Below are 57,671 nucleotides of genomic sequence, written 5' to 3'. Positions count from 1 at the left end.
TTTTCTTTATAATATATCTTAATCCAAACCCTATAGTTAAACCGACACCCGGTCCTAACAGAGCCATTGATACAATATCGGGTCTGAAAAATGCGTCACCAATAATTGACAGTACATAAAATAATGCAATAAGCCGCACCGGGACATGAAATGCCATTATACGCCTTCTCGCACTTTTTAAGGTAGGCTTTTCGATAGGTAATCCACGCTTGATATTTTTTCTGGCTTTTATAATCCGGATTATGCTATATACCGCGGGAATTGCAGAAAACGTGTAAAGTACAGGAAATAAAAATGTTCCCGTAAATCCTGTAAAGCTTATAAGATTCGTATCACTTATAGGAAAAAGTCTAAAAAATACCCAGACGGCAATTAGCGAAAGTATAAATATCCCAAGTAATTCACTTTTCCATAACGTAAGCTCAACAATTTTTTGTTCAATTTCTTCATCTGTTTGAATGGGAACCGGCTCGCTGTCTCCGTCTGCATAGAAAAACTGTAAATAATCCTGTGATGTTATAAATGTCCATCCCGACTCCTGACACAGCTTCCTGTATTCCTCCGATTCTTCGGTTTCTTCCGGAGTAAGCGGCCCGCCTTCTTTAAATACATCTACATAGAATTTAAGTTTCCGTGGCTCTATGGCTCTAAACTTAGCTGTAATTCGTCCAACCTTCTCCAGCATCCAGCCCTTTTCTGCCATCTCCTCAAGATATTCTGCCATAGCCTTGTAATCAAGAGAAAAGAATCCCCAAAATACACGCTTAGTTTTATTCTTCATCTGTCCTCACTCCCCCTTCCAAGATATCATTACCGTCTGAAACTAACTGTTTTAATCTTTTATGCTCATCTCTTAAAATATTTAATCCCTTATCTGTCAAGGTGTATATTTTTCTTCTGTCTTCTTCAGCAACCTGTACTATAATATCCTCCTCCTCAAATCTGGATAAAAGACTGTACAAGGTGCCCGCACCTATCCTTACTCTGCCAACCGTGCGTCTGTCGACCTCCTGCATGATTCCGTAGCCGTGCTGATGCTCCGTTAATGCCAGAAGAATGTAATACATTTGTTCCGTTAAGGTTTTTAATTGTTCTCTCGCCATAGCATCATCTCCAAAACAACTATATCTATATTCGATATATCTATTATCAATATAGTACTATTATTTTGTTTTTATGTCAATATTTTTTTGGTTAGGGCTCGCATAAAGAAAACCGTGCTTTTAGAATGAAGCACGGTTTTCTTTATATCTTAGTTTATTTTAACATAGAGCTGTTGTTTAAAATTTGTGTGTTGTATAAAAACAGCACATCCTGATTCTGTGAGAAATCTATATATTTTTCCAATAAATCAGTTGCTATATATCTTAAATCAATTAAAGTAATTTTAGAGTATCCTTCAAGCATTAAAGGAGCTATGCTGCTTCCGAAGGAATCGCGGAATAACAACAGTTCTTTATTGCTTTTGCAATCTTCATTGTAAATAGTAATCAATGGCTTTGCACCTGATAAAAAGACATCATAAGAATCTGTACCGTTAAATAAATCTTCTGCATAAACCTTGCTGTTACTGTTGCTTTGATAATCAAATACAACAGCATTTTCAATTGTTTTATTAGTTAAATAGAACATATCATCCGGCTTTAGCTTAAGAGTCGCATGTCCGTAATATGAACCGTAGAACGGATAAAGCTTATGCTGAATATATTCGGAATCAGAAGCTTTTACATCGTTTCCTGATTCTTTCATAAGTAAATCAGCAATTTTAATAATCTTTTCCTGCCTCCAGTGGATATCGGTCTTGTAATAATCTTCTATTGTTAATGATTCAGACAAATCAATATATTTCATGTTTCTTATGTTTTGCATCATAAGCTCTGCTAATCTGTCATAATCTATTGTCAAATATCCGTTTTGAGCGGCTATATAATGACCCTTACCCGGGATTATTGCATAGCTTACATTTTTACCTGCTAAATACTTTTCATATATTTCATTTAATTTGCCAGCTGCATTTAATACTGATTTTTCGTTTAATTTGTATTCCATTTTCTCAATAATTCCATTTATAATATAAATATTATTATTGTCTTGTTGATTAAATAAATAATATTTCCCAAAAGCTTTCAACCTCCTGAAAGCATCACGAAATACAAACTGATCTAATATATATTTTTCATATTCATCAGCCAATTCACCCCTTAAAAGCTTATCTGCCGAGAAATCAGGGATTGTTATAAGCCGGCGCCTTTCACTATAGGAAAATTCTTTATCCGGTATTACAATATTGGCTAACATAAAGGCAAATACTATCATAATAAAAGCAGCAGATACAACTATATTCTTTATATTATTTTTCATATTGACACCCTCTTAAAACCTAAAATACAAAAATGGATTAAAGGAACCGTCAACCAAGTAACCGGTAACTAATAAAAGCATTGACACTAAGACAACAGGTTCTAATATATTTAAAATATGTTCGCCTTTTTTACTATATTTTATCTTATTAATGACCTTCACGGTTAATGGAGTTGCTCCGAAAGCAGCAATAACAAATGTCAGTCCATAGCTTCTTAAATAATATTCCGTTTCGGCACTTGAAAACGGTATGTTTAAGGCACCGAACATCCCCTTAATGTACTCGATACACTCAGACATGTTATTTGTATTGAATATTACAAAGCTAATTATCACAAAGAACAGAGTGTATATATGCCCTGCAATCGCCGGCAATTTATTTAAAATTCCATTAAGAAAAATCTTTTCTATAATTAAGAAAATCCCAAAGTATAGTCCCCAAATAACAAAGTTCCAATTAGCACCATGCCAAAAACCGGTTAAAAACCATACAACAAATATATTTCTTATCCACTTAACTGTACCTACACGATTTCCGCCCATAGGTATATACACATAATCTCTGAACCATGTACCGAGGGATATATGCCACCTTCTCCAAAACTCAGAAATACTTTTGGAAATGTAAGGGTAATTAAAATTCTCAAGAAAATGAAATCCGAAAATACGTCCCAACCCTATAGCCATATCGCTGTAACCGGAAAAATCATAATATATTTGCAGCATAAATGATATGGCAGCAATCCAATAAAATAAGAGCGTGCTCTCCTGCAGGTTATAAAAAATTTTCCCTAATTCCCCCAGGGTATTGGCAATCAGAACCTTTTTTGACAATCCCACTATAAAGCGATTAACACCATAAGAAAAATTAGCAAAAGTGTGTTTGCGCTGTGATAACTCCTGCTCAACCGCAGTATATCTTACTATAGGTCCTGCTATAAGCTGCGGGAACAAAGTTACGTAAGCAGCAAAATTAAAGAAATTATTCTGTACCTTTGCATTACCATTATAAACATCTATGGTATAAGATAATATTTGAAAAGTATAAAAACTGATTCCAATAGGCAACACTATTTTTAAGGGACTAATTTCAAAACCGAATAACCAATTTATATTTTCAATAAAGAAGTCTGCATACTTGAAATATAATAAGATACCTACACTGAAAATAATTGAGCAGATAAGCGGTAATTTCGCATATCTGCTCTTTCTTAGCTTATCAATCCACAATCCATGAAGATATGCCGATAATGATGATATCAATATCAAAACTGAATATATCGGCTCTCCGTAAAAGTAGAAAAATAAACTTGAAATCAGTAAGATGCAATTCTTAAATCTAAAAGGCACCATAAAGTATAGCATTAAAACCATTGGCAAGAAGTAGTATATAAAGCTAATACTTGAAAATAACATTTTATTTTTCCTTTAAATTTAAAAATGCATCGTGTAAAGCACTTCCAACATCATCACTCATTATTAAAACTATAACATCTCCAATATTATCAACTATAACATTATTAGGGTCTACCCCAACACATACCCATTTCATAGGATCAGTATTTTCTTTAATTTCTGCTTTTATCTTTTCAATATCTGCGCCTTCTTTAACCCTTACTAAACATAAAGAATAAGCAGATGCTGACATAATAGGTTCAGATGCTATTGCTGACTCAAACTCTATATCATCCTTACCTAAAAAATAACCGGCATTTTCTGCTGTAATTTCTGTTGTTTGCAATCCGTCTTTAATGAAATCTCTAAAGGAATCACTAATATCAGCTGTTTCATATATCTTGTCTAATATACTCTCAAGATTTCCCTCCAGATTGCTATTTTTAATTGGATCTGTATCCACGTCTTTTGATTGACATGCAGTAAAACTAATTACCATAATTAATGTCAATATTATTAAATGTATTTTTTTCATAAAATTCTCCTTTTAAGTAATTATGCATGCACTTCATAGTACATTAGACGACTCTGTATCAATATTGTTCCAAAAAAGGAGTATGAAAAAAATACCAATGAATTTTATCGGCACAAAACTTGCTGTGCTAACACCATCTTTATAACAACATATTAACACTATTTTTGCCTTGTTCTTTTGATAAATATAACGCCTCATCTGCTCTTTTCAGGGCATCACTGTAGTCAATATCCGTATCTTTAAAATAAGAAAAACCTATTGAAGCTGTTATACTTATAGTTTCATTTCCTACTAAAACCTCTAACGAAGAAATTCCCTCTAATAGCTTTTCACCAAATTCTATTATATGTTCTTCTCGTAACCCCGGAAAAATGCCTACAAATTCATCTCCGCCCCAACGGATCAGTTGATCGGAATTTCTTATTATATGATATATTGCATCGACAATTTCTGTGAGTACCATATCTCCTACATGATGACCATATTTATCATTTATATGCTTATAATCATCAATATCCATCATCATAATAGCCGGGCCTTCTCCTGTTTGCTTAAATTGCTTAAAAAAAGAATTTAGATTTATTTCCCCGCTTCTCCTGCTTGATGCCTTAGTCAATGTATCTATATTGATTTCTTTTTCTAAGGATTTAGTTGAAGTTAACAGGTGTTTATTTCCAATTAAATAAAGTATTACAAAGCCTAATAATAAAACTACAAAAATATATCCTAATAACTTTATTATAGAATCACTGGATAAAGAATCAATTTCACTGTTTACTTTTTCTGTATAAGCATCTATTTCATCTAAATGAACACCCATTGCTATAATCCAATCATAGTCCTTATATAGTTTTGCATATGTAATCTTCTCAGATATCCGGGAGCTGTTTAATTCTTTAAAGTAATAGGTAAAAAATAGCTCTCCGTCTTTCTTTATGCCTTCTAATTCTTCCAAATAAGGCAGATTACCGTTAATGTCTTCCATATCTGTAGATAAGTACGTTCCCTCTGTTTCCCTTAGATTAGGGTGAACCCTCCGAATAGCATAATCTTTCCCACCTTCATAGTTAATAACCTCATTTACCCATATATAGGAATCATTTGAAAACTCTCTGCTTCTTATTAAAGCTCCAGCTTCCGCTTTTACAATTTCATCTATATATGCTTTGCTAACTCCAAAAATACCTTCTATACTGCCTTTACTAATAGTGGCATACGGAGACAATACTAATTTTAAATTTTCCACGGTACTGTCTATATCCATATCTAATCCGGAAGAATCATATAAAATCTCTTCTGTACCATTATCCCATAAAAAGGCAGTCCATATCGTTGAATTTGTATCATCATTAAATCTGTACGTGAAAAACTCTATAAACTCTTCATCTGTTAAATCTAACTCTTCCCGAAACCGTCTTTGCCTTGCTTCTGTATTTCTCTTGTAATCATTGTACTTAGTGTCTCTTAAACTATCAATTTCCAAAAATATATTATTTACCGTATCTTTCAGATATGCCTTTTTTAAATCTATAATAGTTTTTTCAGTTTGCTCTAAATATATCTTTTGTGTCCATTCATGAGATAGGAGATGTAGATATATAACTATTAAACATATTGCAATAGCTGCTATGAATGTTTCTATTCTATACCTGTTTTTTAATTTCATAATATTTCCTCTTTATCCTGTTACCCCCTATACCCTTATGGTATTCTACCCTTAAAAACTATTATTAATCTTAAAATAACGTGAAAATTATGTCAACTTATTTCTACTTTACAGTTCTATTTGAACCTTATATAATGTATTAATACTGATTATATTTTAATGTTAGATTTCCCTTACATACAGCATATATTAAACATAACGTACAGTAATAATTAAGGAGGACGATAAATGAACAATGTTTTATTCGCATTCGGATTGACACTTTTTGCAGGTCTGTCTACAGGTATAGGCAGTGCCCTTGCCTTCTTTACGAAGAAGACCAACACTAAATTTCTATCTATCAGCTTAGGCTTTTCAGCAGGTGTAATGATTTACGTTTCTATGGTAGAAATATTCGTTAAGGCAAAGGATTCCCTTACTGCAGAGCTTGGATTAAAAACCGGATCATGGGTGACGGTAGCTGCATTTTTCGCAGGCATGCTTTTTATTGCACTCATTGACAAGTTCATTCCAAGCGGTGAAAATCCTCATGATATGTATAAAGTTGAAGATATCAAAGATTACGATGTCAAAGCAAATGATCCTAAACTTTTAAGAATGGGAACATTTACGGCGCTTGCTGTCGGTATTCACAATTTCCCTGAAGGTCTTGCCACATTTATATCCGCGCTTCAGGAACCAACAATAGCTATTCCGATTGCCGTTGCAATAGCTATTCACAACATACCTGAAGGAATTGCGGTATCGGTTCCCGTTTACTATGCTACGGGAGATAGAAAAAAAGCTTTTCTTTACTCCTTCCTGTCAGGTCTTTCAGAACCTATAGGGGCATTAATAGGATATTTAATACTGATGCCTTTCATCAACGACCTTGTATTTGGATTGATTTTCGCTTCTGTAGCCGGAATAATGGTATTCATATCCTTGGATGAGCTTCTTCCCTCAGCACAGGAGTATGGTGAACACCATCTTTCAATATACGGGCTTGTAAGCGGTATGGCAGTAATGGCTGTAAGTTTATTATTATTTATTTAACATTTATAACAAAATACAGAACATAGCTTATAAAGCATGCTCTGTATTTTTTATTATAAAATTACTTGTAATTACACATTATTTAATGTATGCTTACAATTAAAATATATGTTATGGAGAGTTTATATTTATGGATGGCAATGCCACGATACAGATACTGCTTTTAATTTTTTTGTTATCTTGTTCATCATTTTTTTCAGCTTCTGAAACAGCCCTTATGTCTATTAGTAAAATTAGGCTAAGACATATGGTGGAAAACAATATAAAAGGCGCAAAGACGGTAGAAAAATTAATAAATAATTCAAATAAACTTTTGAGCGGAATTTTAATAGGAAATAATATTGTTAATATTGGAGCGTCAGCACTCGCTACTAAATTAGCTATAGATTTTTTCGGAGCAGCAGGCGTAGGAATTGCTACTGCAACAATGACAGTCTTAGTATTAATTTTTGGAGAAATAACCCCAAAATCATTGGCTGCAAATAATCCAGAAAACACTTCGTTTAAGGTTTCAAAACCTATTACAATAATCATTAAGACACTAAATCCAATTATATATATATTTAATAAATTAACTGACTTAATTATTAAGCTAATCATTGGTAAGGATGATGGTAATAAACCTCTTATAACAGAAGAAGAATTAAAAACTATGGTTGATGTTAGTCATGAAGAAGGTATTATTGAACTAAATGAAAAAGAAATGATAGAAAATGTATTCGTATTTAATAGTCTTAAGACTAAAGATATAATGACTAAAAGACAAGATATAGTTGCAATAAACTATGATAGTTCATATGATGAAATTAGAGATGTATTTGCTAAGGAACAGTATTCAAGAATTCCGGTTTATAAAGAAGACATTGATAACATTATTGGTATGCTATATGTAAAAGACTTGTTCCATTATGATGTAAATATTCCTTTTAAAATAGATGATTATATCAGAGAAGTTTTTTATACCTATGAAAATAACAATATTACTAAATTATTTTCGTCTATGCAAAAAAACAAAATCTCAATGGCCATAATATTAAATGAATATGCCGGAACTGAAGGAATTGTAACAACTGAAGATTTAGTTGAAGAAATAATCGGTGATATAGTTGATGAATTAGATGAACATTCTAATCATTTTGAACAAATCAGCGATAAAAAATATTTAGTTGACGGTGAATTAAGAATAGAAAAACTTAATAAATATTTAGGAATAAATCTTCAATCAAAATATGTTAATACCATAGGTGGATACATAACAGAAAAATTTAATAGATTCCCTGAAAAAGGCGAATTCATCGAAATAAATAGTATAAAGTTTATAGTAGAAGATAAGGGCAGAAACAAAATAGACAGATTATTAATAGAAATAAAATGATTTTTCCTTATAACATTCCCAATAATAATGCTCATGTACGGTAAAGAAGCAAGCAACAGAAAACAGAAGATAGACCGCCAGCACCACACTATTCCGAACCATAGAAACCAAAGAACAAAAGACAAGCATTATGGAAATGTGCATAACAGGCTATGGAATCATGGATAACTCTATTCACAGCACATGGAAAAGCTAAAAAGACAGCAAAATGATTTACAAAGCCAATATCATGTATCAGTAAAATATATTGCTTGCGAATTAACACAATCAAATGCAGTTGATTTGATTTTTGAGAAGCTAAATAATTGGCAAGTATCTGTTGATTTTCTTGTAAATAATGCTGGTTTTAATGAATGTGGGTTGTTCACTGATACAGATATGGAGCAGGAAATGAAAATGATTGATTTACATATTCGATTTGTTACACAACTTACAAAACGTATTTTGCCCATGATGAAAAAGAATAACTATGGGCGAGTAGTTAATGTTGGTTCAACAGGTTCATTTATACCCTCTCCGTCAGATGCAGTATATTCAGCGACAAAAGCATATATAATGTCGTTCTCTAATGCTCTTTATGGAGAGTTTAAAAGGACAGGTATAAAAATAACTTCACTTTGTCCCGGAGCAACGGAAACAGAATTTGCGGCAAAAGCAAATATACAAGATACTCTGCTATTCAAATATGCAGTAATGAAGCCGGATAGCGTAGTAGAAATAGCTTACCCCAAGTTGATGAAAGGGAAAAGGTTAGTTATTCCGGGTATATATAATAAACTTTTAATATTTTTCTCAAAGATTTTGCCTGTTGGAGTAACGAATAGCCTTACCATAACCATGATGAAATAAATGCGTTTGATAAAACGATAGTTAAGATTTACAAAAAGCCCGCAAATTCCACTATTTGTAATCAAAATGTAAAGCTGTCTTGATAGAGTGCAAATGAGGTTTTTGGTAGGATTGAAGCACAAAAATTAAAGGAGGAACACATATGGAATTTTCAGAAAAACTTATAGCGTTACGCAAAGGCAGAGATTTGACGCAGGAACAATTAGCCGAGCAGCTAAATGTTTCAAGGCAGTCTATCTCAAAATGGGAAAGTGGGCAAGTTATACCCGAAGTAGAGAAGATTGTTGAATTGAGCAAAGCATTTAATGTTACACTGGATTATCTGTTGAAACCGTCAGAAATAGATGAATTATCAGTTAAGGCAGATATGCTGGAACAGCAGCAAAAGCAACTGTTAAGCAGGGAGCAAACACGCACAAAAACTTATAAAAATATTTTGTATTCAGTTGCAATTTATTTAGTATTCTTTGCGGCATTCTTTGTAGGACATTACTTCTTTTTCTCTTTAGAATGGGAAGTATGGGGGAAACCTATAATTTTTGCAGAGTTTTTCGTTGCAACTGCAATCGTTATAGTTATTTGGGCAAAGAGTTTTACTAATAGACAGAAAAACTGATTTTCATTGGCAGATAGTCAAGGGGCGACAGCCTAATGAGCTGCCGCCCCTCTGAATTATAAATTGCAACTGTAAATCATGCAACGCCCAATGTGGGAGAAAGGGGGAATCGTTTATGCCTTGTACAGAAGCATACAGAGAACACATTATGTATACTTTCAATGGCTATTGCAAGACCGTCATACGCTTTGCGGCTATAACTGCATGGCGTGACAGGAGCAGACGGCGGCAAAAAGAAATATCCCTTGAATACCTCACAGAAGAAAAGTTTTACCCTTTAGGCACAACAGATGAATATTTTGAAGCACCCTACGAAGAATACCCCATTACGATATGCGGTCAGACAGTTATCCTCACCAATGGAGAACTTGCCGCCGCCCTGTTATCTTTGCCGGAGAAGAACCGGGAAATCATTTTCCTTTACTTTTTTGGGGATTACACACAGCGGGAAATCGGGGAACTATAGTTGTTCATTTTTATAATCAGCTCATCACCCTTTTGATTAAGTGATAAGTCTTTTTTATCAGTAAAAGGCATATAGATAGAAAAAATGTACTCGCTACCATCTTTTTTTATTTCCTGAGTTCTATTATTATATTTTATTTCAATAGGATTTTCACTTCCAAAAATTTCTTTACTCATTCTTTGAAGCATATCAAGTCCAACTACTTCATTTTCAAAAAGTGGAGCATAATAAACAGGTACAGGTGTAAAACTCTCTATAATCATGCTTTTGTATTTTTTCTGAATTTCTTTCCATCCTTTAAAATATTCATCTGTTACATTTTCTGGTATCACTCTGTTAACTATAATAGCATCAACATTAAAATCATAAATATTCAAATAGGTAAAACTTCTCTGAGCTTCTTTAATTACCATTTTTTCCGGATTAACAACGATTCTGATACTTGTAACATCTCTGTCGGCAAGTATTTGTCTCATTTCATCAAGTTGATTGTATATTTTATCAATCTCTCCCATAACTCCATCAGATGGCATAGGAATCCCCAGCAGAGGTTCTACAACTGGTTTAACAACTTTAATTGCCTTTCTTTTCATTGGAAACAATTTTTCCATCCACCAACGGAGCATTTCAGGAAAACTTAATAATGAAAGCGTCTCACCAGTAGGAGCACAATCGATGATAATAACATCAAATGTTTCTTCCTTATAGTAATTAAGAATTCTCAATAAGCTTAACAAGTCCTCCATGCCCGGAAATATAGTCAATTCTTCAGTAGTAATGTCTTTTACTGATTTAGCAGTAAAAAGCTCTGTAAGGTATTGTTGAACTTTACCCCATCCTTGTTCAACCTCGTGTATGACTACTGCAATCCAAACTTCCTGATGATTTTCCTTCATGTAACACACTTGAACTATTACTTCTATCTATCGGCTTGTTCAGAAACTCTTCCTTGGTTTTATACCAAGAACTTTAGCCAATTCTTTGCGACTTACATTTTGAGAAATAGAGACCGCTTTGTCAAGTATAATCTCTCTTGCATATTCAGGGCTAATGTCAGTGTCAAGCTTCATCCATTCAGATGGAACCCAGTTTTCTACCTTGTCATATACGTTCGCAGGCCATCCATAAGGCTTTCCATATTTATCAATCTTTTGCCTGCTTCCTGAAACAGTAATATAATAATATTGCTGCAACTCTTCAATGGCTTTGTCTACTTTACTGCCGCCTTTTTTTAATGTAACCCCCATCTCACGTCTTATATCACTGGTATTCAGCAGGGTCTTTTCTTCAAAAATCTGCCATAGCTTCCACACTGTTTCGCTTACTTCCCCTGAAGCTCTTCTCTCTTCTATATGTTCATATGGATGAAAAGCAGTGTAAAACAAGGAATACATATCAGCAGATACAAAGCCTTTGTGTCCTCCAAGAATACAACCAAATGCCAGTCGCTTTTCTTTTGCAGCCCTGTCTTTCCATACCCATGGATCAGTTTCAGGATCTCCTGTGTGCCAATTCTCCTCAGCAGTTTCATCTGAAAGAGACGGAAATCCCGGCAAAATACTTGATAGCGACATGAATCCAAGACTATCCACTCTGCTTAAAAAGTCATCATATTTTAATAATTGTGTCATATTACCCTCCCTAAAACACTACCTCTTCATACTGATTATCTATCCAAAAAAAGGCGCTATTCGTAGTAAATTTTAAAATACAATAATTGGGATCTGTCACTCCGCCGGAAAAGTGATTAATAAACCAGTCCAACCATAATTGTTTTTTCAGTTCAGGATCAGATAAAATCTCAATAGCACCTATAAGCGTGATATTGTTTTCTCCATCACAATAACATACACTTGCTTTATTATTAAGCTTAAAAAACTTAACCTTATGCGATGACAATCCGGTAGAAAACCATACTGTTTTTACTCCATCCGTTTTAATATTGGAAATTGTTGAAGCTCTTGGATATCCATTGTCATCAATTTTAGCTATTGTTGCATCAGTTGCATTCTTCATTATAGCTTCTGCTTTTAAAATCATTTCATTTCTCATATAATTCCTCTCCCTTTCTTTCACAAATCTTTTTAGAATTTCTTTTCTTACGCATAAAGGATTACGTTTTACTCTATCTTATCATACCGAACATGACAACTATATGTCATGTTCATAATTTGTAATAATTTTTTTTGCCTTTTCTTTTATTTCTTTTGCCATATCTATTGGTTCAACAACTCTTGCTTTATCTCCAAATCCAAGAACCCAGGACAATATATAGTCTTTGTTTGTATATCCTGCTGAGAATTTCAGATTTCCATCCTCCATTACTTCATAACATTCAGGTCCATATTCTTCAATCAGACGGTATTCTAAAGATTTATCAAATATAATGGTGATTTTGTTTTCATCTGCAAAGTAAACATCAAAATCAAGTTCTTTAATTGGTATTTCTCTTGGAGCAAATGTGTCATTAATAATTCTATGACTCCATAAACGATTGAGTTTAAAAAGTCGATAGTCATTTTTATCTCTGCAGTAACCAAACACATACCACGATGTCCATTTAAATGTCAAAAAATATGGTTCGATTGTTCGTTCTGATTGTCCTTTTTCTGAATAATAATCGAAGCTCACTAACTTATTCTCATATATAGCTGTCTTTAGCAGGGTAATCTTTTCTGACAGGCTGGATTTATAATGTGATGAAAGGTCAATGAGTATGCTATCCTTTATCGAAACGACTGCTTCACTTTTAGGTGATAACTTGCTTATCAACCTTTCGATTCTTGCAGTGTCAGACACACTGCCGAGGCTTTTTAATCCGGTTATAATACTTTGGAGTTCATCAACAGTTAATACATTTTTATCAAGCTTGTAACCATCAGCAATAGAAATTCCTCCATTAGCTCCCTGATAAGTAATGATGGGTATACCTGCTTTACATATATCATCAATATCTCTATGTATTGTCCTACATGATACTTCAAACCTTTTTGCGAGCTCCGGAGCAGTTGTCTTATTACATTGCAATAATATTGTTATTATTCCTAATAAGCGGTCAATTTTCATAATTACCTCGCTATTTCCTTTAATATCATTTTTTTAATTAGATAAAATTCCCTTAAACTTTCCTCTTGAGCCTCCGTGGGAGCGACCTGATGATGATCTGTGAGTACTTGAACCTGAAGAAGAGCTTTGCGCTTTTTGTATCTTTGTCTTACTTACAGTAGCATATAAGAATATATCTTTACTTTCAATCTGCATACTCAGTAGAAGTATATCCTCCTAAACTATCTATCGTTACTATTACAATTATACTAAAAACCGACTATCATATCAATATCCACACATTTTTATCCAAGCTTTAATTCTGTGCTATATATCTTCTTTCCTGACATAAAACAAACCGCTCACTGAATAGTTTGCCAACCGCATATTTCTACTCGCTACCGCTAAAGCGGTGACTATTTGCTTTTTTATGCCTGCGGTTTTCCACAATAAAGAACAGTAAAAGCCATATAATGCAATGCGTCAACAATGCGATAATACTTATTCCGATATTTTGCACCTGTCCGTTTAACATATCCATCAGCCCATAGAAAGTCGCGCTGGACGGCAGAAGATACGATAACAAACGTAGGGCGCTTCCTGCCGGAACTACCAAGTAGAATAGGATTGGGGGAGCTATGAATAAAATCATTACGATTTTGATGTAAGTGATGCCTCCCATCAGACCATTTGCAAAATGCCCTATAAATAATCCAGCCAATGCCGCAATAAAAGCAGACAATATGATAATCAGTAACAACGGAAAGATATGTCCTGCCTCAACTCTCATGCAGGTGAAAGCTGTTAGAATGGCAGCTAAAGCGCCACCACTAAACCCTAAAAAAACTTTTTGCGCAATAAAGTCCGTTCTTGTCATAGGCAGCACTTCATTGATTAAAGCTATGCCATCTTCCTTTTCTCCGATCATACTCATGGCGTTAAATGTACAGCCCATAAACATAGCAGTAACCATCGTTATGGCAATCAGCAGCAATTTAATCTCCTCGTTGCTATTTACGGCAGGGATAATTGTTATTTTGGAGGATGCTGCTTCACGTTCAGCATAGAGTTTTGGAAGTGTGTTCCCGATAATCATGTTCATTTGCAGTTCATCGCCGGACAAAAATGTTTTTATCCCGTTTTCATCGCGTAGAACCCCAATCATTTGAGAAGCGGGATCAAGTACGGCAGCTTTTAGTTCGTCCGCATTTTCAAACTCTGCTACCCTTCCATTACTTTGCAGCCAAGCGACGGACTGATCGGAAAGATCATTTTTCACGATACCAAAGGATGTTTCGCTTAAAGAAGAAAAACTCACTCCTGAAAGCATGTTAATCGCCAAGCCCACGATTACAGGCAACAAAAAGGAAAGGATACACATTTTATCTCTGCGTATGTTTTTAAGTTGATATTTAATGCCTTTCATGTTATCCCTCCTTTGCCATCTCACGAGTAAGCGCCCGGTGTACAAGCAGGAACAGCAATACAATTACCAACGCACAGGCAAAATAATAACTGCCACCAGCGGACGAGGTCGCAAAATACGCGTTTTTCATTCCCATAAACAGGTGATACATGGGATGATAATTTATCCAGTTCCAATCAATACTCGTCTGCCCTGCCAGAAAGACAGGTGTTGAAATAAAGATTGCAAGCACAAGATACAGCAAAGAAAACTGTTTGAAGTCGGGCAGTTGTACAGCACAGAAGAAGCCTGCCAGAGCCATAATTAAGGACAGTATTCCAGCTTGAACTAAAACAGCAGGTAAAACATTTAATCCTGCCGATATGCCTATATTTATAACGGTGAGTAAGCAGGTAAAAACGAGATCGGATAGCAGGAACAGACATAGCTTTGAAATGATAAAGACAGATTTATTCACAGGGAGTATGCCATGCACACGAATGACTCCCATCTGCTTTTCTTTGAATAGTATAGATGCCAAGCCTAAAAAGCCGACCGCAGCCAATTCAAAAAATAAGAATTCACAGGTAATTTCACGTCGGTTTTTCATTTCTTTATCATTTTGCCCAATAAGCTCTGCAGTGTAGCTGCTCTCCGGTGACAGCAGGGAAAGCGCATAGGCAGCACGATAATGATCGGTACTGGTTATCCCCGATGTGACCATGATAACTTCCGGCTCGCTGCTCGAAACATCGATACCAACGGAATAGCTATCGGAGCATTGCGCCTGTAAGTCTTCTATGGTATCAACCTTTGTGACTTCGGAAGATACTCCGGTCTGTGTTTTCATTGGGTCGTAAAGATAAACGGGATAAATATCCTGATCTAATTTGATATAGACAAAGTTGATATAGCAGGAGTACAGAATAAGAGAGCCGAGGGCAAGCAAAAGGAACTTGCCTGACAACATCAGTTTGAAATCTTTTTTTAGTATGGAGGGGAAACTGTACCACATTAAGATAACCCCCTCCCTGTATAATGGATAAACATATCCTCCAAAGTTGGTTCTTTTGAATGGATACTGATAATCTCGTCATGCGAGAACGGGATACCCACACCCAGTTCGGCCATCTCGATTGTTACGGTGGTACGCTTTCCTTGATACAGATAATCAATTTCCACCTGATGATTGCTGTTTTTCTCTTTAAGCTTCTTCGGCGTATCCAACGCCTTGATCTCCCCATCTGCAATAAAGGCCACCCGGTCACACAATAAATCAGCATCCATCATGTTATGGGTGGTTAAAAATACAGTAGTCCCTTTTTTCTTTTCTTCCTCAATAATTTTTCGGAACAGCACCGCACCCGACGGATCAAGTCCGCTTGTCGGTTCGTCTAAAAACAAAAGCCGTGGATTGTTGAGAAGTGCCCTCGCCATGCTGACACGTTGACGCATTCCTTTTGAGTATGAGGAAACAGGTTTTTTCAGATAGTCCTTTTTGAAGTCCAGTATTTCTAACAATTCATAGATGTCACGACGTTTTTTCACGGGATAAAATGATGCAAAATAGTTTAGATTATCCAGTGCACTTAAATTGGTATAGAGATACGGAAACTCAAACAATACGCCGATTTTTTCTTGAAACTCTTTTTGCTTAACAGCGGGGGATTGATTGAAAAGGCGCACTTCACCCCCGTGTCCGTTCAGTATGCCTGTCAAAATTTTCTGCGTTGTAGATTTACCGGAGCCGTTTGGTCCTAAAAACCCAAAAATCTCGCCACCTGATACCGAAAAAGTCAGCCCGTGTAAAGTTTGCTTGTTCTTTTGATAAGAAAAAGTTAAGTCCTTGACTTTTATCATACATCATCGCCCCACTTATCTTTTAGGCTGCTTTTTTTGCTTTGCTGTCGTTTTTCCCACCATTTCATAAACTTGAACTTAAACGGTATGGATATAAGCAACAGGGCAATGAGAAGAAGCCACCAATACCAATCCAATCCTAAAAACATAAAAATCATCCTCCTTTTTTTGGTATAATCAATTTATAAAAACGCATTGAAATCGAAGTGTGGATGCTGTGAAATCGGCGTGAAATATAAAATGCCTTGCCACCCCAAGACGGGAAGCAAGGCATTTCTATTGGTTTATCATCAGGCTGTTGTTGGGAATTGAAAATAAAATTTAACTCCGTTCTGCAAGTTTTGTACTCCATAATCGGCTTTATACATTGACAGGACTTGGGCCACTATGGCAAGTCCCAAGCCGGAGCCGCTGCGACTGTTGCTTTGGGAACTTTCTCCGCGATAAAATTTCATCCATATTTTCGGTAAATCTTTTTCAGGTATCAATTTCCCTTGATTATAAATAGAAAACCGAAGCATATTTTTTTCTTGGGTTACAACCAACCGTATTTCGCCCGCAGTGCTTACATTCTTTTTGGCGTTTTCAATTAAATTATCAAGCACTTGTTCAATGCGGTGTTCATCGGCATGGATATAGATTTTTTCTTCGGGTAATTCATAGCTGAAATGATAATTTGCGTTTGGTGTATCTATAAGTAAACGCCCTGCTACCGTTTCAACAAGCTCTATAAAGTCGAATCGTTCTTCCGATAATTTTATTGCCCCCGCTTCCAATGCAGATAAATCCAACAAAGATACAATCATGCTGTTCATGTGCTCTGTTGCGGACAGAATCACATCCATATACTGCTGTTTTTTTGTCTCGTCCGTTTCATCTTTTAATCCCTCTGTATAAGCGCGAATAATGCCTATAGGAGTTTTCATCTCATGAGACAAACTATCAACCAATTCTTTTCTTTGTGCGAGCAGTAAACGCTCCTGTGCAACGTCTTTTTTAAGCTGTGTATTGGCTATTTCCAGCTTTTTTAGTGCTTCCTGAAGACTGGCAAACATAACGTTCAAGCTGTGAGCTAACTCACCAAATTCATCATTTGTTTTTATTTCGCAATGTGCGGAAAAGTCTAATTGCGCCATTTTCTCCGCCGTATCGTTGATGGAATTGAGCGGCTTTGATATAAAATGACCGAGCATTACATCGACCCCGGTTACAACAATAATAAGCAGCAGGAACCATATCCAAAATGCACTGTTCCGGCTGACCGGCAATTCTTCCGCGAACAAATAAAACAGTATCATTATGCCGCCGACCAATTTTGATAGTAAAAAGACTTTCTTTCTGACTGTACCCAGTCCGAATATTATATTCTTCTTTTCCATTTCACACCTCAAACTTATAGCCGGAACGGATCAGCGTTACAATACGCCGACCTTCATCGCCTAACTTCTGCCGCAGCGTTTTTATATGGGTATCTACCGTCCGGGTATTTCCCTCAAAATCATATCCCCAAATACGATTTAAGAGCTGTTCCCTTGAAAACACTTGATTTCTGTTTTTCATAAAGAAGTGTAGCAATTCAAACTCTTTATGCGTCAATTCAACGTCATTGCCGCCTGCAATAACCATATGTGATGATGGAATCAGAACAATCTCCCCGGCATTTAAAGTGTTATGCGGGGCAGTAATGGAAGAACGACGCAGTAAAGCGTTTACTTTTGCCAGCAATACTTTTGGGCTGAAAGGCTTTGTCATATAATCGTCCGCACCATATTCATATCCCTTTAATTTGTCCTCCTCGTCCCCCTTTGCCGTGAGAAATATGATAGGAAGATTATACATTTCCCTTGCCAACTTGCAGACTGAAAAACCGTCCAGGTGCGGCATCATAATATCTAAAATCGCTAAATCGACAGGATTGTTTTTTAATATCGTTACAGCGTCTATTCCATCGTCTGCTGTAATGCAGGAATGACCGCCTCGCCTCATATATTCCACAATAATATCCTGCATGCTTCTTTCATCTTCTGCCACTAAAATAACAGCCATATATTTTCACTTCTTTCCCATGTGATTTTCTTTTCTCCGTGCATCATTCGGCTTCTTTGAATTTTTGGGTATCAAACTTTTTTCTACTTTTCATAAACGTTTATGTCAATATATGCACGATGCCTTGACCACCGTCAACAATAACCTTATCTCCTGTCTTAAGTCTAAGGGTTGCGTTACCACACCCCACAACTGCTGGAATACCAAGTTCTCTGGCAACTATAGCCGCATGGGACAAGGGTGCTCCTACATCGGTTATAATCGCTGCAGCTCTTGGAAATAGGGGAGTCCATCCTACATTAGTAGTTGTTGCAACTAAAATTTCCCCAGGTAGAAGCTTTTCACCTTCTTCTGGTGTAGACAAAATACGTACCGTTCCTTCTATTCTACCTGTTGCCCCGGCAAAACCCTTCAAGATTTCAGAATCAGATGATACAGCTAATGGCATAGTTGAATCATAAAAATCCATTCTTCTGTTTGGATCTTTCACCCATTCTAAAGGATTAAACCGTCCTCTGATGATTGATGGAAATGGCGGTAGTGCTTTATATTTTTCATAATTTTCTTTTCTTTTTAAGATATGATTTATATTCGTGCCTCTATCTGATAATAAATCCTCTATTTCATTAATGTAAAGGAAAAAAACATCATCTCCTATTCCGGTAAGCTCGCCTGCCTTGAGTGCAAATGTTCGAACTACCCTGAATACCCTTACAAACTCCGAGCGTGCCGCCTCTCTGATACGAGCGCCTTCAGATGCTTTTGCTATTTGCTTATCAAGCCATTTAACTTTATTTGGATAACGCTCCACGAATCTTTTCCAGGCCGCCTCATATTGAATACGCTGCTTCTTCAGAAGTTCATCTGCATTCGTATCAGACTCTTTGAATTCTTTAATTTGCCTTTCAAGCCAGTTTTCATCTTCTGAAGGATCTGGGATGGATAATTCAAACTCATGAGGACCTCTATGACCATTTTGCCTATAATACTCTTCACGGCTCATATCTCCTCTCAGAACCTTAGAGATTCCCATAACAGGACCAAGACTCGCCAGTTCCGAATTTCCCCTTAGGTTGGATAGCAGTGTATTGGCGTCTTCAGTCCCTACAAGCTTTGTAAGCTTTTTGCTTAAGTTTAAAGCTAATACAGCTTTACTACCACTTACGATCAAACCCCACCAAGCTTCATTGTTATACGGTTCAATCTCACTCTTCCATAAGTTCAGAAGTTCTTCCTTGGTGTTTTTTGTCTTTATGCATGCTTTAGTACTTCTGCACCAATCAGGCGTATTATGAATAAATTCCGGAAGGTTCTTTGCAACTTCTTTATTTTTTTTAATATAATACTTAATTCCCGGCAGCATTGTCTTTATTACTTCCATCCTTGTAAATGGATATGCTGGAATTGTCAATCCTTCCGGTATCTGACCGAATACTTCCCCAAGAATTTTCAATCCTAATTTTGAACTTCCATACAATGCAGTGATGGCAGATAATCTTTGACTTATATTCGAATATATTCTTCCGCAAATATTGCCTGACCACAAATAATACCCCGGCACAAAACCGGATTCAATATCCAGAGCTCGTACTAAACTCCAAGTAAACGGCGTAACTACATCTGGTATTGCCTCTCCCACATTTGTATTTACCCAAAGAGCGTCACTTGCTAAACTCTCATTAATTTCATAGGTATCCGGATTTCCTGAAGACAAGGTTGTTATAGGTCTCGCTTGTAAGATATACAATTTCCCGTTTGCCACTGCCCACTCAATATCCTGTGGGCTTCCTAATTTTTTCTCAAGCATAATAGCATATTGATATAATTTAACGGAATATTTTTTGAACTCGTCAGGACCATCATATTTTCCTTTCGACCTGCTAATTGTAAAATTATATGCGTTTGCTTCTCCGGAAACAAGCTGTTCTCCCAATCCATGCACATAATTACCAATTATGTTTACAAAACTTCCTGATATAGGATCAGCAGTAAACAAAACCCCTGATAATTCTGATGGTACCATTAACTGTACAACTACAGCAATTTGATGAGCTTCTTCTATTCCTTGAATAGAGCTGTACGCTTTAACTCTCTCCGATTGTCTCGATCTAAAAACCTCATATATAGCTTCCTGTATTTCTTTATCCGTACCTACATTCAGAACTGTTTCAAATTCTCCTGCAAAGGAAGCCTGAGCAGAATCTTCACTTAACGCAGAAGACCTCACTGCGAATATTGCTCCTTCATTATTCTTTCTTATTGTATTAAGAAAGTTCAGTATCTCCTTCCAAGCATTCTCATTTAGTTTTTCACCTTCAAAAGCTGATGGTAAAACTACAAAGCCTTCAGGTACCGGATACCCATCCTGAAACATCTTCGCCAGCATACCACCTTTTCCTCCTGCATAGGCTTGAAGTTCAGGAGTCAACTCTTTAAAACTTTTAACCATAATCATCATACAAGCACCCCTCTTACTTTTCAATTCCAAATCGAATCATAGAAAGAAAGCTGTTCCTTTCTGCAAGAAATTCGCCAAGATACGTTTCTTCCAAATCATCGTTATTCACTAAATCTGATAAATATTTGTTATCAAAATAATCCAATGTAAGCATTACCAATCTAAAAGCCTGATCACGGTTAACATCTTCTCTGAGAGCAACCTTTTCAAATAACCGTTTCCACTCTTTCTCGTTACCGGCAAGCAGCATTCCATACTTATTTTGAATTTCAGTTTTCAATTCAGCCGGTGTCTCATAAAAAGCTTCTCTCATAATTCTCATTAAGTCAGGATTTTTTTTGTAATAGTGGAATTTGATTATACTGAATTTTTCTTTTGCTTCAAAAAAATTTTGATTTTCTAATAGTGTATCAAATCTCATTTCTATCCTTCCCTTTTCAATGCATCTATCCAAAACGCTAAGATACAAATCTTTCTTGTTGTTAAAATGATGAAAGATAAGCGCCTTTGATATACCAGCTGCCTCGGCAAGCATTGTAGTTGAGGTATTTGCATATCCATGTCGGGCAAACACATCAAAACAAGCATCCAAAATTTTATCTTTATCATATAGTTGTAAAGGCATTAGATTTTCCTCCTTAAAGTTACTCTTAAAAGTTACTTTAAATATTTAAACTGACCATCGGTTAGTAACATTATAGCACCATGCTAACCGTCAGTCAACAAAAATTATTTTATAAGCTGATGACCCAAATCTTGATTTGGTGTCAGTCGCTTATACTGTAAGTGAAATAAAAAATGGACAAATCTTCATAGGATTTATCCATTTTTTATTTAATTGATATTTACTTTTGTAAATTTAGTATAAATAAGGATGCATCTTGACCCATGAATATTTTACTTCCACTATAGAATGTTTTGGATTGCATATTCTTATAACCAATACTTGACATATCTTCTTTTAGTTTTTCCTGATCAAAACCATTATGAACCATATCAGAAACTATATTATCATTCTTATCAAAGTCAACGATTATTAAATGACCTCCCGGATTTAAAACATCATATAGTTTATATAAAACTTCTTTATAATTCTTAATATGAAGTAGAACTTGAGCCATAAAAATATAATCAGTTTTTAAGTCCAATAAACTATCTTTTTCAAAATCAAAACATAGTGTATCAGCATTCTGTATATTATAATGAGATATTTTTTGCTCTATTTGATTAATCATTTTTTGTGATGTATCCAGAAACAATATTGATTGAAAATCATTCAATAAGTTCACACCAACAAGACCTGTTCCGCATCCAAAATCTATAGCTGTTTTGTTTTTAGTATCAACTAAGTATTCACGAATTGCCTCTGATGAAACCTTTGCAATTTGAATTCTTTCAGGAGTATCATATGTATTGGCTATCATTTCAAACTTATCTGTATTTCCCATTACTTCTTCTCCAATTCATCCTAATTAATTTAATATTTCAATTATCAATACCTATAGAAGGTCAACTCTTTTTCGGTTTGTTAATAGTGTAATAATATCCGATAACAGTTACTGTCAAAGAGCTTATTGCATCTACTATTAAGTCAGTCATCGTATCTCTCAAAGCTGCATGCCCTGCCAAGACGGTTCCATCAGCCAATATAAATTTTTGCATATTAGTGCCAAGCAGACTATCAGCTAAAAATTCATATATCTCCCATACTGCTCCTGCAGCCAAAGCAAAGCAGAAGGCAAATAAAGCTACAAAAAAAGGACTTAAGCGAGTTTTTAACACTTCCATATCATTGAAGTAACTAACAAGACTAAATCCTAATGCTCCCAGCATCGCTCCGCTGAATGCATGTAAGATTAAATCCCAGTAAGGTATCAAAAAATAGAAATTTCTAACCTCTCCAAGATATATAGCACAGTAAAGGAAAATAAAATACATAACTTCCATTTTGTTCGGAATGTCTACATACAATTTATGCTCTACCACTGACGGAATAAACATAACGATAATACCTAATATGCATTGTAACAGCATAAGTACATAATCGCTTCGTACTTTTGTATATGCATCTTCGCTTATAACAGAAGGGGCATTAATCATTTTAATTATAATATAGATTATTGAGAAAAAAAGAAAAATGAAAAGCAGTACGCCAGTAATTTTCTTCCAATCTCTTCTTCCGGCAGAGTATATCTTTTTCATTTTCCACCTCAAATACTTATTTTAAATAATATTAACATGAACCTCATTAATTATCCATATTTCCAATATTTGGGATTTATATACTAAAGTACTTATACTACTAAATATATTTCATTAGTTACAATATATTCATCAACCCTTTATCTTAACACCAATTACTACAACCTTTCCTTAATCGTAATTTTAACGCTATCACCCGGCTGTTTACCTATTTTTGCTCGTATGTCCTTGCGCATACCTATAATGTAACACACAGAGCCGTCAGCATTCTTTATACCCATATTTACAATACTTCCTTCATATGGCTCACCGTCAAAGGTTGCGTGGACTTTTACTCTTCCTTTTCCGAACTCTACTCTTACATCATAAGGAAATTCAACATATGCACCGTCAATATCAGGAACTTTTTTAATTTCTGCTTCAAACTCATATAATTTATTCATTTCATAACTGCTCATAAAAATCCGTACCTCGAATTACATAGAATTATACTATTTTGATATTTTATTTTTCATAGTTTCAGCTCTACGAACATGTTTGTGCCTTTTTATTTCCAATATTTTATCATCACTGCTTAATATAACGTAGTTCTTTCCCGCTATCAGATACTTGAAATGTATTATCATGCATTAAACCAATTTTTTCATAGAAGCTTCTTGCCCGCATGTTTTCTTCTAATACCCAAAGCTCTATATTTTCAATGTTTTCTTTTTTAATTTCGTTGATTCCCCATTCTACTAAATCTTCAGCAACTCCGCTGCCCCAAAATTCTTTAATTAAATAGACTCTCCAAATTTCTATCCACGACTTATCATTATTCCCATATCTGCAGCTTCCAAATGAAATCAGACCTGCCGGTTTATTATTCTCAAAAGCAATAGCCGTCTTTGGCGACCCTATGGATAATTCATTAATAAAACGCTTTGTTCTTCTTTCAAAGGAAAAAACATCATATAAAACATTATCCGGAATGATACCTTTAAAACCTGCCTGCGATGATTCTGAATGAATTTTACCTAAGATTTCCGAATCATTCAAGTCTGCATAACGAATTAATCTACTCAAAGCTATTCCTCCTAATCTAATCAAACTAAAATCCACATTCTTCGTTAACTATACATAATTTTATTCTATTGCAGTCTGTTTGACCTTCAACGATTGATAAGTAATTACATACTCTTTCTTTTGAAGAACAATCAACACATTTATTTAATTCAACACATGGCGGGTTATATCCTGCTCGCTTTGCATTTAAAGGGCCTGCGATATTTTTAACTCTCTTTACACCCTCTTCAACCGTATCAACAACCTTATTGACACCTACTACGATTACTACCTTGTCAGGTCCGAAAGTAATTGCTGCTACTCTGTTTCCACTATGGTCAACATTAATAATTCGACCATCGACAGTTACTGCATTTGAACCTGAAATATACCAATCACTGAGCAGAGCTTCCTTTTTTATGGCTTTAGATTCATCTTTATTTTTAGCCAGCTCTTTATCATATACAACATTTCCTCTTTGTATTAGTAAATTAGTAATATTCATTTTCTGAAGAGTACCGGAATGACCAATGCCTACCTTACATTCTAATGGTACTGTATTTAATAAATATAGTTTAACATCATCTAAAGAATCAAAATACTTAACATCTATGTTTCTATTTTTGAAATTTTCCTTTAATTTATTAAATCTCTCTGTATTCATCTGATTGACCTGCCTTTTAATTTAATTAACATAACTTATATTAGTTATATCATGTTATTAAATATCACCGGTAACATTTAAATCTATTTCATTTAACATATACTCTGCAAATTCAATTAAACTGCTGTTATTTATATTAAATTCGCTGTTATAAATATATGAATTAAGTGCGGATTCAATAACATCACAATATTTAACTAAATATAATTTCGCCCATTCTCCGCCTTCTTTTTTAGAACATATCTGCCCGGATATTAAAAAACATAAAACCCTGCAAAGATTTAATATATAATAAATCGGGTTATCAATAATTTCTTTTTTTGAATCAATTACATCATTCATAATTGAATCAATATAAAATCTTTTTGGAACCTGTTGAAAAACCTCATCTATTGGCTTTCCGATTAAACATATCCCTCTTTCTCTTATTACAGTTATATGTGCTGCCAAATCAACATCGGTAGAATCTCCACAAATATAATCAAATTGATTAATATATCTGCTTTTATATTTGTCTGAATAATGCAATATAAATGGTGTTGGATATTTAAAATTTTTAGTATCCTTTTCTGTCATAACGCTCATTTCAAATCCTTTATTAGGACAATCATCAGTTAATTCTAATAGAAAATTAACTAAATCTCTTAAATCTTTATCAAATGGCTTATTTTTTACTACAGCAATAAAATCAATATCACTTAATAGAGGATTGAAACAGTTCATTGCTAATGAACCATGAAGATATATCCCAACTAAATTTTCTTGCAAAATATCGGAATATGAATATTTGATTTCATCTAATAATTGATTAACTGGCATCATTGTTTATTCCTACCTAATTATTACATCTTATTCTAAAACAGACATCCAAAGCTTTTCCGATTCTATCACCAATTCTGATACCATCTTTATAAAAGGTCCATAGTTCATAGTTGTATGTGCCAAATCCAGTACATCATAATATCTTACACGATTTTCTTTTTTAATAATTATTGGAGTATATCCGTTCTTCATTAGTTCAAAATTCAGAATCAATCTTGCGGTTCTTCCATTTCCATCGATAAATGGGTGAATTTTTACAAATTCACCATGCAATAATGTTGCTCTAACAACCGGATGATAATCTTTCCAGTCGCTTTGATATTCTGCAATAAGTTTTTGCATATTTTCCGGCATTTTGATCATCAATACCTTTCAGTATCAATGCATGAATGTTCCTGATATTCCACTCAGAAGATTATTACCCTTCATTCAACGGTTTATAAACCTTCGCTTTTTGTTATTATAACCTGTGAATTTAAAATCTGTGCTTCAGACGTATTTAAAAACTCTGAGAAAAAGCTTAAAGGAACGCAAGTTATTCCATCTACTAAAATCGGAGCTGCATAAAGCTGAATGCCTGTAGTATCATCCATGGTATAGCTGTCCCGACCTATTTCAAAGGAAAGCAGCTCTCCTACTGTAACTTTTTGAGATTCTTGTATCCATCCTACTTCATATCCAAGTTCTTCTGAAACAGCTCTCACCGGCAACATTATAACACCGTCGTCATTTTGAACCGGTTTAACCCCTTCAAGTATTTTCCTATTCACTACAACTTCCATTACGGCAACATCTTCAATTATCGCTGGTTCATCCTCGTCAAGCACTATTATTTTTGTCGGATTCGTCTGTGCAGGAATACTTTTTGTAGACACACCGTATAAAACCACAAGCTTTCTATTGTAAAGCTCTCCTTCAAACCTGTTTTCATCCTCTGATACAATTTCTGTTTCTTCCGAAACATTTAATTTAAGGAAGTTATCAGCGCTTATCAAATCATCGTTGAAAAGGTCAACCTTTATATTTAAATCAATTTCTCCCACAATTGCGACTTCAGCCGAAATCTGCGGAGGATATATTAAAATCATTGGCTTTTGTGAATCATAAAATGCAGTTAATGATTCTCCTACTGCCAATTTATCTATGTTTATTGTATATGTATCTTTTGTAATAATAATATTTGCGGGAAGTCCATTTTCATCCTCTATGGCTACCATTTTGGCACCGTCTCCACTGTGATAATCAGATATTTCCTTTATTTCTCCTGTGTAGGGCATAAATCGTGACTTTAATTTATACTCCTCATTTACTTTATTATCGGTGTTAACCTCCAAATTTTCATTAATCATATCAGCAAATGCCGTAAATGTTGACATTGATAAAACCGCAACTGATAATGCTGCTGCAGCAATTTTTCTAATTTTCATTTTTTTACCTCCAAATTATTTTATTAATTAATTTAGACGGTTAAAAAAATTTGTTGTTCCAAAAATTCGATGTTAAATTTTTCATCATAAAAAACATCCTCAATATACTCACAAGGACCCATATCGAAGATAAAGCAGATGTTCCATCTCATTAATGGTGGGTTCCGGTTTCGTAACACCATTTCGCTATTTCTGCGATAAGCGGTAGTGGTAACGGCTTACTGTACGGAAACTGCACCGCACCTTTGCTTGTTTTGTATTCCGTGAGCTTTTCTCTGAAATGCTCAACAGCTTTATCGCCTGGGTACAACCCGATGTGCTTTTTAAATGCCGCAAAATGGATAATATTTTGTTTGCGCCAATAAGTTGGCATGCTCCATGATATACGTTCTTCCGCATATGGCAGTGTAGCACGAAGCGTATCTCTCACTTGATTTAACAACGGCTGAACATCCTCAGGTTGTGCATCAATATAAGCATCAATCGTTTTCGGCGGTTCACCGCAATAATGGTCTTGATTTGTGTTTTTAAACTCCCGTTTGCATTTAGGGCATTGCCACATAATGTATTCACCTCTCTAATATTTATCTTTATTATAAATATCTTCTCAATAAATTCTAATTCTTGCATATTTTAATTATCAAATAGCTTAGGTGTTTCAATAAATGCATTATACCTTTCAAGACAATTTTCCATCCACTCCTCCGGTGGAAGCGGCTCCTGTGTTTCCATAATTGAAAAGCCACATTGAATCATTGAATTTATATAATCGCTGAAAGTATGATGATAGCTGCTGCTTAAAAAATTTTCAATCGAACTGTTATATTCAATCCAAGGTTGGATGTAGCTTCTCTCACGTCTATCTAAATATCTGACGGTCCATTCGCTATCATCAGGAAAATCTTCATCTTTGCTGATGGGATATTGTGAGGTGTAGACGGGATTCATAGCCGAAATAACACATATACCATCAGGTTTAAGCATATCATAAATATTTGAAAATAATTTATTCAAATCCTTAATATAATGAGATACTGTTGAAGAAAAAATAAAATCAAATTTTTCATCAGTAAAGGATTTGGAAATATCGCCTTTATAAAATACGGCTGTTGAAGCAATTTTTTTGGCTTTAGCTTTTGCCAGTTTAAGCATATCATCTGATAAATCAATACCAATAATTTTCGCAGGATTTTTGTTTTCAAGCAAAAATGTAAAACGACCAGTTCCACACCCCAAGTCTATCACAGATTTTTCAGATAAATCAGGTAACATTTTTTGAATGCACGGCCACTCTATTTTACTGCTATACGAGTCTTCACCTGAAGTAAACTGTTCATATGCTTCTGCCATCCTGTCCCAGCTATGCTCAATAGTAATCATTTCAAATCTCCTCCTTAATTATGAATGGTTCATTCGGTATTGTACTATTATACCAAATAAGTATACCATATAAATCCCATTTGAAGTATATTCTGCTATAAAATAATTACATTCTTTTAGCATAATTCAAACATAAAAATCCGGAATATAAATTAAAATATTCGCAATAATAAAAATGCATAAGAATTGAAAGGAGAAAAATTACATGTCAAATTTAAATCAAATGGAATTACAGAACTTAAGACATCTAATCGGCGCACACGAAACTACGGCTAATAAATTAGACGCTATGGCACAGCAATGCCAAGATCCGCAGATTAGTCAAATGCTGAAATCAGATGCTAATGCTGCAAGACAAAGCAAACAAAAGTTAATGACATTTTTACAATAAGGAGGTAATTTATATGAATGAAAAAGACATTATGAATGATTGTTTAGCAATGATTAAGGGAAGCTTGACAGGATATGCGGCAATCATTTCTGAAACTGATAACCCTCAGTTACGCCAAACACTCCAGGAAATGAGAGATATGGATGAAAAACGTCTGTATGAACTTTATCAGACCGCTAAACAAAAAGGATATTATCAGCCGGCTCAAATAGCTTCACAAAATGACATAATGATGATCAAAAATCAATTATCACAAGGATAACGCCCCAAAAAAATTGCCTCTATTTAATAATTATGAGGCAATTTTTTATACTATTAATATATATAAAAGCAACATTTTTGCACTATATAAATCCTAAATCATAATGTCTATGGAAGACCCGTTTCCTGCGGCAGCATTTGCAATAGGTGTTTCAGACGTACCTGCATCTGTGCAGGCCTTATAATAGTCGGAGTTTCTTATCTCTTTCTCTTCACAAACGGCAACTCTTACAACATTTAAGCGCTCAGATAACTTTCTGTTGTATACTTTCGACCTGTATTTCTTGCTTAAGCACTGCTCTTCTTTTCTTTTTTCTGCATACTTTTCCTGCTTAATACGCTCCTGCATCCTTTTTTCGCTGTTCAACCTGATTATTTTTTCATCGGCCTTTTTAATGACATTTCTTATTCTTGCAACAGCAGCTTTTACTTGTGATTCATCTCCTCCGCTTTTATTGATTTTGTATATTTCCCTTCTGAGATTATTTTTTAACATAATAATAGCACCTCTGGATTCTACCGATGCGAGCTTGGAGAGATATCGTGCAGAGGAAAAATTTCCGGAAGCAAGCTTATTATAATCTATGCCATTGCTGTAAGAATAGCCTAAGCCTGAAAATTTGGTAATCATTTTTTCTCCTGATTATTTCTGATTATATTCATTATATATATCGGTATAATTTGAAAAAATTTTATAACTAAATTAAGATGTCGCCTAAGCTCTATAAATTGCGGATACCACGATTCAAATTTTCCCTGTAATATAATTTGAAAGAAGCTCTGTTTTTGGATTGAAAAATATTTCTGCAGTAGAACCTTCTTCTATAACTTCTCCCTGATAAAAAAAAGCCGTATAATCTGAAATTCTACTTGCCTGCTGCATATTATGAGTTACAATAATAATTGTGCATTGCTTCTTAAGCTCCATCAGAAGTTCTTCAATTGCATATGTAGATATAGGGTCTAATGCGGAGCATGGCTCATCCAACAATAGAATTTGCGGCTCTAACATCAATGCTCTGGCAATACAAAGACGCTGTTGCTGCCCTCCTGATAATGATAAAGCCGTTTTATGAAGCCTGCCTTTTACCTCATCATATAGAGCAGCTAATTTAAGTTTTTCCTCTACCTTATTATCTAATAATTCCCTGCTAATTTTATAATGCTCAGTTACAGGTAAAATCATATTTTTGTAAATGCTCGCAGGCAATGGATTTGCACTTTGAAAAATCATTCCTATTTGCTTACGTAAATTTTGAACATATTCTTTGCCGTTTTGAAGATATATATCTTCACCCTCCAGAAAAATATTGCCTTCTATATGAAAGGAATCGACTAAATCATTCATGCGATTTATTGAACGAAGAAGGGTCGTTTTTCCACAACCTGACGGCCCTATAAAAGATGTGATTGTATTTTTTTTAATATTTAAATTAACACTTTTTACTGCTTTGTTTTCACCGTAATAACAGGAAACATCATTTACGTTTAGAAGTGTCTCACTTTTCATTGCTTTCACCTCCAAAATATCCGATTAAGCTTGCTAAAATGTTTAAAATAATAATTATTATAATTAAAATAATTGAAGCGCCAAAAGCAACCTCAATAGAATTTCCTTCGCCTGCCGGTGAGGCAAAATATATGAAGCTTGTTAATGTACTGCCTGTGTTTTGCAATGTTGACATCCAATTTTCCGGAGAGTACCATGGTTGTATGCCGGTCATTCTCAATGTACCTCCTAATGTAAGCCACACTATAGATGTATCTCCGATTATTCTGCCCATACCTAATATTGTACCTGTAACAAGTCCGTCACGGGCAGAACCTAAAGCAATTTTTGATATAGTATGCCATTTCCCTGCGCCAAGTGCAAAGGATGCGTCTAAATATGATATCGGAACTGACTTAAGTGCTTCCTCCATTGATTTAATAACAAAAGGAAGAATCATTATTGCCATTGTAATTCCACTGACTAAAAAAGAACGACCGTAAGCACGGTTTGTCCCTTCGACACCTTCAATCATAACACTTAAAAATGATAATTGAGGTTGAGTAAAAATCACCAGTGCAAAAAGTGCAATTACAACCGTAGGGACCCCTGATAAAATATCTACTGCAATTTTTACTAAGCTTCTAAATAGTCCTTTTTTAGAATAAAACACGAGATAAATTGCAGTAGCTAATGCAAAGGGAAAGGCCACAGCTATCCCTAAAATTGTAAGTAAAGTTGTACCTATAATTGGTGTTAATATACCTCCTGATTCCATATCAAAGGCTGAAGCATTCGGCTCAGAAGTCAGAAATTCCCAGGATATAGCATCTATACCATAATAAAAAATTACAGACAGTATGAATAAAATAGCGAATATAACCATTGCCATAGATATTATAAAATAAGCTTTACCAATATTACTGCCTGCTTTGTGATTTATTTTTTTATACATCTAAACCGGACCCCTTTCTGATCTTTTTTTCAATATATTTTGCCAAAAGACTCAATATCGTTCCCAACAAAAGCAAGGTCGCTCCACAGGAAAATAAAGCGGCCTCAACAGCATAAGAACCCATTGCTTCTGATTTGTTAATGATAGCAGAAGCTAATGGCAATGTAGGTGCTAAAAAGTTTATAAATCCTAATTTAGCAGTCGGTATAATACCTAATCCACCGCAAACCATTGATACAGCAATTGCCTCGCCTATACCACGTCCTGCTCCTAAAATTATACCTGCTATAATACCTGAACGTGAATATGGAAGCATTATTTTATAAATTACTCTGAATTTTGTCATACCAAAAGAATATCCTGTCTCCTTAAGCGAGTGGGGAACAGAATTTATTGCATCAACACTTAAAGATATTATAGTAGGTGCAATCATAAAAGTAAGTACAATTATAGCTGAAAGCATGTTAAGTCCTGTCATCTGAAAACGGTCTATAAATTCTATCTGCATATCTACAGTAATAAACAACTTCTCTATAAGCGGAACCACCGTGATTAATCCAATAAGACCAAATATTACGGAGGGAATAGATGCAAGTAAGCGGACTACAGATGTAAGAATTACAGAAACTTTAGGACCGGAATATTCACTAATTGTAACTGCTGCTCCTATTCCTATTATTGCAGCAAAAATTAACGCAAAAAAAGTAGTCAATACGGTTCCTGCAATAAGTCCAAGCATACCAAAGTTAAGCATAGGTTCTGCCGCAGAAGAATAAAACGCTTCATTGATCTGAACATCAAAACCGCCTTTTGTAAAATATTCTGTACCACTATTCATAAATACCGGCATTGCTTTATAAAATATAAAAATAAATATAAACACTATCATAGCAATACTAACAGCAGCTAAAATACTGATTATAAATTTCGGCAAATCAAAAACTTTGTCTTTCATTTTTTCTCCTATTATTACTTAAAAACTGTGCTGCATATGCAGCACAGCTCCTAAGTATTTTATGTAACTATGTTAAGAAATCATTTTATGGCAATGTACCCTTCTTTTTCAACTATTTCTTTTTGACAAGCTGCACTTCTTAAGTAGTCAACAAACATAGCGGCAGCACCTGATGGAGTACCTTTTGTTACTACATATAAACCTCTGCCTAATGGATAAGTTCCATCTAAAACTGTTTTATCATTAGCAGTAATGCCATCTAATGGAATAGCTTTTACTGTAGAATCTACATATCCGATAGAATCGAATCCTATAGCATTTTTATTCTTTGCAACACCTTGTTTAATTAAAGCTGATGATGCATGTGGTGTAGCTGTTGTAACAACAGATTCTTTTTCTAATAACATTTCTTCTAAAGTAGCTCTCGTGCCTGAACCGGATTCACGGGTTTGAACAAAGATCGGAGCATCCTCTCCTCCCACATCTTTCCAATTCTTGATTTCACCCAAGAAGATTTTTTTAGCTTGTTCTACTGTAAGAGATTTTACTGTATTGTCAGGATGAACAATTATTGCAATTCCATCTTTTGCAACTTCAAATACTTTAACAGTTGCTTTCTCATCATCAGTTATTTCACGAGAAGACATACCTATATTAGAAGTTCCTGCTATAGCATCTTTAATACCTGCGCCCGAACCGCCGCCTGCTACCGAAACTGCTAAACCGGTATTCATTGCATTTACTTTATCTGCAGCTGCTTGACCGATTGGTAATACAGTTGTAGAACCGGTAACTTTTACTGTACCGTTCATTTTAGTAAAATAATTTACAGATGCAACATGTTTTGCAGCATCATAATTAACTTCAGCACCAATTGCTTCTGAAATAGCTCTGATTGGTACTACCGTACGGCTGTCAACAATTTTTGCCGGAACATCTAAAACCTTTGTTGCTCCATTAACAGTAAAGTTTTTTGAACCAATCGTAAATACTACTTCGTAAGCTGCAGTATTAATTGTTACTTTTTTTGTTGCTTCATTCCATTTTACGTCAGCGCCTAATGTTTCAGAAATAACTCTGACCGGAACTAAAGTTCTGCCTTCTTCTACTACCGGTGCTACATCAGAAGCTACTGCATTACCATCAATATTCAAACTAATTGTAGCTGCTGAAGCACTAAATACCATACTTAAAACAAGTGTTGTCAATAAAATAAATGATGTGATTTTTTTTAACATTTGTTTATACTCCCCTTAATTGTATTTTTAATTAAACAAAATATTGATTATTATCTAAATTTATAGCATTTAATTAACCAATACATTATTTAATTAAATAATAAATAATGATAGTAAAAATAAAATTAGTTTTATGTAAAATAATTGTAATACATTGCATAAATTACAAAAAATGTTTCATGCTTCCAGATTTGATCCAAAATCTTTAGTTCTATTTCATAAATTTTAATAACAAAATACATAGAAAAATCTGATAATATAATGTAAAATCAATTATCAGATTTTTTACATGAAGATTGTTGCCCGAATTGTAATGTATTTTATTTTTTCATCGACCTTTTTTATGATAAATATATTTAATACGTTAGTTCTGTTTGGTAGCGAAGAAGTCTTGTTTCTAATGTTCCGGTATGAAGTTCGAAAAGATGATTGTCATAATCATAAAAATATATTGAATTACCTTCTCCTGTGACCCTTTTCCTCCCGGTTTTCATCTCTAAACCAAGGCTTTCTATTCTCTTAAGGTACTTTTCATAATCTGACTCATCTATTTTAAATGCTATATGATTATAGCTTTTTTCCGTTTCCTCCCCTTCCATAACTGCAATCCAAAGGTCATTTATCAAGAAAAACTTTTCTTTAGATATGGAAAATTCTTTGCCGTCACTTGAATAAATTTCTTTAGCTTCAAAGATTTCTTTTAAAAATTTTGCTGCTTTATCTAAATCCTTGACAATAAAAGTAATATGACTAATTCCATATATCAACCTTTTCACTCCCCTTAAAACATAAATAGTGATTCAATATCTTTTGGATTACGTAGACGCTGATGCTTTAAAATCGGAACATTGTATTTTTCGCCAAGTGAGCGTACAAGATCCTTATAACAGCCTTTCATTTTATCATGGAAAGCAATTATTTCGATACCACCCTTAATGGCTTCCGCAGCATTTGCTGCAAAATCAAGGCCTTGCTCTCCCTCATATTCTCCGGATACGAGCCACTGATTTGCAATGATATGGGATATACCGAATGCTTCTCCGTCCCATTCAGCAAAAACTGCATCTGCAAAATTAGGATCAAAATGAACACCGCCGACACAGAGAACGTTATGTATATTTTTCCCGTCACCGTTGAAAACTTCTGTCAACGCATTTGCCAGTGCAGTACAGGCAGTGCAGTCGGTCCAGCTTTCTTCTACGCTTCCAACCTCAATATCTACCATTGGTACAGGATATTGTAAAATAAGCTGCGGTGAGCTTCCTGTTACGGCAGTTCCAGACCAATGAGTTGCTTCTGTTACTGTCTTGTACTCGTCAAGTTTAAGCTCTATGCGGTTTCTCTCCAATGCAAGCAATAGATTTCTCATATACTCGGGATTGATGGGACCGTAAACTCCCGAATTGACATCACCTATAGAATGAACCGTCAGCACCTTCGGAGGTGCACTTCCACCCTCATGCCATGTTACCATTCCCGCCATATCACAATCATCAAAATACTTGTTCATCTCCGGCAGATATTTGGTATAATCCCAGCAAACCGGAACTTCGGTAGGAACAAAATAATATATGTTTTCCCGAGCATCCTTGTGCATCATAACTTTTCGTCCGTCAAATGTAATATCGGCGGGAGCAAACATGCCTTTTTCGCTTAATATTTCCCATACCATACTTGATACCAGTCCTTGACGTTTTTCTTCGTTGCAGATATAATAAACTGCTTTTTTACCAGAAATCATAATATTTTCTCCAATTCATATAAATTTGTACTTCCCGCAGAGTCCTATAACATTCTGATTTGTTGCTAATTATATATTTTATTAAATGACTTATAAGGTTTTTGTCATATACAGCATGCCCGGAGCATATCCGAGTTTTTGATTTAAGGCAATCATACTATTATTGTTATAATGTACTGTTGTTTCTATGGTCTTTATGCCTTCAAATCTACACCATTCTTCTAACAAGTTTTTCAGATTTGTTGCTATCCCTTGTCCTCTGTAGTCTTCTTCTGTATACAAAGATAAAATCATAACACTGTCTTGAACTTTTTCTTGTTTATATGCCCATATAAATCCCTGTATATTATTTTCATCATCTTCTGCAATCGCAAGAAATAAGTCTTTATTTCGAGTGTTTTTAATCCTTCGCACGGTCTCATCAATATCTGTATTTGAAGCTTTATAATTATTTATCCATAATTTTGGTGTGAGATTATGCCATTTTGCAATCTTCGTTAGAAGTAAATCTAATTTATTATCGTCATTAATGCCGTTAATTTCAATTTTTCTATAATTCATATTCAACTTCTCCTGTCCGCACGGTTTCTTGTTTATATAACTGCTCAAACAGGATTATTCCTGCACGGTTTTTTTTAATATGTTTAGGTATTATATAGCTAATCTTTACCTACGTCAATTCTATATGGGTAAAAACCGCAATATTTTACCCATATGATATAAAATTTGCCTGAAATTTGTCCCAAGCAATTATTTAATGCAATAATCAAGTGTTAATGGAATACAAACAGATTTATTGGTTATAGTTCCCAATAAGTATTTTTTATTTTGTGTAACATTATAGCATGGTTATTCGTTATTATTAGTAACGGAGCTCCAAGAAAGAAGGTGGTATTATATGAATAAAGGTGATTTGAAATCCATTGAAGATATTTGTGAACAGACATGGAAACCCTTATATCGTTATATTTATTATAAGGTTCAGAATAGAGAAGAAGCTGAAGATATAACGCAGGAAACATATGTTAAGTCATTATCCTATCCTAAATTCAATAAGATTGAATTCAAAGAATATATAGCTTTTTTCAAAATTGTAGCCATGAATATAATTAAGGATCGCTGGCGTCAAAATAAAATCAGAGGGACAAATATAAATATAGATTCAATAGCTCAAAATGAAGCTTCGGTTGATGATATATCAGATATTACAGCTCAACAATTATTTATTACAAAAGCAAGGGGCAATGAATAAAGCAATACAATATACTACAAGATATACTGAAATAGACTTTGGAGAATCTATACCGGAGGATCTTATTACAATTGATTTGAATGAAGGATTTATAGAAGTGGAACTTGTTACAGATAAAAATACAGATATCGTTGAAGATAAAAATATTGTCGGGTACGACCCGGAAATTATAGCGGAAGTGAATATGGAAATTGAAAAGGCAGAACAGATAGCTGCTGATTCAGGCAGTTCTCCATGGAAGCTTGACCCGGTTTATGTAGCACAAATATATGTAAGTTTGCAGCTTTCCCCGGAGGGCATAGCCGGAGATTATCCAATAAATTATGATGAATTAGTAATAGTTGAAAAAGATGAAACAAATGTAATGATTAATGTTAACAGTGAAAAAACAGATATCAAAACTGTTTATCTGTCAAGATTAATCAGACAGGATGATACAGGAATCTGGACAGTAACAGGATATGATGAATAAAACCCCACCCACCATGAAATCGGAAATTTCTGGTGGGTTCCGGGAACCTTAATCTAAAATAAAACGGTTATAGGCAATCTTCCTTCCTGTAGCTGTTTTAAAATTTTCCTCTATGCATTTTTTTTTCTGTTGTTCCTTTTGTTTATCCATGACTGTTAAATTTTCGAGCAAATCTGCTTCCCACTGTATCTGAAAATCAAGACCGTCAATTTTAGAAGGAGTGTGATGATTGCCTATTATAAAACATATTCGATCAATATTTTTATCATAACCTACCTTTTTCAATATCTCCCGTGCTACATCCGGTCCCTCTTTTTCCTGATAAACACCATCAATTGAACCATACTTTTTTTGTGCCTCAACAGCGCCAATATCATGAAGTATGGCAACAATACTGATTAATTCTTTTTCTTCTTCCTCAATATTCTCATCTTTCATTATATCTCTTGCATTTTGCAAAACCTTGAGGGTATGCTCTATTCCAAAGGGAATTTCTTTGAAAACTGCTTTCATCTCTATAATAATTTTTTCTATAAACATAAATTCTCCAAATGCACTTTAATTTTTACACCTTATTCAATAGCAAACTCTTCCGTTGACTGCAAGCCGTTCCAAACATACCCATCAGAACGATAATATAATCTGTTTACAGAACCGTCTGTCTTTGTATAGTCTATAACAAAAACCTGTCCTTCTTCTATCAGCATAGGGTATTCGTCATAAGGAAGCACATCACCTGTTTTCTCATTATCCTTAAAATCTTCATATGCATTTTCCAGCCGCCAGAATTCCCGATATGCATAATCCTTAAATCCTGTTAAATCTTGTTTGCCAAAATAGGATGCCTCATAATTTTTTTGGTTAACTGTAAGTATATCTGTTCGAGAAGACTCAATATCTTTAGCTAACCAAGATAAATCTTCGGAATATATGTTATCACCGTAACGTTCCTTTAATTGACTTGCCATGTTAGGAACAGAACCGGTCATATAATCCATAGCATCAAAACCCGTATGAGCACCACCATAAATCCCCATAATGTTCTCACCCTTCAGCTTGTCAAACTCGCGGATAAAATTCTCCACCATCTTGTTTTCGCGATATACATCATCTGAGTGCTTGTAAAAATACCGGCCTTGCTTGATAGCTTCCTGCGTCAATAAATATTGCTCGGTGTTTTCTAATTTATTTTCTTTAAGATAATTTAAAGCTCTCTGTCCTGTAGTATCGTATTGGTGACCTACATCTGTACCGTGGAAAATCGTTTCGGGGTACTGGCTTTTTATTTTCTTATAAAATTCCTTAACATACGGGTTATGTGCCGCTGTACCTTCCCAATCCTTATATATTTCCTCAAGTATATCATCACCGTCAGATTGCATCCACAAATTTAAAAGCTCTGCGGTATAATAGGGATATTCGACAAATAAATGCCGCATATTATCCTTATGGTAGTATTCACCCCACAACTCTAATTCTTTTTCCAATATTTTTTCAATACCGTGATGCTCTCCATACAGGTAAATCTGACCTGATGATTTATCCGAAGGTGTGACTGTATCAACCGGTAGGTTACTATCCGGACAAGCAGTCAATAATAGTAGCATGATTAACGCTATGGAAAACACAAATTTTTTTACATTCCTCATATATTCCTCCTATAAATATTTTGTTTCTAAAGAAGAGATAGTTAATTTAAACATTCTTATACTACTGTTGTTTTTTTTACAGTTGTCATTATTTAATTGTCACTTGCCCATTGTCAATTGAATTAATGTTTTTCTTTTCCATCCGTGAGTTTTATATACCCATAGCCCATAAAGGCATACTATCAAATTGCTAACACTCATTGAAAACCAAATGCCGGACGGACCAAAATCAGAAAAGTTTTTAAATATTAATATCATCGGAAGTCTGACTGCCCACAATCTCCCTACCTCCATGGCCATGGAATATTTGGTATTTCCTGAGCCTTGGAATATTCCCTGAAAGACGCTGAACATCCCCATCAATGGCATTGAAAATGCAACATATTTCATATATGTCATACTTTGAATAATCACTTCCGGCTCATCTTTAGATTGAATAAAAAAATCTACTATTGGTTTATTAAAAATAAATATTAACGCTCCGCCAATAACCCCAATATATAAGGCAATCCTTGAGGCTTTTATAAAACTTTCTGTCGCTCTATCAAGCTGGTTAGCCCCCAGATTTTGACCCACAACTGCTGTCAGAGCTGCTCCAACTCCCATAGCAGGCTGCATTACCAGACTAGTTATTCTGTTTACCATGCCAAAAGCAGCCATTGTAGCAGTCCCATATGATACAATAAAGCCATTTAGAAACATAAAGCCAATGGATGCACCTATTTGCCCGATAGATGCCGGCAGTCCGACTCTCACAATTTCCTTAAGTATATTTTTATCAAATTTAAATCCCTTAAAATCAGGTTTTAAATCATTATCTTCTTTAAATATGAATCTAACCCCAAATAATGCCAATACAATCCTTGATAATACCGTAGCCCAGGCTGCACCCGCTATACCCATATTTAATGTAAATATAAACACCGGATCTAATACAACATTTATTAGAGCAGATATAGCGCTTAATATTGTTGGAGTTACAGTATTTCCCTGTGCATTCATTATTGAATTTATATTAAAATAAAAAAACATAAATGGTAGATCCAAAAATGATATTCTCAAATAAGTATTTGCTAAATTAGCAAAATTACCTTCTCCACCCATAAGCTTAATTATATATGGACTTATAATAACACCCACTATCATAAATGCAATTGATAATAAAAATGAAGATATCATCAATTGAGTGGTGTATTTCTTAGCTTCTTTAAACTTTGCTGCCCCCAATAACTGAGAAAGAAGTGAGGTTCCGGCCACTGACAGTCCAATTCCCAAAGCAACAAAAAGAAAGTTTATTGGCCAAACAAAAGAGATAGCAGCAAAATGAACTGAAGAAATCTTACTAACCCAGATTCCATCTACCAAATTATATAATGTTTGTATTATACTATTTATCATAATAGGAATAGATAAGGTTAACAATACCTTGTAGACATCCCCCTTTTGTATTAATTCTGATTTATCCTGCTTCACAATCAAATCACCTTTCTTATTAATTAAGAATCTAAGAATATTATATCAAATAGATTGAAGATGTACAGCATGAAAAGAATAATATCACCTTTTAATTTCTGTTTGTCATTTTATTAAATTTCTATCAAATTTCTATTTAATCGGATTAGTAAACCATAACTATATATGACAACTAAATGAACTGCACAATAATGTTTTTTGAAAAACTATTAAATAAGTATTGACTATAATGGTAAATAGCGGTAGAATTTTAAAAATCTTTGGAGGCGGATAAATATGGAAGACTGCGTACGTATTGTTCAAGAACATTATGACAGTGATGTGAAAAGCTTTTTTTATTGACCAAAAAAGTATTATTCCGTTTATGGATAAGTTTCATCTTGAAAAGAAGCATCTTTTCGGTCAGGAAGGCATTCTTGCTCCATACGAAATGAATTTACTTAATCAACCTCAGAAAGCAATAGATAAATGGGTAACAATTGCGGAACAATTATGTGAAAGAGACGAATTGCTAAGTTATTCCGAGCATGCCATGTATATAGGGCAGAAGATTTAACAAGAAAGAAATAATATAAAAAAACAACTATAGGGGGATTACATGAAATTAATTATTATCTTTGGACCGCATGCAGTAGGTAAGATGACAGTAGGTCAGGAGCTTTCAAAAATTACTAATCTGAAATTATTTCATAACCATATGACCATAGACATAGTAAATGATTTGTTTGAAAATTTGCCTGAAGAAAAAAGCAGATTAATTAATTTATTCAGAAAAGAAATATTTGAAGCATTTTCTAACAGTGAAGAATATGGAATGATTTTTACATATATGTGGGCATTTGACAGACAAGAAGATTGGAATTATATTAATTATGTTGAAGAGCTATTTGCTTCTAAAGGTGCTGAAGTATATTTTGTTGAGTTAGAGGCAGATTATGAATTGCGTATAGAAAGAAATAAAACTGAAAATCGTCTGCTTAATAAACCTACAAAAAGGAACTTGGAAAAATCAGAAGCTATATTCAGAAACTTAGAATCAAAATACCGCCTGAATTCATATGAGGGTGAAATAGAAAAAATAAATTATATTAAAATAAATAATACAGATTTTTCACCGGAAGAAGCTGCATTGATTATTAAGAATAAGTTTTTATAGAAAATATAATCACATTGCAACATTATGTTTCCCAACAATAATTCCCTCAAAATAATCTTTGAGGGAATTAAACACATATTGGACTTTCATCCGGATCTTCGACCCATAATACCAATCTATGAGCTCTATTTTGATTCTAACTGAAACCAAAAAATACTGCCTTTGCCTTCTTCCGATTCAACCCCATATTCGCCATCGTGCATATCAATAATTTTTTTCACGATAGAAAGTCCAAGTCCTGTACCTATCTTAGGTCTTTCGTGTATTTTGTCAACCTTGTAATAACGTTCCCATATATAAGGTAAATCACTTTGACTAATACCCTCTCCGTGGTCAATCACTTCTATTCTCACCATACTGCCTTTAATGCTTTGACACACAGTCACTGTCTTATCATCACCGCTGTATGTAATTGCGTTGAGTAAAAGGTTATAAAATGCTTGAGTAATCTTTACCTCGTCAGCTAATAAATAGACATCTTCGTTATGCTCAAACTTCAGGAGATAACCATCACTTTTAACAAGTTCTTTCATTCGGTTGATAGTTTTTCGCAAACTTTCAGTCAGGTTATAATTCACCTTATTTAGTTTTGCTATACCTGCCTCGAAACTTGAGATATCAAGCATATCATTCACAAGAGAAGTCAAGCGATTTGCTTCATCCATAATAACCTGACTATGCTCTGATGTGACTTCATAAGGAAAATCATGCATCATCTCGGCATAACTGTATATGAAGGATAGTGGCGTTCGTAAATCATGCGAAATATTTGCCATTAACTCGCGGCGTAGTCGCTCTACCTTGGATAGTTCTAAAGCTGCGGTATTTAGGGTATCGGACAATTCTTTTATTTCCAGGAAGCCTTTGCCACGGAACTCAGTTTCATAATTACCTGTTGCCAGAACCTTTGCACTTCGATTAATCTGCTCAATAGGATTTGATATATACTTTGATATGATAATTGCAAGTAACGTTGCAAGAAGTATCATTATCCCTGTTATAATATAAAGCTGCATTTGTATAGTAGATACTGTGGCATCAACCGGAGTTACCATGGCATGAAAAGTAAGAAAGATTTTATTTCCATCCTTTAAAACAAATTCTTGATCCTTGGTGATAGTTTCAGGTTGTCTATGTTCAGGTCTATCCGGAACGGTTCGAACAGGTGGGGCAAAATCCTTTGTAGGTCTCACAATTATCTCTTTGTTTAATTCAAGTTCATATAAAATATTTTCAAGATTTGAGCTATTGATGTTTTTCTCCACCAAAGTAATAGCTTTTTCTATCTCAATTTTGCGTATAAACTTATACATGTCACTTAAGAACACCGTCTGAAATAACCATAAGATAACTAATAACAAAGCACAAAATCCTATGAGAAAGGCAAAAACTTTCCATTGTAATTTAAGCTTATCCATCGAATCGATACCCCAATCCTCGTAAAGTTTTAATAAAATGTGCATAGAAACCGAGAGATTTCCTGAGCAGTTTTATATGCGTATCCAATGTCCTGTCATCGCCATAATAGTCATAACCCCATACCTCAAGCATTATCTTTTCCCTTGGTACTGCAATATTTTTATTCCGTATCATAAAAAATAAAAGGTCATATTCTTTTGGTGACATGTCTATCTGAACTCCATCAATAAACACCTTGTATGCTGTCATATCTGCCTTGAATCCATCCTTTTCAAATATGATATGTCCATTATCATCTGACTTTGCAGAGCTACTTTTCTCTACCCTGCGTAAAATGGCTCCTACTCTAAGCATGATTTCCTTGGAGGAAAATGGTTTAACAACATAATCGTCCACCCCAACTTCAAATCCCAACACCTTATCATACTCTTCTCCTCGTGCGGAAAGCATGATTACCGGCATGTCAGAGGTTTCACGTATTTTTTTTACAGCAGAAAAACCGTCAAGCCCGGGCATCATAATATCCATAATGATTATGTCAAATGTATTATTGCGGCAAAGCTCCACAGCTTCCATGCCATCTCCTGCTTCCGCAACCTCATGACCCTCAAATATGGCATACCGCTTTATTACGGCGCGAAGCCCTGCTTCATCATCGCATATTAAAATTTTAGCCATTATATAATAATTCCTTTCTCAAAATTTTGCGAAGGTCTTCATTAAAATATGATGACCACGTCCTAAAAGGCAGAACACTCACTGTTTGAAAGATTAATCGCTTAAATTTGTTTTCTGTATGTGTTCTATTGTATCATAAAATCAATATAATATAAATAATATGGACTTTAACTGAAATATTAAAGTGCCACAAGACATCAAATGTCTTGCAGCTTTTTAGATCTAATAGCTCTTTTTGAATCTTACAACAAATATTAAAGCAGCTATTAGCATAAGTACCAATACACCGATTAGAATAATATTATTGGTCCCTTTTTTTTGGTTTGCGGGATCACCCAAATATGACTGATTCGGAGTATTTCTATTTTGCCTCCACTGTTCCATTCCTCCAGTATTATCGGTAGAATTTCTATTGCCACTGTTATTGTCACCTTTTCCACTCATCATACTGCCAAGGTCTGATAATTTTAAATCCCCTGCTGATATAAGCTGATCAACATTTGTATTTTGCTCTGACGCAGTAGAGGGAATAATGCCTTCAAGCTGTCCCTGCACACTTTGAGCACGAAGATTGCCAAGTGTAATAAAGGTTGAAACAGCGGTCTTGTACTCCTCATAGGTACAAAATGCAGTAGCGTCGTTTTTTACATAATCAGAAATCATGGCATCAAGCGTATTCATTTTTTCTTCAAACTTTCCGTTTACAAAGTAATTATCAATTAACTGCTGTAAATAACTGTGATATTTTTCTAAATATTCTGTATTTGCAAACAGCTTTTCAATCAACGGTCTGCTTGACATTTCAACTCCGCTTAACGGTGTATCAATTGGAAAATTTATCACAGATGATGCGCTTCCGCTTTGAAAACCACCCCATGCAAGGTTGTAGTCCCACGGCAGAATGGTAAGCCTACCGTTACGCTCATATATATAGTAGTTTTGTGCCATGCCGGAACTATAGCTGTCAAGATTTACAACGATAGTGTGCGCCGCTAAATATCGCAGAATCTGGTCTATATCAAAATATGTTTCCAATTCTTTGCCCTCCGAAAGTGCTTTAAGAGCCTGCACAACACGCTGAAAGTCGCTGTCCGTTCCTTTTCCTACTACATTATTAAAGATAGCACTGTAACTTTCGGTGTTATCATCTGTATATTCAAGACTGCCACCTGAGCTGCCGCGCCCACCTCTAACTCCGGAATTTCTATCTATGCTGTTATTTTCAATATCCATTTGCACCGGAGGAGCAGAATTGTCTGTAATAGACGGCGGACTGACGTTGAAATCAGGATTCGCATCCGGCGACGAAAATGGTTGTCTTTGGGGTCTGCTGTTTTGTCCATCCGGCATGGCCGGCACGTTTATATCTTGGTGTTCCAGTTGATTTCCACCCATATCCATACTTTTCACATTATAAAGCATCCCTGAAGTATCTCCAAAGGCACGCTGTTCAAAGCTATCGTTATATAGCTCCACAGCAAGGTACAGTCCCCAGCTTTCACCGTTTACTTTGATGTCCGCATAGCCAAAATATGGTGCATCTACACCAATTTCCTTCATTAGCTCATAGGAAACATACTCCTTCATGTAAGTGTTATCTCCAAGCATATTATTGACCACAAAACTCTCAAGACCAAAGCATGTTTGGTCTTTGATATACTCGTCAAATTGAAGTCGAAAACTATATCTGTCGCTATCGGAGCTTGCCACTTGTGTTAAGCTTGAGTTGCCCTTCGGACGAACACCCACATTTTGAAATTTAGTCCCATTTACAATCACATCTGCCATGATATATTGCTCACTTGCAGCACTATTGAGCATATTTTGCCAATCAGCTTCATCTGCAATAATCTCAATAGAGATAATATCCATTCCAAAAATCTTTGTTGCATATTCTGCTTCGGTTTTCAAATTACCGTTTATGCGTTGTGTATTTCCTATCACTACTGAAGCAATGCTTATTACCAAGGCAAAAACCACAGCAAACGCAACAATTATATTTATTTTTTTACTTTGTATCATGCTTTCACCTCGATTTTTACATATTTAAGCTGTATATTCTCCGTTATAGCTTACAAGGCAAGCATTGTTCACGCCATTTATAGTAAGTAATTCATTAAGAAGCCTTGCCGACATATCTAAAAGTCGCACTTCAACTGTAAGTTCAATGCCGTTTTTTGTAACTGTCTTCGCCTTTATTAAGCTTTTCTTTGCCTTTAGCTTTATCATGTCCATGCAGTCGCTTTCTGCTTTATCATTTTCAAGATTAAGCACCACAATATATGGTGTGTCGCTGCTTTTCTTGTTTACAAACACAAGAAGTATGATGCCAATGAAGATTGACCCTATGATACCAAGGGGAATCAATCCTGCACCGATAACAATACCTGCTGAAATTGCCCAAAACAAAAATGCAATGTCTAAAGGTTCTTTTACGGCTGTTCTAAAACGAACAATAGATAAGGCACCTACCATACCAAGTGATAAAATAATGTTTGATGTAACCGCAAGAATGATGAGAGTTGTAATCAGTGTCATTGCCATAATAGAAACTCCAAAGGATGCCGAATACATAACTCCTGTAAAAGTTTGTTTGTAAACAAAGAATATGAAAAGCCCGATTGCAAAGGATAAAAGCATTGCAATTCCCACATCCAAAATTGAAAACTCCGCTGCTTTTTCTAAAAAACTTGATTTAAAAATATCATTGAATGTCATTATAATTTACCTCCGATTTAAATAATTCTTGTTGCTGCATATTTTGAAAATGCAGTGCTTCTTCTACTTGAAAGTGATGCCATGCCGCGAATTATCTCCGGCAGAAAGTTGTCATATTTCACTTCAAGAATATAAACGCCACATATTGGCACAGGAACAATCTCCGGTTTTAAAAAATCATGGATATTGTTGCTTGTTCGAATGTCATAATCCAGCGTAACACGTACATTTCCCATTGGATATATAAAAGCCTCCCGCTGATAGTCTACAATATTTTTAGCTCGTAGCTGCTGGTAATGCATTTTGGTATACAGTTCCATGCACAGAGAACTTCCATTTTCCTTTAGTGTAACAAAATCACCATCAAGCAATCGCCTGCATTCTTCTGCTGTTATGATGGTACTCTCCTTAAAACAAACACCATTTTTTTTGCTCTTTTTTTCGAGGCGGATAAAAGATATGTCATCGTTATAAAGACGCAAACGGAACTTTTCCCTTTCGTTTACACCGTCAATCTTCTCTTTTAACACTTTATCGTTATAGTTGTCGAAGTAGAGACTCTTTACATTGTATCCATTTCTTTGTGCTGCATATTCATCAAGATTAGCCACATATGGTAACTTTGCTCTAAGTTGTAATACATCAACATAGTTTATATAATACTTCAGTTCATGTCTTCCTTGGGATTCTCTCATTTTTTCACTCCTCTTCTTTGGAATGATTTAATTCTAACCCCTTAAACTGAAGTGCAATTGTTCGTTATCTGAACTTTAGCTGAATTTTTATAGAAAAGAAAAATTCCCTTAAATCAATGATTTAAGGGAATAAAACGCAATTAATTCTACTTTAGCAGCATTATAGATTATCTGAATATACCGATAAGCCATGTTTAATACAATAAACATATAGCTTGCCGCCGATAGTTATTGGAATTCTGCAACTTGGACTTTGTTCCGGATACAATCGATTCAAAAATACTCTGTCACTTTTAACACAGGCAACAAAGGATATATAATGCTCCTTGGTCATGGGATGATCAAATGTAACAAAGTAATCGGTGTCCATTTCTTCTGCTGTTATTTCAGGTGCATAGGACGTATCCCCCGGCAAGATATATTCTAATTTTCTTCCGCAGCAAAAGATAGATGCACTTCCTGTGCTGACAAGAATATTTCCGCAGGAAGGGCATACATAAAAACGCACTTTGTCAATGTTGCCGCTGTCCGGCTTGTTTGGTGTAATTTCACCTTCCATCATCTGTTTCATGTCAACGCCCAAAATAGCGGATAATTCCGGCCATAGAGACAAGTCGGGACACCCTGAACCGCATTCCCATTTTGAAACAGTTTTATTTTGAATACCCAACGCATCTGCAATGTTTTTTTGTGTAAGGTTTTTTTCTTTCCGCAGTTTGGCAATCAATCTGCCTACTTTCACACAATCCATGTCTCCACCTCCATTCTGCTTATTATATCATATCTGAGCCGAGTGCAGCGCAAGCTCGCTTGCATTGCCGAGGCGATGGTATGATATATGTATTATAACATACTTACAGAAATCTTGCGATAATTTGTACCAATCTTGCCGGAAGCTGCTTCAAATCAGTTATATCCAATGTATTTTCAGCTCCGTAAAGTTCACGGATATCCTCTTTATCCTGCCCGATAGCTGCAGCAAGGAACTGGATTCCTTTGCGCCTGTATTCCTGTAATGTATCTTTCATATCACGAGCTGCTTTTTCGCCTGTGTAATCGGGCATAGCCTTAGGCTGCCCGTCACTGATACTGATTATTAATTTAGTTTTTTGCGGTGCATTAATCAATCTATCGCTAATAATGCGTAATGCCATACCATCCCGGTTATTACTGCGAGCCTGAATATTCATAAGAGCATATTTTTCGTTCGCATCTTTACTTTCAAAGTCTACATATGCATAAATGGACATTTGTTCCAGCTTGGAGCGGTCTGCCGTATCCCCGTAAACCATTATCGGAATACCACACCCGGTGCAAAATTCATATAAAGCTACGGCTGCCTGTTTTGCTGCATCTAAGCGGCCGAAGGCTGACATAGATGCTGATTCGTCAATCCTGAGAGCAACTGCAAGAGAAGGCTCTTCCGCAGGCGGGCGCTTACGGGCAAATACGCGGAAATCCATAGAAGCTGTTTGATCAGCACAAAATTTTGTGCCATAAAGCTGAGATTTAGCGAATTCAGAGGAAACCTCATGCTCTAAAAGTGGATTTGTTTTGCGGATTAATTCCCGAATTACCGGCAGCAAGTCAGCAGCCATGCTGTTATATTCTTCCCTGTCTTGAGCGGTAGCTTCCGGACGGTGTACAATAAGCTTAATTACTTCATGGCAGCTGCCTTGAACACTTTTTCGAGCTTCTTTATTTAATTGCTTGCGAAACTCTATTTTTTGTTCGTTTGTAACGGGTTTATCAAGCTCATGATAAAACGGGGTGCCGTTTTCTCCATTGTCATTGCCTGAAACATCAGTATTTTTATCACTGCTCGTATCCGAATGCCCCTCACTGTCTGCTGATTTTCTCAGGCGGATTGCATTCTTTTCAGCTTTATCTGTTTCTGCAGAGTATTCTCCATTTTCGGAAATTTGGAGCTCCATTACTTCCGGATTCTCTCCTTCTGATTGAGAATGGCATATACTGTCTAATTCTTCAAGCTTATCTGTCAAACCATGACTTACCATTGCCTGCTCTAAAATAGCAAGCTCCTGTGGGTCAGTGGTAATCTTGTAGAGTACCTTATGATACAAAGTGCTTTGTACTGATGCACCACTTGCAACGGCATCAACCCAAAAAATATAGGATCGCATACCGGCAACACCCTTAATTGCATTAGCCCGTGCCGTTTCATCCAACAGGATAATCGTATCGGCTAAAAGAGAAAGAACATTTTTAGATTTATATCCGGTCTTGGCTTGGGCTCGTTCCATCATTACTTCCTTGGACGGTAAGTCTAATTTTTCAGCATGCTGAACTCTGTCACGCAAAGCTTCATTTAAAGGACGGTATCCGTTGTAGCCGCGGTTTGTTGTAATAACAGTAATAAAATCAGGATGCCTGTGTACGATGCGAGTCGGTAAGTTTAAGCTCCCATCTGATTCTAATGCGGAATTTAGTGCCATTAAAACAGCAGCATCACGAATCACCGTCGGTTCCTGAATCTCCAATAGCCATCCATTTTCATAAGCACGGACAATTTCTGACGGATAATACCGATATTCAACCGTATCCGATTCATCTTTTTCAGACAATACCGGAAGAATTGAACCTAACACATCAGATTTATCCATATCCGCAAAGCAAGTCACTTTTGTGTAAGGCATGTTAAAATCAGCAGAGAGAGCTTTGGCAATTTGTGTTTTTCCCGAACCTGCATCTCCCTCCAGTAAAATTGTACTGATTTTCATTTCACCGCTATTCCAATTTCTTACTACTTCATGATATATACGTTTTTCTGCTTCACTCTCAATATGTGAAGGTGGTTTTTGCCAGACAAGGGACTGCTCCAATTCTGTTAGCTGCCTGTCAGGTGACAGAATACAATTCTGTTTCATATTAATAATGCTCCAATTCTTTTAAAATGCGGTTAAGTGTCCGTTGGCGCTCTCCGATTAATTCCCCTAAATCGTTCAAACTTTGTGCAAATACTTTGATGTCCTCATTGATATTTTGATTATCTACACAAACTTCTACCGGTAATACCCCGCCTTGTACTCCAATTCGTTCCACTGTTGGTTTTTCAGGATCATATAAAAACGGAAACCGGTAGGCCTCCTTGAAGTAAAGTAATGTTCTGGACAAGAAGATTATCAAGTCAAATACCTGATGAATAGGCAGCTCCTCTGCCAAAATTAATTCACCGTCTTTGTCAAGTTTCCAAATCTGCGCGGCAATCTGCATTTTTTTATTTTCTTCCAACATAGGTGCACCTAATGTTAAGCGTCGGATATCAGATTGATAAGCATTTCTTCCGTCTATACGGTCATAACCATTTGATACCATAACAATTTTCTCATTCATCGCCATATCCTCCTTGCATTTGGATCAGAAGCAAGACACTGTTCTCTTAAACTTTCTAATTTCTCTGTATGATCTTCGTTTGGATCATCATACTTTAACACTTTTATAACTGATAGCTCAAAGCTTTCCGAACCATATTTATTCCAAAGTTCTTGTAATTGCTTATTGGGATGCATATTGGCTGCCAATTTTACAGTAGTACCGTTAAAGTCCGCTTTTGTATCTTTAGAAATGCCTAAGAATACATCGCCGGTATCTTTACAGCAGTAAGAAATTACGCCCATTTCCGGGTGCCTGTTTTTATAGATTTCCAAAAGTTCTTTTTTTCTTTTTATATCCATTATTTTCACCTCGACATTATTATATACTCAATTACTCAAAAAAATAATCCACGCTCCGTAGACTAAGTAAAACCATATATTCTTACAGCACCATTGCACCAAAAAAGACATATTCAGGCGGCTTTGCTACTTTACAATGTGATACCTTCTTTGACTTTAATTCTGTGAAAACAGAAGACGTAGGGTGTCTCTCTCAGTTTTTTATAAAAGAAGATTATCGCAATACTGGTATTGGTACAAAAATGTTCGACATGTCTATGGATTGGTTAAAATCATTTAAAGAAATAAATGATTTATTTATCTTTGTATCAAATGGAAATGATAATGCACTAAACTTTTATCAAGGTAAAGGTTTCAGGGTAAGTCATCAAATCCTTGATGGATTTATAACTGTATTGAGAAATACATAATCAACCGTATATGGCTTCTGAATTGAACGTAGTAAACGCGCCAATTTCTAAATTAGCATCAGATTTTTATTGATTATAGCATATTTGATTAAAGGGCACTTCAATATCAAGTGCCCCCATCATCTATCTTCTATTTTCAAGATATAATCCATAAAATACAGTCCAATTTCCAACAGATAGTATTCCGCTATTTATTTGTGGCTTTTGTTGATAAATTATATCATGAGGAATAGGAGCAGCAGTCTGTGGCATTAAGCTGAATACACTCTCAAATGAAAATGGAATTACAAGACGAAAAGCTGCTACTGCCCATAATGCATAGGAAATAACCTTTGGAGATTTTTGAAGCACCAGTCTGATGAGTATAACAAAAATAATTACATAAATAGCCGTAAGACTCATGTTCAAAATAGTAAGAAATAGTTCACTCATTTCATCCCTCCTTGTGATCATCAATCAGCTTTTTCAATTCTTCCGCTTGATGATTACTTAATTTTTTACCACCAATAAAAGCTGTCAAAAATTTAGGCAATGACCCTCCAAAAGTATCTTCAACGAAACGTATACTTTGATTTGCGTAATACTCTTCCTTTGTGTTTATAGATGTAACAACTGTATTTTCATTTCGAAAAATGCCTTTTTCACATAATTTTTTAAGTACTGTATATGTTGTGGATTTTTTCCAATTCATTTCTTTTTCACATAGCTTCACGAGATCACCAGAACCTATCGGCTCATTCTGCCAAATGATATCTGCAAACTTTTCTTCACTTTCAGTGAGTTTATATTCTTTCATGATAAACCTCCTTGGTCTATACAATATAGACCTTATGCTATTAGTCTATTCCTTATAGACTAAAATGTCAATACTAAATTTCATCATATAATATCATTTAAATTTAAACCAGAATATTACACCATCTTCTTTATTTTCTACGCCATAAGAAAACTTGTGCAATTCTAAAATTGTACGCACAATCGAAAGCCCAATACCCGATCCCTTTGTGTTGCTCCGGTCCGCATTGCCTTTTTTATAAGGGAGCCATATGTCATTGATAATGTCTTCGGGTATGTGACTGCCGTTGTTATATATTTCAAATATATTGTCTTGTATTGATATCCTGATTACTCCACCGTCATCCATGTTATCAAGAGCGTTGACAAAAAAATTATCAATGACTCTCTCTATGAGAGCTTTGTCTGCCTTTATAACTGCCTCTCCGTCAATATAAGTCTTTATATGTTTTTCATCACATATATTATTATACCGGTTAATTATCTTTTCGCTTATATCATTTAAAGACACATCTTCAATATTGATTTCAAAGGAGTCCGATGACAGCTTTGACATTTCCAGCATTTTTTTTATAATTTCATCCATGCGATGTACGTTGGACAATATGTGCCCGGTATAATGCGCTCTTTTTTCGGTATGAACATTGTCCTGTAAGTTCTGTGCATATCCCGAAATAATGCTCAGCGGAGTTTTCAGGTCATGAGCAAGGGCGTCCGTCATTTCCTTACGCTTTGTATCAAGCTCTTCCTGCTTCAGATAAATTTTGTGTGTTTGTCTTGACAGAATATATGCGGCAAAAATAAACATTATCAGGCATGATGCCGAAACATATGCCATGGTTGAATTAACGCGGTCCCACAAATTTACATCCATTCCGACGGCAGTCCGAAAGGCACTGTAAAGCACTTGATCTTGCGTCTGTGTTGTAATACGGTATGGGACTACCCTGTAGTAGCGATATGTCAGCATATGAACTCTTTCAGCCGTATAGGCTATACCTGTTATCCGTTTAACATAGCTTTTCAGTCTTGTTTCATCCATAACCATTTGACGAATTTCGTATTGATTTTCAACATTCAAAAATTTATTATAATCATCCCTTACAATACCATGCTCAATGTATGGGAGTCCCCTTGTATCTTCATATCCCGAGCTGTAAACATTGCCATAGGATATTGTTCCTTTGCTTACAATTACATTTCCCTCCGCATCAAACTTGTCGGCATAGCTGGCATCTACATGTATTTTATCAGGGATAATCATTTCCCCGTCTATCCATCCATATATATGTAATGAATACCCGTTGATATCCCCTGCTTTTTTTGCTTCAGGCTCCGCAATCATATAATCTATCAGTTCTTTTACTTCTTCATCACTGAACCATTCTCTGAGATTTAACAGACCATATTCGCCATATGACTCATTTTCCTTTCTATTTCTTGTATAAGAGCATCTTAAATAGTCGTTTGTATTATAAATAAGTTCAAAATCATCTGTAAATATAGCTGCTTCGGCACCGGAAAGCATATCTGTAAGAGGCATTCTTATAAATTCTCTTCTCACATCTGCTATGTCGATTATATTATTGTTACTGTCCAATTTGCCATTTAACGCTTCGTCCACCCTGTTGCTGATTTGCAATGAATAAGCCGCAAATTCCTTTCCGGCAGCTTCCTTTTCCAGAGAAACGAGAAATACACAAAAGCCAATCATCAAAAATACATATGTAATTAGAAATGCACCAAATATACGAATATATATTGAACGCTTTGCTTTATTCCTTTTCATTATTCCCCTCCAGCTTATAGCCCTTTTTAAATATGGTCTTAATCTGAGACGAAGCATCTCCCAATGCCTTGCGCAGTTTTTTTATGTGATTATCCACAACTCTGTCGTTTCCGTCAAAATCGTATCCCCAGATTTGGATAATGAGACGGTCTCTGCTTACAACCTTACCTTTATTATCCATAAGTATCTTTAAAATCGCAAATTCTATGGGAGCAAGTATTGCTTCCTCATCATTTACATAGACAGTGCAGCGATATGGATCTAATTTTATACAGCCTGAATGCATTATTTCTTTTCGTACCATTCCTTTTGATCGCTTCAGCAGTGCCGTCACTTTGGCATACAGCTCCGCAAGTGAAAATGGTTTAGAGACATAATCGTCACAACCAAGCTGGTATCCATGAAGCCTGTCGTTCTCGCTATGTCTTGCGGTAATGAATATAATAGGTACGTCACTTGTTTTTCTTAACTCCCTGCAAATTGTAAATCCGTCAACTCCCGGTAACATAACATCCAAAAGAATTAAGTCATATTCATTGTACATACAATTTATCTGACCCTCGTTTCCTGTTTCAGCAGTATGTATTTCAAATAAACCGTCACTTTTTTCTGTAAAGTAATCTGAAATTATTTCCTTTATTTCCGGATCATCCTCGACTAAAAGAAGTTTAAATACCATATTTTCACCTCCAAGTACATAATATCATATAAATATATCTTTTTTGTATCCAAATAGGAGTTTTTACAAATAAAAAACGCCAGGATCATATTATCTTGGCGTTTGGTGCATCTTTTGCTTTGTTAAAATAATTAGTCCAATTCTATATTCCAGTCTCCTAAAAGTATAGATGTTGGTGATTCAAAATATATTAAAAATCTTTTGCCCACATCATCTGCACTTGTTATCAGTTCTGTATAGCCGGTATGCTCATTTGGACCCAGACTATAACTTGAAATTCCGTTCACACTCACACCGTCCAACAGTTCATCCTCAGGTGAACTGCATTTCAGATTGATTATCAATTCATTTCCCTCAAGCCTTATATCAGCTACATTTATCTCAAAATTTCCTAAGTGTAATGTTTTGTCAATACTTTGCGTCTCCCCATCCTGAGGTTTAGTAATCCTCAGTTTTTCTGTTTTTACATCAGGATATTTTATATTGACGTATGGCAATACAAGCTTCAATCCTTCCTTATCCACTGTATCAAAATATATATCTGACATCGAGCTGCTGTATGACGACGGCAGGCTTGGATATGTTCTATTACCCATGGTGTCTGTCAGGTACACGCTTATCTCTGCATCGGGTGCTGAAAACCATGGACTTTGCAACAAGCCTTTACCAAGTGGATATCCCGCTAATATTTTATCCTCTGACCGATTCAACAAGCTTATCATCAGTTTATCTCCCATAGGTTTTTTTATGGCAACTATATCTATTCCCTTGTCACTTGCATGATTGCCCATTTGTAAAAAGTCTTCGATCTCAGTTGTTTTTTCCAATGTAAACGGAATCTCTAAATCCCCAAGCAACAGAGAATACTTTTCTGCCTCATTTTCCACCTCGAAATAATAATCTCCTTGCCACATCTTTGAGCCACCGCCTATGCTCCAATTTCCCGTGTGCATAATATTTCCGCCTTCGTCCCTTAACATCAACTCATAACGTCCATATGTTGAATGATTACTCTGAATCGAAATATTGAAATGCTTACCCAGTTTAGAAGCCGCTGTTATTTTTACAAACATGTCGCCATCTTCATACAATACCGGCTCCTGAAGTGCCAAAACACTTCCTTCTTCCTTGTCTATCAAGACATTATATCCGGGAACATATTGCAATGCACGTTTAATAGCTGCATCAACTTTATCAGGTCCTATTATAATTACTGAACTTATTATTATAATTAACGAAGCTGCAACAGCTGTGAGTATTTTTAACCGTCTGCTCTTTTTTGAGCTCTGTTGAATTTGGGCTTTTTTAAATCCTAACTCTATGCTTTCATCCAATCCGTCAGGGATAGGAATACTGTTCAACATACTATCAAGCTTATCTGTCATACTAACCCCTCCTCTATCTTCAACTTTTCCAATGCCCTGTAATATTTACTTTTAACTGTGCTTACCGAAATTTTCAGGTCATCGGAAATCATTTCAAATGTATATTCAAAATAAACCTTGAGAACAATGATATTCTTTTCATCAATGGATAAAGTTCTTAAATTATCCATAAAAATATTCACGCTTTCTCTGTCCTTTGCTTGCATTGTATTTACATTTGATAAGTCTTCTAATGAAATTAATTTGTTTTTCCTGAGTAAATCCTTTGATTTATTTGCCGCAATTTTTAATATCCATGATTTAAATTTTTCTTTATCTCTGATTTTATCCTTTGAAATGTATGCCTGATATGCACTTTCCTGCACAATATCTAAAGCATCAGCCTCGTTATTCACATAAGTATAAGCTATTCTATAAATATCATTTTTATATTGTTTAAATAACAATTCAAACTCTTTTTCATTTATTTTAATTTTGGTGCACCTCCTGCCTAAGAAGACCTTCTACACATAAGACGAAATAAAAACAAAAATAGTCTCATTATAAAAAAAAATTATATTACTAAATATCAATGGTATTTTTGCACCAACATTTATGATCTAATTGAATTGTTCAAAAAAATCAAAATGAAGGTTCATGCTATGAAAAATATAACACAAAACTTCAAAAATGATAATAGAATTTCAACAATTAACCCTCGATATGTTACATGAACAATATCGAGGGTCAAATTTATAGAGCACACTTAATTTACAGACCTTTTTCACAGGCTCGCAGTGTATATTTCTCTAATTAACTCTTATTTCTAAAAGCTTACCTTTCAATTCTTTTTCGATTCGGCTCAACTCGATTTCTGCTTCTTTCCTCTTCTGACGGCCTTCTGTCTGAATACGCATCACTTCATCGAGCGTTGAAATCAATGACTCATTGGTGATACGAAGTGTTTCAATATCCACAATTCCCCGCTCTGATTCTTTGGCTGTATCTATTGTTGCCGTTTTAAGTATTTCTGCATTTTTTCTTAATAACTCATTAGTCATATCCGTCACTTCCCTCTGAGCCTTTGCAGCCTGACCTGAATGCGTAACTCCCAGAGCTAAAACCATCTGACCTTTCCAGAGAGGAATTGTGTTGACAATTGTGGACTGGATTTTCTCAGCCATGATAGTATCATTTCCCTGAACCAGACGGATCTGCGGTGCCATTTGAATTGATATCATTCTGGTCAGCTCCAAATCATGAATCTTCTTCTCAAAACGGTTGCATATAGCAATCAAATCGTTAACCGCCTGTGCATCTTCCGGCAGACCGCTGGCAGCCGATTTTTCCATCAGTGCAGGTACTTCTTCCTTCTGAACCTTTTTTAGCTTCTTTTTACCGGCGAGTATATACATAGAAAGCTCTTTAAAATATGTTTTATTAAGTTCATACATTTTATCAAGCATTGCTATGTCTTTCAGAAGCTGTATCTGATTTGCTTCCAAAGACTCACAGATTTTATTTATATTTACTTCTGCCTTATCATATTTAGCCTTCATTGCTGCAAGTTTATTTGATGATTTTTTGAAGAACCCCAAAAATCCTTTTTCTTCTTCATCTACATCAAAACTTTTTAATTCCGTTACAACACCTGAAAGCATTTCACCTATTTCACCCAAATCTTTGGTTTTCACATTGTTCAGTGCAGACTCTGAGAAATCTGCTATTTTCTTCTGAGCTCCTACA

65 protein-coding genes and 2 pseudogenes (2 of these 67 running past the window's edge) are annotated in these 57,671 nt (G+C 35.2%); 12 read left to right on the top strand and 55 right to left on the bottom strand.

From position 1 onward, the window contains the following. The 6 genes from RT412_RS09085 to RT412_RS09060 all read right to left on the bottom strand — a co-directional run. Nucleotides 1-781: the 5' portion of a DUF2812 domain-containing protein gene (locus RT412_RS09085; RefSeq protein WP_313340213.1), read on the bottom strand. Its footprint begins 593 nt before the window's first position; only the first 781 of its 1,374 coding nucleotides appear in the window; it begins with the start codon at nucleotides 779-781; its stop codon lies off the left edge, out of view. Continuing rightward, entirely contained in the window at nucleotides 771-1,103 is a 333-nt protein-coding gene (locus RT412_RS09080) for a helix-turn-helix transcriptional regulator (RefSeq protein WP_313340211.1), read from the bottom strand. Before RT412_RS09080 ends, RT412_RS09085 begins: the two co-directional genes overlap by 11 nt. 154 nt (nucleotides 1,104-1,257) lie before the next feature. Further along, nucleotides 1,258-2,361 (bottom strand): DHHW family protein, encoded by a 1,104-nt coding sequence (locus RT412_RS09075; RefSeq protein ID WP_313340209.1) that lies wholly within the window; start codon nucleotides 2,359-2,361, stop codon nucleotides 1,258-1,260. A gap of 12 nt (nucleotides 2,362-2,373) precedes the next feature. After that, nucleotides 2,374-3,777, bottom strand: a complete 1,404-nt coding sequence (locus tag RT412_RS09070; protein ID WP_313340207.1) for an MBOAT family O-acyltransferase — start codon at nucleotides 3,775-3,777, stop codon at nucleotides 2,374-2,376. Nucleotide 3,778: 1 nt separating this feature from the next. Next, on the bottom strand, nucleotides 3,779-4,291 hold the full coding sequence (locus RT412_RS09065) for a hypothetical protein (protein WP_313340205.1): 513 nt from the start codon (nucleotides 4,289-4,291) through the stop codon (nucleotides 3,779-3,781). Between the two features lie 139 nt (nucleotides 4,292-4,430). Continuing rightward, nucleotides 4,431-5,957, bottom strand: a complete 1,527-nt coding sequence (locus tag RT412_RS09060; protein WP_313340203.1) for a sensor domain-containing diguanylate cyclase — start codon at nucleotides 5,955-5,957, stop codon at nucleotides 4,431-4,433. A 228-nt stretch (nucleotides 5,958-6,185) separates the two neighbouring features. On the opposite strand from RT412_RS09060, the gene zupT reads away from it, so the two are divergent. From zupT to RT412_RS09035, 5 genes and pseudogenes are all read left to right on the top strand, one after another. After that, nucleotides 6,186-6,992, top strand: coding sequence for a zinc transporter ZupT (gene zupT, locus RT412_RS09055; RefSeq protein ID WP_313340201.1), 807 nt, complete (start codon nucleotides 6,186-6,188; stop codon nucleotides 6,990-6,992). Between the two features lie 130 nt (nucleotides 6,993-7,122). Next, complete coding sequence (locus RT412_RS09050; RefSeq protein ID WP_313340199.1) at nucleotides 7,123-8,367, top strand: hemolysin family protein; 1,245 nt, start codon at nucleotides 7,123-7,125, stop codon at nucleotides 8,365-8,367. A gap of 183 nt (nucleotides 8,368-8,550) precedes the next feature. Beyond that, nucleotides 8,551-9,216 carry an SDR family NAD(P)-dependent oxidoreductase gene (locus tag RT412_RS09045; protein WP_313340195.1) on the top strand — a complete coding sequence of 222 codons (666 nt, stop codon included), beginning with the start codon at nucleotides 8,551-8,553 and terminating at the stop codon, nucleotides 9,214-9,216. Between the two features lie 142 nt (nucleotides 9,217-9,358). Next, nucleotides 9,359-9,832 carry a helix-turn-helix transcriptional regulator gene (locus RT412_RS09040; protein ID WP_313340193.1) on the top strand — a complete coding sequence of 158 codons (474 nt, stop codon included), beginning with the start codon at nucleotides 9,359-9,361 and terminating at the stop codon, nucleotides 9,830-9,832. A gap of 115 nt (nucleotides 9,833-9,947) precedes the next feature. Continuing rightward, a pseudogene (locus RT412_RS09035) lies at nucleotides 9,948-10,295 on the top strand (RNA polymerase sigma factor); the annotation flags it as partial. On the opposite strand, the pseudogene RT412_RS09030 reads toward RT412_RS09035, so the two are convergent. The 22 genes and pseudogenes from RT412_RS09030 to RT412_RS08925 form a co-directional block, all read right to left on the bottom strand. Continuing rightward, nucleotides 10,280-11,188 (bottom strand): annotated as a pseudogene (locus RT412_RS09030) (TRC40/GET3/ArsA family transport-energizing ATPase); the annotation flags it as partial. The pseudogenes RT412_RS09035 and RT412_RS09030 overlap by 16 nt on opposite strands. A gap of 45 nt (nucleotides 11,189-11,233) precedes the next feature. Then, nucleotides 11,234-11,929, bottom strand: coding sequence for a hypothetical protein (locus tag RT412_RS09025; protein ID WP_313340191.1), 696 nt, complete (start codon nucleotides 11,927-11,929; stop codon nucleotides 11,234-11,236). A gap of 10 nt (nucleotides 11,930-11,939) precedes the next feature. After that, nucleotides 11,940-12,350 carry a pyridoxamine 5'-phosphate oxidase family protein gene (locus RT412_RS09020; protein ID WP_313340190.1) on the bottom strand — a complete coding sequence of 137 codons (411 nt, stop codon included), beginning with the start codon at nucleotides 12,348-12,350 and terminating at the stop codon, nucleotides 11,940-11,942. A gap of 99 nt (nucleotides 12,351-12,449) precedes the next feature. Next, nucleotides 12,450-13,364, bottom strand: a complete 915-nt coding sequence (locus RT412_RS09015; RefSeq protein ID WP_313340188.1) for a YafY family protein — start codon at nucleotides 13,362-13,364, stop codon at nucleotides 12,450-12,452. Nucleotides 13,365-13,734: 370 nt separating this feature from the next. Then, on the bottom strand, nucleotides 13,735-14,769 hold the full coding sequence (locus RT412_RS09010) for an ABC transporter permease (protein ID WP_313340184.1): 1,035 nt from the start codon (nucleotides 14,767-14,769) through the stop codon (nucleotides 13,735-13,737). A gap of 1 nt (nucleotide 14,770) precedes the next feature. Continuing rightward, entirely contained in the window at nucleotides 14,771-15,763 is a 993-nt protein-coding gene (locus RT412_RS09005; protein ID WP_313340182.1) for an ABC transporter permease, read from the bottom strand. Next, the gene (locus RT412_RS09000; protein ID WP_313340180.1) at nucleotides 15,763-16,608 is read right to left on the bottom strand and encodes an ABC transporter ATP-binding protein; all 846 of its coding nucleotides are present in this window, start codon (nucleotides 16,606-16,608) and stop codon (nucleotides 15,763-15,765) included. Before RT412_RS09000 ends, RT412_RS09005 begins: the two co-directional genes overlap by 1 nt. Continuing rightward, complete coding sequence (locus RT412_RS08995; protein WP_313340178.1) at nucleotides 16,605-16,757, bottom strand: hypothetical protein; 153 nt, start codon at nucleotides 16,755-16,757, stop codon at nucleotides 16,605-16,607. Before RT412_RS08995 ends, RT412_RS09000 begins: the two co-directional genes overlap by 4 nt. A gap of 141 nt (nucleotides 16,758-16,898) precedes the next feature. Further along, entirely contained in the window at nucleotides 16,899-17,987 is a 1,089-nt protein-coding gene (locus tag RT412_RS08990; protein WP_313340176.1) for a HAMP domain-containing sensor histidine kinase, read from the bottom strand. Between the two features lies 1 nt (nucleotide 17,988). After that, on the bottom strand, nucleotides 17,989-18,654 hold the full coding sequence (locus tag RT412_RS08985; protein ID WP_313340175.1) for a response regulator transcription factor: 666 nt from the start codon (nucleotides 18,652-18,654) through the stop codon (nucleotides 17,989-17,991). A gap of 100 nt (nucleotides 18,655-18,754) precedes the next feature. Further along, entirely contained in the window at nucleotides 18,755-21,112 is a 2,358-nt protein-coding gene (locus RT412_RS08980; protein ID WP_313340422.1) for a PEP/pyruvate-binding domain-containing protein, read from the bottom strand. Between the two features lie 13 nt (nucleotides 21,113-21,125). Further along, entirely contained in the window at nucleotides 21,126-21,737 is a 612-nt protein-coding gene (locus tag RT412_RS08975; RefSeq protein WP_313340174.1) for a TetR/AcrR family transcriptional regulator, read from the bottom strand. A 220-nt stretch (nucleotides 21,738-21,957) separates the two neighbouring features. Continuing rightward, nucleotides 21,958-22,560 carry a class I SAM-dependent methyltransferase gene (locus RT412_RS08970; RefSeq protein WP_313340173.1) on the bottom strand — a complete coding sequence of 201 codons (603 nt, stop codon included), beginning with the start codon at nucleotides 22,558-22,560 and terminating at the stop codon, nucleotides 21,958-21,960. A 61-nt stretch (nucleotides 22,561-22,621) separates the two neighbouring features. Continuing rightward, nucleotides 22,622-23,314 carry a hypothetical protein gene (locus RT412_RS08965; protein WP_313340172.1) on the bottom strand — a complete coding sequence of 231 codons (693 nt, stop codon included), beginning with the start codon at nucleotides 23,312-23,314 and terminating at the stop codon, nucleotides 22,622-22,624. Between the two features lie 158 nt (nucleotides 23,315-23,472). Then, a complete protein-coding gene (locus tag RT412_RS08960; protein WP_398439208.1) occupies nucleotides 23,473-23,772 on the bottom strand; it encodes a DUF1905 domain-containing protein in 300 nt (99 codons plus the stop codon). A 109-nt stretch (nucleotides 23,773-23,881) separates the two neighbouring features. Then, a complete protein-coding gene (locus RT412_RS08955) occupies nucleotides 23,882-24,379 on the bottom strand; it encodes a GNAT family N-acetyltransferase (RefSeq protein WP_313340168.1) in 498 nt (165 codons plus the stop codon). A 25-nt stretch (nucleotides 24,380-24,404) separates the two neighbouring features. Further along, nucleotides 24,405-25,022 (bottom strand): LUD domain-containing protein, encoded by a 618-nt coding sequence (locus RT412_RS08950; protein WP_313340167.1) that lies wholly within the window; start codon nucleotides 25,020-25,022, stop codon nucleotides 24,405-24,407. A gap of 57 nt (nucleotides 25,023-25,079) precedes the next feature. After that, the gene (locus RT412_RS08945; RefSeq protein ID WP_313340166.1) at nucleotides 25,080-25,844 is read right to left on the bottom strand and encodes an aminoglycoside adenylyltransferase domain-containing protein; all 765 of its coding nucleotides are present in this window, start codon (nucleotides 25,842-25,844) and stop codon (nucleotides 25,080-25,082) included. A gap of 27 nt (nucleotides 25,845-25,871) precedes the next feature. Continuing rightward, nucleotides 25,872-26,186, bottom strand: a complete 315-nt coding sequence (locus tag RT412_RS08940; protein ID WP_313340165.1) for a Fic family protein — start codon at nucleotides 26,184-26,186, stop codon at nucleotides 25,872-25,874. A 95-nt stretch (nucleotides 26,187-26,281) separates the two neighbouring features. After that, on the bottom strand, nucleotides 26,282-27,271 hold the full coding sequence (locus RT412_RS08935) for a copper amine oxidase N-terminal domain-containing protein (RefSeq protein WP_313340164.1): 990 nt from the start codon (nucleotides 27,269-27,271) through the stop codon (nucleotides 26,282-26,284). 151 nt (nucleotides 27,272-27,422) lie between these two features. Continuing rightward, a complete protein-coding gene (locus RT412_RS08930; protein ID WP_313340163.1) occupies nucleotides 27,423-27,833 on the bottom strand; it encodes a DUF1801 domain-containing protein in 411 nt (136 codons plus the stop codon). Between the two features lie 71 nt (nucleotides 27,834-27,904). Beyond that, nucleotides 27,905-28,651, bottom strand: coding sequence for a class I SAM-dependent methyltransferase (locus RT412_RS08925; protein WP_313340162.1), 747 nt, complete (start codon nucleotides 28,649-28,651; stop codon nucleotides 27,905-27,907). 205 nt (nucleotides 28,652-28,856) lie between these two features. Here RT412_RS08925 and RT412_RS08920 point away from each other — a divergent pair, with 205 nt between their 5' ends. Further along, entirely contained in the window at nucleotides 28,857-29,042 is a 186-nt protein-coding gene (locus tag RT412_RS08920) for a hypothetical protein (RefSeq protein ID WP_313340161.1), read from the top strand. 13 nt (nucleotides 29,043-29,055) lie between these two features. Beyond that, on the top strand, nucleotides 29,056-29,304 hold the full coding sequence (locus RT412_RS08915) for a spore coat protein (RefSeq protein ID WP_313340160.1): 249 nt from the start codon (nucleotides 29,056-29,058) through the stop codon (nucleotides 29,302-29,304). Between the two features lie 93 nt (nucleotides 29,305-29,397). Here the strand turns inward: RT412_RS08915 and RT412_RS08910 are convergent, their stop codons facing one another. The 8 genes from RT412_RS08910 to RT412_RS08875 all read right to left on the bottom strand — a co-directional run bounded on the left by RT412_RS08910 (nucleotide 29,398) and on the right by RT412_RS08875 (nucleotide 36,242). Beyond that, nucleotides 29,398-29,934, bottom strand: coding sequence for a hypothetical protein (locus RT412_RS08910; protein ID WP_313340159.1), 537 nt, complete (start codon nucleotides 29,932-29,934; stop codon nucleotides 29,398-29,400). 114 nt (nucleotides 29,935-30,048) lie between these two features. Continuing rightward, nucleotides 30,049-30,813 carry a phosphate ABC transporter ATP-binding protein PstB gene (gene pstB / locus RT412_RS08905; RefSeq protein ID WP_313340158.1) on the bottom strand — a complete coding sequence of 255 codons (765 nt, stop codon included), beginning with the start codon at nucleotides 30,811-30,813 and terminating at the stop codon, nucleotides 30,049-30,051. Further along, nucleotides 30,803-31,747: a phosphate ABC transporter permease PstA gene (gene pstA, locus RT412_RS08900; protein ID WP_313340156.1), complete on the bottom strand. Its 945-nt coding sequence runs from the start codon at nucleotides 31,745-31,747 to the stop codon at nucleotides 30,803-30,805. Before pstA ends, pstB begins: the two co-directional genes overlap by 11 nt. After that, nucleotides 31,740-32,702, bottom strand: a complete 963-nt coding sequence (gene pstC / locus RT412_RS08895) for a phosphate ABC transporter permease subunit PstC (protein WP_313340155.1) — start codon at nucleotides 32,700-32,702, stop codon at nucleotides 31,740-31,742. The genes pstA and pstC overlap by 8 nt, the downstream gene beginning before the upstream one ends. 80 nt (nucleotides 32,703-32,782) lie before the next feature. After that, complete coding sequence (locus RT412_RS08890; RefSeq protein ID WP_313340153.1) at nucleotides 32,783-33,940, bottom strand: phosphate ABC transporter substrate-binding protein PstS family protein; 1,158 nt, start codon at nucleotides 33,938-33,940, stop codon at nucleotides 32,783-32,785. Nucleotides 33,941-34,296: 356 nt separating this feature from the next. Then, a complete protein-coding gene (fosX, locus tag RT412_RS08885) occupies nucleotides 34,297-34,707 on the bottom strand; it encodes a FosX/FosE/FosI family fosfomycin resistance hydrolase (protein WP_313340420.1) in 411 nt (136 codons plus the stop codon). Between the two features lie 14 nt (nucleotides 34,708-34,721). After that, entirely contained in the window at nucleotides 34,722-35,681 is a 960-nt protein-coding gene (locus tag RT412_RS08880) for a D-aminoacyl-tRNA deacylase (RefSeq protein WP_313340151.1), read from the bottom strand. Nucleotides 35,682-35,771: 90 nt separating this feature from the next. Further along, nucleotides 35,772-36,242: a GNAT family N-acetyltransferase gene (locus RT412_RS08875; protein ID WP_313340149.1), complete on the bottom strand. Its 471-nt coding sequence runs from the start codon at nucleotides 36,240-36,242 to the stop codon at nucleotides 35,772-35,774. 337 nt (nucleotides 36,243-36,579) lie between these two features. On the opposite strand from RT412_RS08875, the gene RT412_RS08870 reads away from it, so the two are divergent. Beyond that, a complete protein-coding gene (locus tag RT412_RS08870) occupies nucleotides 36,580-36,933 on the top strand; it encodes a sigma factor (protein ID WP_313340147.1) in 354 nt (117 codons plus the stop codon). Next, nucleotides 36,926-37,405 (top strand): hypothetical protein, encoded by a 480-nt coding sequence (locus RT412_RS08865; protein ID WP_313340146.1) that lies wholly within the window; start codon nucleotides 36,926-36,928, stop codon nucleotides 37,403-37,405. Before RT412_RS08870 ends, RT412_RS08865 begins: the two co-directional genes overlap by 8 nt. A gap of 48 nt (nucleotides 37,406-37,453) precedes the next feature. On the opposite strand, the gene RT412_RS08860 is transcribed toward RT412_RS08865, so the two are convergent. The 3 genes from RT412_RS08860 to RT412_RS08850 form a co-directional block, all read right to left on the bottom strand. Next, the gene (locus RT412_RS08860) at nucleotides 37,454-37,945 is read right to left on the bottom strand and encodes an HD domain-containing protein (RefSeq protein WP_313340145.1); all 492 of its coding nucleotides are present in this window, start codon (nucleotides 37,943-37,945) and stop codon (nucleotides 37,454-37,456) included. Nucleotides 37,946-37,977: 32 nt separating this feature from the next. After that, nucleotides 37,978-39,054: a hypothetical protein gene (locus RT412_RS08855; RefSeq protein ID WP_313340143.1), complete on the bottom strand. Its 1,077-nt coding sequence runs from the start codon at nucleotides 39,052-39,054 to the stop codon at nucleotides 37,978-37,980. Nucleotides 39,055-39,153: 99 nt separating this feature from the next. Beyond that, nucleotides 39,154-40,527 (bottom strand): MATE family efflux transporter, encoded by a 1,374-nt coding sequence (locus tag RT412_RS08850; protein ID WP_313340142.1) that lies wholly within the window; start codon nucleotides 40,525-40,527, stop codon nucleotides 39,154-39,156. Nucleotides 40,528-40,891: 364 nt separating this feature from the next. Between RT412_RS08850 and RT412_RS08845 the strand changes: the two genes are divergently transcribed. Continuing rightward, a complete protein-coding gene (locus RT412_RS08845) occupies nucleotides 40,892-41,083 on the top strand; it encodes a hypothetical protein (RefSeq protein WP_313340140.1) in 192 nt (63 codons plus the stop codon). 42 nt (nucleotides 41,084-41,125) lie between these two features. Continuing rightward, entirely contained in the window at nucleotides 41,126-41,683 is a 558-nt protein-coding gene (locus RT412_RS08840) for an AAA family ATPase (RefSeq protein ID WP_313340138.1), read from the top strand. A 125-nt stretch (nucleotides 41,684-41,808) separates the two neighbouring features. Here the strand turns inward: RT412_RS08840 and RT412_RS08835 are convergent, their stop codons facing one another. From RT412_RS08835 to RT412_RS08795, 9 genes are all read right to left on the bottom strand, one after another. Then, nucleotides 41,809-43,101, bottom strand: a complete 1,293-nt coding sequence (locus tag RT412_RS08835; protein ID WP_313340137.1) for a HAMP domain-containing sensor histidine kinase — start codon at nucleotides 43,099-43,101, stop codon at nucleotides 41,809-41,811. Then, complete coding sequence (locus RT412_RS08830; RefSeq protein WP_313340136.1) at nucleotides 43,094-43,780, bottom strand: response regulator transcription factor; 687 nt, start codon at nucleotides 43,778-43,780, stop codon at nucleotides 43,094-43,096. The genes RT412_RS08835 and RT412_RS08830 overlap by 8 nt, the downstream gene beginning before the upstream one ends. 222 nt (nucleotides 43,781-44,002) lie before the next feature. Further along, the gene (locus RT412_RS08825; protein ID WP_313340135.1) at nucleotides 44,003-45,802 is read right to left on the bottom strand and encodes a CotH kinase family protein; all 1,800 of its coding nucleotides are present in this window, start codon (nucleotides 45,800-45,802) and stop codon (nucleotides 44,003-44,005) included. Between the two features lie 24 nt (nucleotides 45,803-45,826). Then, nucleotides 45,827-46,498 (bottom strand): DUF4956 domain-containing protein, encoded by a 672-nt coding sequence (locus RT412_RS08820; protein WP_313340134.1) that lies wholly within the window; start codon nucleotides 46,496-46,498, stop codon nucleotides 45,827-45,829. A gap of 17 nt (nucleotides 46,499-46,515) precedes the next feature. After that, complete coding sequence (locus RT412_RS08815; protein ID WP_313340132.1) at nucleotides 46,516-47,193, bottom strand: polyphosphate polymerase domain-containing protein; 678 nt, start codon at nucleotides 47,191-47,193, stop codon at nucleotides 46,516-46,518. A gap of 160 nt (nucleotides 47,194-47,353) precedes the next feature. Continuing rightward, a complete protein-coding gene (locus RT412_RS08810) occupies nucleotides 47,354-47,944 on the bottom strand; it encodes a helix-turn-helix domain-containing protein (protein WP_313340130.1) in 591 nt (196 codons plus the stop codon). Between the two features lie 103 nt (nucleotides 47,945-48,047). Continuing rightward, the gene (locus RT412_RS08805) at nucleotides 48,048-50,081 is read right to left on the bottom strand and encodes an AAA family ATPase (RefSeq protein ID WP_313340128.1); all 2,034 of its coding nucleotides are present in this window, start codon (nucleotides 50,079-50,081) and stop codon (nucleotides 48,048-48,050) included. A 1-nt stretch (nucleotide 50,082) separates the two neighbouring features. Then, the gene (locus tag RT412_RS08800) at nucleotides 50,083-50,547 is read right to left on the bottom strand and encodes a DUF6530 family protein (protein WP_313340126.1); all 465 of its coding nucleotides are present in this window, start codon (nucleotides 50,545-50,547) and stop codon (nucleotides 50,083-50,085) included. Beyond that, on the bottom strand, nucleotides 50,544-50,888 hold the full coding sequence (locus RT412_RS08795) for a GIY-YIG nuclease family protein (protein ID WP_313340124.1): 345 nt from the start codon (nucleotides 50,886-50,888) through the stop codon (nucleotides 50,544-50,546). Before RT412_RS08795 ends, RT412_RS08800 begins: the two co-directional genes overlap by 4 nt. 164 nt (nucleotides 50,889-51,052) lie before the next feature. On the opposite strand from RT412_RS08795, the gene RT412_RS08790 reads away from it, so the two are divergent. Then, nucleotides 51,053-51,298, top strand: a complete 246-nt coding sequence (locus tag RT412_RS08790) for a GNAT family N-acetyltransferase (RefSeq protein WP_313340122.1) — start codon at nucleotides 51,053-51,055, stop codon at nucleotides 51,296-51,298. Nucleotides 51,299-51,421: 123 nt separating this feature from the next. Here the strand turns inward: RT412_RS08790 and RT412_RS08785 are convergent, their stop codons facing one another. From RT412_RS08785 to RT412_RS08755, 7 genes are all read right to left on the bottom strand, one after another. Continuing rightward, entirely contained in the window at nucleotides 51,422-51,730 is a 309-nt protein-coding gene (locus tag RT412_RS08785) for a M56 family metallopeptidase (protein WP_313340121.1), read from the bottom strand. Nucleotide 51,731: 1 nt separating this feature from the next. Beyond that, nucleotides 51,732-52,094 (bottom strand): BlaI/MecI/CopY family transcriptional regulator, encoded by a 363-nt coding sequence (locus RT412_RS08780; RefSeq protein ID WP_313340119.1) that lies wholly within the window; start codon nucleotides 52,092-52,094, stop codon nucleotides 51,732-51,734. Between the two features lie 93 nt (nucleotides 52,095-52,187). Further along, nucleotides 52,188-53,882, bottom strand: a complete 1,695-nt coding sequence (locus RT412_RS08775) for a HAMP domain-containing sensor histidine kinase (RefSeq protein ID WP_313340117.1) — start codon at nucleotides 53,880-53,882, stop codon at nucleotides 52,188-52,190. Beyond that, a complete protein-coding gene (locus tag RT412_RS08770; protein ID WP_313340115.1) occupies nucleotides 53,869-54,561 on the bottom strand; it encodes a response regulator transcription factor in 693 nt (230 codons plus the stop codon). The genes RT412_RS08775 and RT412_RS08770 overlap by 14 nt, the downstream gene beginning before the upstream one ends. 131 nt (nucleotides 54,562-54,692) lie before the next feature. Then, on the bottom strand, nucleotides 54,693-55,946 hold the full coding sequence (locus RT412_RS08765) for a hypothetical protein (RefSeq protein WP_313340114.1): 1,254 nt from the start codon (nucleotides 55,944-55,946) through the stop codon (nucleotides 54,693-54,695). Further along, nucleotides 55,943-56,392 (bottom strand): sigma-70 family RNA polymerase sigma factor, encoded by a 450-nt coding sequence (locus tag RT412_RS08760; protein WP_313340112.1) that lies wholly within the window; start codon nucleotides 56,390-56,392, stop codon nucleotides 55,943-55,945. The genes RT412_RS08765 and RT412_RS08760 overlap by 4 nt, the downstream gene beginning before the upstream one ends. Nucleotides 56,393-56,734: 342 nt before the next feature. Continuing rightward, nucleotides 56,735-57,671, bottom strand: partial view of a toxic anion resistance protein gene (locus RT412_RS08755; protein ID WP_313340111.1) — the 3' portion only. It continues 215 nt past the right edge of the window; only the last 937 of its 1,152 coding nucleotides appear in the window; its start codon lies beyond the right edge, outside the window; it ends in the stop codon at nucleotides 56,735-56,737.

Origin of the sequence: Sedimentibacter sp. (assembly GCF_032080165.1) — a bacterium.
Classification (GTDB): Bacteria; Bacillota; Clostridia; order Tissierellales; family Sedimentibacteraceae; genus Sedimentibacter.
This window is presented reverse-complemented; position numbering and strand designations above follow the sequence as displayed.

Bases quoted from the DNA above. Each gene is read 5' to 3' on its own strand.
- RT412_RS09080 (WP_313340211.1), bottom strand. From the start codon at position 1,103: ATGGCGAGAGAACAATTAAAAACCTTAACGGAACAAATGTATTACATT.
- RT412_RS09075 (WP_313340209.1), bottom strand. From the start codon at position 2,361: ATGAAAAATAATATAAAGAATATAGTTGTATCTGCTGCTTTTATTATG.
- RT412_RS09070 (WP_313340207.1), bottom strand. From the start codon at position 3,777: ATGTTATTTTCAAGTATTAGCTTTATATACTACTTCTTGCCAATGGTT.
- RT412_RS09065 (WP_313340205.1), bottom strand. From the start codon at position 4,291: ATGAAAAAAATACATTTAATAATATTGACATTAATTATGGTAATTAGT.
- RT412_RS09060 (WP_313340203.1), bottom strand. From the start codon at position 5,957: ATGAAATTAAAAAACAGGTATAGAATAGAAACATTCATAGCAGCTATT.
- zupT (WP_313340201.1), top strand. From the start codon at position 6,186: ATGAACAATGTTTTATTCGCATTCGGATTGACACTTTTTGCAGGTCTG.
- RT412_RS09050 (WP_313340199.1), top strand. From the start codon at position 7,123: ATGGATGGCAATGCCACGATACAGATACTGCTTTTAATTTTTTTGTTA.
- RT412_RS09045 (WP_313340195.1), top strand. From the start codon at position 8,551: ATGGAAAAGCTAAAAAGACAGCAAAATGATTTACAAAGCCAATATCAT.
- RT412_RS09040 (WP_313340193.1), top strand. From the start codon at position 9,359: ATGGAATTTTCAGAAAAACTTATAGCGTTACGCAAAGGCAGAGATTTG.
- RT412_RS09025 (WP_313340191.1), bottom strand. From the start codon at position 11,929: ATGACACAATTATTAAAATATGATGACTTTTTAAGCAGAGTGGATAGT.
- RT412_RS09020 (WP_313340190.1), bottom strand. From the start codon at position 12,350: ATGAGAAATGAAATGATTTTAAAAGCAGAAGCTATAATGAAGAATGCA.
- RT412_RS09015 (WP_313340188.1), bottom strand. From the start codon at position 13,364: ATGAAAATTGACCGCTTATTAGGAATAATAACAATATTATTGCAATGT.
- RT412_RS09010 (WP_313340184.1), bottom strand. From the start codon at position 14,769: ATGAAAGGCATTAAATATCAACTTAAAAACATACGCAGAGATAAAATG.
- RT412_RS09005 (WP_313340182.1), bottom strand. From the start codon at position 15,763: ATGTGGTACAGTTTCCCCTCCATACTAAAAAAAGATTTCAAACTGATG.
- RT412_RS09000 (WP_313340180.1), bottom strand. From the start codon at position 16,608: ATGATAAAAGTCAAGGACTTAACTTTTTCTTATCAAAAGAACAAGCAA.
- RT412_RS08995 (WP_313340178.1), bottom strand. From the start codon at position 16,757: ATGTTTTTAGGATTGGATTGGTATTGGTGGCTTCTTCTCATTGCCCTG.
- RT412_RS08990 (WP_313340176.1), bottom strand. From the start codon at position 17,987: ATGGAAAAGAAGAATATAATATTCGGACTGGGTACAGTCAGAAAGAAA.
- RT412_RS08985 (WP_313340175.1), bottom strand. From the start codon at position 18,654: ATGGCTGTTATTTTAGTGGCAGAAGATGAAAGAAGCATGCAGGATATT.
- RT412_RS08980 (WP_313340422.1), bottom strand. From the start codon at position 21,112: ATGATGATTATGGTTAAAAGTTTTAAAGAGTTGACTCCTGAACTTCAA.
- RT412_RS08975 (WP_313340174.1), bottom strand. From the start codon at position 21,737: ATGCCTTTACAACTATATGATAAAGATAAAATTTTGGATGCTTGTTTT.
- RT412_RS08970 (WP_313340173.1), bottom strand. From the start codon at position 22,560: ATGGGAAATACAGATAAGTTTGAAATGATAGCCAATACATATGATACT.
- RT412_RS08965 (WP_313340172.1), bottom strand. From the start codon at position 23,314: ATGAAAAAGATATACTCTGCCGGAAGAAGAGATTGGAAGAAAATTACT.
- RT412_RS08960 (WP_398439208.1), bottom strand. From the start codon at position 23,772: ATGAGCAGTTATGAAATGAATAAATTATATGAGTTTGAAGCAGAAATT.
- RT412_RS08950 (WP_313340167.1), bottom strand. From the start codon at position 25,022: ATGAATACAGAGAGATTTAATAAATTAAAGGAAAATTTCAAAAATAGA.
- RT412_RS08945 (WP_313340166.1), bottom strand. From the start codon at position 25,844: ATGATGCCAGTTAATCAATTATTAGATGAAATCAAATATTCATATTCC.
- RT412_RS08940 (WP_313340165.1), bottom strand. From the start codon at position 26,186: ATGCAAAAACTTATTGCAGAATATCAAAGCGACTGGAAAGATTATCAT.
- RT412_RS08935 (WP_313340164.1), bottom strand. From the start codon at position 27,271: ATGAAAATTAGAAAAATTGCTGCAGCAGCATTATCAGTTGCGGTTTTA.
- RT412_RS08930 (WP_313340163.1), bottom strand. From the start codon at position 27,833: ATGTGGCAATGCCCTAAATGCAAACGGGAGTTTAAAAACACAAATCAA.
- RT412_RS08925 (WP_313340162.1), bottom strand. From the start codon at position 28,651: ATGATTACTATTGAGCATAGCTGGGACAGGATGGCAGAAGCATATGAA.
- RT412_RS08920 (WP_313340161.1), top strand. From the start codon at position 28,857: ATGTCAAATTTAAATCAAATGGAATTACAGAACTTAAGACATCTAATC.
- RT412_RS08915 (WP_313340160.1), top strand. From the start codon at position 29,056: ATGAATGAAAAAGACATTATGAATGATTGTTTAGCAATGATTAAGGGA.
- RT412_RS08910 (WP_313340159.1), bottom strand. From the start codon at position 29,934: ATGATTACCAAATTTTCAGGCTTAGGCTATTCTTACAGCAATGGCATA.
- pstB (WP_313340158.1), bottom strand. From the start codon at position 30,813: ATGAAAAGTGAGACACTTCTAAACGTAAATGATGTTTCCTGTTATTAC.
- pstA (WP_313340156.1), bottom strand. From the start codon at position 31,747: ATGTATAAAAAAATAAATCACAAAGCAGGCAGTAATATTGGTAAAGCT.
- pstC (WP_313340155.1), bottom strand. From the start codon at position 32,702: ATGAAAGACAAAGTTTTTGATTTGCCGAAATTTATAATCAGTATTTTA.
- RT412_RS08890 (WP_313340153.1), bottom strand. From the start codon at position 33,940: ATGTTAAAAAAAATCACATCATTTATTTTATTGACAACACTTGTTTTA.
- RT412_RS08880 (WP_313340151.1), bottom strand. From the start codon at position 35,681: ATGATTTCTGGTAAAAAAGCAGTTTATTATATCTGCAACGAAGAAAAA.
- RT412_RS08875 (WP_313340149.1), bottom strand. From the start codon at position 36,242: ATGAATTATAGAAAAATTGAAATTAACGGCATTAATGACGATAATAAA.
- RT412_RS08870 (WP_313340147.1), top strand. From the start codon at position 36,580: ATGAATAAAGGTGATTTGAAATCCATTGAAGATATTTGTGAACAGACA.
- RT412_RS08865 (WP_313340146.1), top strand. From the start codon at position 36,926: ATGAATAAAGCAATACAATATACTACAAGATATACTGAAATAGACTTT.
- RT412_RS08860 (WP_313340145.1), bottom strand. From the start codon at position 37,945: ATGTTTATAGAAAAAATTATTATAGAGATGAAAGCAGTTTTCAAAGAA.
- RT412_RS08855 (WP_313340143.1), bottom strand. From the start codon at position 39,054: ATGAGGAATGTAAAAAAATTTGTGTTTTCCATAGCGTTAATCATGCTA.
- RT412_RS08845 (WP_313340140.1), top strand. From the start codon at position 40,892: ATGGATAAGTTTCATCTTGAAAAGAAGCATCTTTTCGGTCAGGAAGGC.
- RT412_RS08840 (WP_313340138.1), top strand. From the start codon at position 41,126: ATGAAATTAATTATTATCTTTGGACCGCATGCAGTAGGTAAGATGACA.
- RT412_RS08835 (WP_313340137.1), bottom strand. From the start codon at position 43,101: ATGGATAAGCTTAAATTACAATGGAAAGTTTTTGCCTTTCTCATAGGA.
- RT412_RS08830 (WP_313340136.1), bottom strand. From the start codon at position 43,780: ATGGCTAAAATTTTAATATGCGATGATGAAGCAGGGCTTCGCGCCGTA.
- RT412_RS08825 (WP_313340135.1), bottom strand. From the start codon at position 45,802: ATGATACAAAGTAAAAAAATAAATATAATTGTTGCGTTTGCTGTGGTT.
- RT412_RS08820 (WP_313340134.1), bottom strand. From the start codon at position 46,498: ATGACATTCAATGATATTTTTAAATCAAGTTTTTTAGAAAAAGCAGCG.
- RT412_RS08815 (WP_313340132.1), bottom strand. From the start codon at position 47,193: ATGAGAGAATCCCAAGGAAGACATGAACTGAAGTATTATATAAACTAT.
- RT412_RS08810 (WP_313340130.1), bottom strand. From the start codon at position 47,944: ATGGATTGTGTGAAAGTAGGCAGATTGATTGCCAAACTGCGGAAAGAA.
- RT412_RS08805 (WP_313340128.1), bottom strand. From the start codon at position 50,081: ATGAAACAGAATTGTATTCTGTCACCTGACAGGCAGCTAACAGAATTG.
- RT412_RS08800 (WP_313340126.1), bottom strand. From the start codon at position 50,547: ATGAATGAGAAAATTGTTATGGTATCAAATGGTTATGACCGTATAGAC.
- RT412_RS08795 (WP_313340124.1), bottom strand. From the start codon at position 50,888: ATGGATATAAAAAGAAAAAAAGAACTTTTGGAAATCTATAAAAACAGG.
- RT412_RS08785 (WP_313340121.1), bottom strand. From the start codon at position 51,730: ATGAGTGAACTATTTCTTACTATTTTGAACATGAGTCTTACGGCTATT.
- RT412_RS08780 (WP_313340119.1), bottom strand. From the start codon at position 52,094: ATGAAAGAATATAAACTCACTGAAAGTGAAGAAAAGTTTGCAGATATC.
- RT412_RS08775 (WP_313340117.1), bottom strand. From the start codon at position 53,882: ATGAAAAGGAATAAAGCAAAGCGTTCAATATATATTCGTATATTTGGT.
- RT412_RS08770 (WP_313340115.1), bottom strand. From the start codon at position 54,561: ATGGTATTTAAACTTCTTTTAGTCGAGGATGATCCGGAAATAAAGGAA.
- RT412_RS08765 (WP_313340114.1), bottom strand. From the start codon at position 55,946: ATGACAGATAAGCTTGATAGTATGTTGAACAGTATTCCTATCCCTGAC.